The 56,267-nt window shown below is 71.5% G+C and carries 52 protein-coding genes and 2 pseudogenes (2 of these 54 cut by a window edge); 30 read left to right on the top strand and 24 right to left on the bottom strand.

Translation table 11 applies throughout. From position 1 onward, the window contains the following. Nucleotides 1-759 carry the 5' portion of an ABC transporter ATP-binding protein gene (locus tag AB0G28_RS16940; protein ID WP_361089175.1) on the bottom strand. 153 nt of this gene lie to the left of the window's left edge, so the window shows 759 of its 912 coding nt (coding positions 1-759); the start codon lies at nt 757-759; its stop codon lies off the left edge, out of view. Then, nucleotides 756-1,883 carry a hypothetical protein gene (locus AB0G28_RS16935; RefSeq protein ID WP_361089173.1) on the bottom strand — a complete coding sequence of 376 codons (1,128 nt, stop codon included), beginning with the start codon at nt 1,881-1,883 and terminating at the stop codon, nt 756-758. The genes AB0G28_RS16940 and AB0G28_RS16935 overlap by 4 nt, the downstream gene beginning before the upstream one ends. Nucleotides 1,884-2,062: 179 nt before the next feature. Here AB0G28_RS16935 and AB0G28_RS16930 point away from each other — a divergent pair, with 179 nt between their 5' ends. Next, the gene (locus tag AB0G28_RS16930) at nt 2,063-3,130 is read left to right on the top strand and encodes a class I SAM-dependent methyltransferase (RefSeq protein ID WP_361089171.1); all 1,068 of its coding nucleotides are present in this window, start codon (nt 2,063-2,065) and stop codon (nt 3,128-3,130) included. A 61-nt stretch (nt 3,131-3,191) separates the two neighbouring features. Here AB0G28_RS16930 and folP read toward each other — a convergent pair whose 3' ends face one another. Continuing rightward, on the bottom strand, nt 3,192-4,064 hold the full coding sequence (gene folP, locus AB0G28_RS16925; protein ID WP_361089169.1) for a dihydropteroate synthase: 873 nt from the start codon (nt 4,062-4,064) through the stop codon (nt 3,192-3,194). A gap of 95 nt (nt 4,065-4,159) precedes the next feature. Between folP and AB0G28_RS16920 the strand changes: the two genes are divergently transcribed. After that, the gene (locus tag AB0G28_RS16920) at nt 4,160-4,807 is read left to right on the top strand and encodes a rhomboid family intramembrane serine protease (protein WP_361089167.1); all 648 of its coding nucleotides are present in this window, start codon (nt 4,160-4,162) and stop codon (nt 4,805-4,807) included. Here AB0G28_RS16920 and AB0G28_RS16915 read toward each other — a convergent pair. Together AB0G28_RS16915 and AB0G28_RS16910 are read right to left on the bottom strand one after the other, a co-directional pair. Then, nucleotides 4,800-5,300, bottom strand: a complete 501-nt coding sequence (locus AB0G28_RS16915) for a YceI family protein (protein WP_361089165.1) — start codon at nt 5,298-5,300, stop codon at nt 4,800-4,802. The genes AB0G28_RS16920 and AB0G28_RS16915 overlap by 8 nt on opposite strands. Further along, on the bottom strand, nt 5,297-5,854 hold the full coding sequence (locus AB0G28_RS16910) for a hypothetical protein (RefSeq protein WP_361089164.1): 558 nt from the start codon (nt 5,852-5,854) through the stop codon (nt 5,297-5,299). Before AB0G28_RS16910 ends, AB0G28_RS16915 begins: the two co-directional genes overlap by 4 nt. A 120-nt stretch (nt 5,855-5,974) precedes the next feature. Between AB0G28_RS16910 and AB0G28_RS16905 the strand changes: the two genes are divergently transcribed. Next, the gene (locus AB0G28_RS16905) at nt 5,975-8,743 is read left to right on the top strand and encodes an AAA family ATPase (protein ID WP_361089162.1); all 2,769 of its coding nucleotides are present in this window, start codon (nt 5,975-5,977) and stop codon (nt 8,741-8,743) included. Here the strand turns inward: AB0G28_RS16905 and AB0G28_RS16900 are convergent. Next, on the bottom strand, nt 8,709-9,488 hold the full coding sequence (locus AB0G28_RS16900; protein WP_361089160.1) for an alpha/beta hydrolase: 780 nt from the start codon (nt 9,486-9,488) through the stop codon (nt 8,709-8,711). The two genes, AB0G28_RS16905 and AB0G28_RS16900, sit on opposite strands and share 35 nt — an antisense overlap. 155 nt (nt 9,489-9,643) lie before the next feature. On the opposite strand from AB0G28_RS16900, the gene AB0G28_RS16895 reads away from it, so the two are divergent. After that, the gene (locus tag AB0G28_RS16895) at nt 9,644-10,420 is read left to right on the top strand and encodes a serine protease (RefSeq protein WP_361089158.1); all 777 of its coding nucleotides are present in this window, start codon (nt 9,644-9,646) and stop codon (nt 10,418-10,420) included. Nucleotides 10,421-10,483: 63 nt separating this feature from the next. On the opposite strand, the gene AB0G28_RS16890 is transcribed toward AB0G28_RS16895, so the two are convergent. After that, complete coding sequence (locus AB0G28_RS16890) at nt 10,484-11,311, bottom strand: DUF11 domain-containing protein (RefSeq protein ID WP_361089156.1); 828 nt, start codon at nt 11,309-11,311, stop codon at nt 10,484-10,486. A 177-nt stretch (nt 11,312-11,488) separates the two neighbouring features. After that, nucleotides 11,489-12,115 carry a helix-turn-helix domain-containing protein gene (locus AB0G28_RS16885; protein ID WP_361089154.1) on the bottom strand — a complete coding sequence of 209 codons (627 nt, stop codon included), beginning with the start codon at nt 12,113-12,115 and terminating at the stop codon, nt 11,489-11,491. Between the two features lie 85 nt (nt 12,116-12,200). Here AB0G28_RS16885 and AB0G28_RS16880 point away from each other — a divergent pair, with 85 nt between their 5' ends. From AB0G28_RS16880 to AB0G28_RS16865, 4 genes are all read left to right on the top strand, one after another. Beyond that, complete coding sequence (locus AB0G28_RS16880; RefSeq protein ID WP_361089152.1) at nt 12,201-13,907, top strand: TIGR03086 family metal-binding protein; 1,707 nt, start codon at nt 12,201-12,203, stop codon at nt 13,905-13,907. A gap of 420 nt (nt 13,908-14,327) precedes the next feature. After that, nucleotides 14,328-14,912, top strand: coding sequence for a TetR family transcriptional regulator C-terminal domain-containing protein (locus AB0G28_RS16875; RefSeq protein ID WP_361089150.1), 585 nt, complete (start codon nt 14,328-14,330; stop codon nt 14,910-14,912). A gap of 20 nt (nt 14,913-14,932) precedes the next feature. After that, nucleotides 14,933-16,105, top strand: coding sequence for a Glu/Leu/Phe/Val dehydrogenase dimerization domain-containing protein (locus tag AB0G28_RS16870; RefSeq protein ID WP_361089148.1), 1,173 nt, complete (start codon nt 14,933-14,935; stop codon nt 16,103-16,105). 49 nt (nt 16,106-16,154) lie between these two features. Then, nucleotides 16,155-17,183 carry an LLM class flavin-dependent oxidoreductase gene (locus AB0G28_RS16865; RefSeq protein WP_361089146.1) on the top strand — a complete coding sequence of 343 codons (1,029 nt, stop codon included), beginning with the start codon at nt 16,155-16,157 and terminating at the stop codon, nt 17,181-17,183. Here the strand turns inward: AB0G28_RS16865 and kstD are convergent. After that, nucleotides 17,180-18,910, bottom strand: coding sequence for a 3-oxosteroid 1-dehydrogenase (gene kstD / locus AB0G28_RS16860; RefSeq protein ID WP_361089144.1), 1,731 nt, complete (start codon nt 18,908-18,910; stop codon nt 17,180-17,182). The two genes, AB0G28_RS16865 and kstD, sit on opposite strands and share 4 nt — an antisense overlap. A 238-nt stretch (nt 18,911-19,148) precedes the next feature. Between kstD and AB0G28_RS16855 the strand changes: the two genes are divergently transcribed. Beyond that, entirely contained in the window at nt 19,149-19,862 is a 714-nt protein-coding gene (locus AB0G28_RS16855; protein WP_361089142.1) for an SDR family NAD(P)-dependent oxidoreductase, read from the top strand. Here AB0G28_RS16855 and AB0G28_RS16850 read toward each other — a convergent pair. Then, the gene (locus AB0G28_RS16850) at nt 19,859-21,139 is read right to left on the bottom strand and encodes a 6-phospho-beta-glucosidase (protein WP_361089140.1); all 1,281 of its coding nucleotides are present in this window, start codon (nt 21,137-21,139) and stop codon (nt 19,859-19,861) included. The genes AB0G28_RS16855 and AB0G28_RS16850 overlap by 4 nt on opposite strands. Nucleotides 21,140-21,316: 177 nt before the next feature. On the opposite strand from AB0G28_RS16850, the gene AB0G28_RS16845 reads away from it, so the two are divergent. The 4 genes from AB0G28_RS16845 (at nt 21,317) to AB0G28_RS16830 (ending at nt 24,427) form a co-directional block, all read left to right on the top strand. Continuing rightward, complete coding sequence (locus AB0G28_RS16845) at nt 21,317-22,342, top strand: carbohydrate kinase family protein (protein WP_361089138.1); 1,026 nt, start codon at nt 21,317-21,319, stop codon at nt 22,340-22,342. 73 nt (nt 22,343-22,415) lie between these two features. Continuing rightward, nucleotides 22,416-23,213, top strand: coding sequence for a heavy metal-binding domain-containing protein (locus AB0G28_RS16840; protein WP_361089136.1), 798 nt, complete (start codon nt 22,416-22,418; stop codon nt 23,211-23,213). A 9-nt stretch (nt 23,214-23,222) separates the two neighbouring features. Further along, nucleotides 23,223-24,029, top strand: coding sequence for a heavy metal-binding domain-containing protein (locus AB0G28_RS16835; protein ID WP_361089134.1), 807 nt, complete (start codon nt 23,223-23,225; stop codon nt 24,027-24,029). Continuing rightward, nucleotides 24,029-24,427: a hypothetical protein gene (locus AB0G28_RS16830; RefSeq protein WP_361089132.1), complete on the top strand. Its 399-nt coding sequence runs from the start codon at nt 24,029-24,031 to the stop codon at nt 24,425-24,427. The genes AB0G28_RS16835 and AB0G28_RS16830 overlap by 1 nt, the downstream gene beginning before the upstream one ends. Nucleotides 24,428-24,523: 96 nt before the next feature. Here the strand turns inward: AB0G28_RS16830 and AB0G28_RS16825 are convergent, their stop codons facing one another. Then, nucleotides 24,524-26,599, bottom strand: coding sequence for a PQQ-dependent sugar dehydrogenase (locus tag AB0G28_RS16825; RefSeq protein WP_361089130.1), 2,076 nt, complete (start codon nt 26,597-26,599; stop codon nt 24,524-24,526). A gap of 315 nt (nt 26,600-26,914) precedes the next feature. Continuing rightward, nucleotides 26,915-27,769, bottom strand: a complete 855-nt coding sequence (locus AB0G28_RS16820; protein ID WP_361089128.1) for an alpha/beta hydrolase — start codon at nt 27,767-27,769, stop codon at nt 26,915-26,917. Between the two features lie 100 nt (nt 27,770-27,869). On the opposite strand from AB0G28_RS16820, the gene AB0G28_RS16815 reads away from it, so the two are divergent. After that, nucleotides 27,870-28,445: a CGNR zinc finger domain-containing protein gene (locus AB0G28_RS16815; RefSeq protein ID WP_361089126.1), complete on the top strand. Its 576-nt coding sequence runs from the start codon at nt 27,870-27,872 to the stop codon at nt 28,443-28,445. A 134-nt stretch (nt 28,446-28,579) separates the two neighbouring features. On the opposite strand, the gene AB0G28_RS16810 is transcribed toward AB0G28_RS16815, so the two are convergent. Then, nucleotides 28,580-29,416: an oxidoreductase gene (locus AB0G28_RS16810; RefSeq protein ID WP_361089124.1), complete on the bottom strand. Its 837-nt coding sequence runs from the start codon at nt 29,414-29,416 to the stop codon at nt 28,580-28,582. Between the two features lie 110 nt (nt 29,417-29,526). Between AB0G28_RS16810 and AB0G28_RS16805 the strand changes: the two genes are divergently transcribed. Together AB0G28_RS16805 and AB0G28_RS16800 are read left to right on the top strand one after the other, a co-directional pair. Beyond that, the gene (locus AB0G28_RS16805; protein ID WP_361089122.1) at nt 29,527-30,087 is read left to right on the top strand and encodes a TetR family transcriptional regulator; all 561 of its coding nucleotides are present in this window, start codon (nt 29,527-29,529) and stop codon (nt 30,085-30,087) included. A 71-nt stretch (nt 30,088-30,158) separates the two neighbouring features. Beyond that, the gene (locus tag AB0G28_RS16800) at nt 30,159-30,566 is read left to right on the top strand and encodes a VOC family protein (RefSeq protein WP_361089121.1); all 408 of its coding nucleotides are present in this window, start codon (nt 30,159-30,161) and stop codon (nt 30,564-30,566) included. 221 nt (nt 30,567-30,787) lie between these two features. On the opposite strand, the gene AB0G28_RS16795 is transcribed toward AB0G28_RS16800, so the two are convergent. From AB0G28_RS16795 to AB0G28_RS16785, 3 genes are all read right to left on the bottom strand, one after another. Continuing rightward, nucleotides 30,788-31,543, bottom strand: a complete 756-nt coding sequence (locus AB0G28_RS16795) for an SDR family oxidoreductase (protein ID WP_361089119.1) — start codon at nt 31,541-31,543, stop codon at nt 30,788-30,790. A gap of 86 nt (nt 31,544-31,629) precedes the next feature. Next, nucleotides 31,630-32,226 (bottom strand): GTP cyclohydrolase, encoded by a 597-nt coding sequence (locus AB0G28_RS16790; RefSeq protein WP_361089117.1) that lies wholly within the window; start codon nt 32,224-32,226, stop codon nt 31,630-31,632. Continuing rightward, nucleotides 32,223-33,692 carry a PfkB family carbohydrate kinase gene (locus AB0G28_RS16785; protein WP_361089115.1) on the bottom strand — a complete coding sequence of 490 codons (1,470 nt, stop codon included), beginning with the start codon at nt 33,690-33,692 and terminating at the stop codon, nt 32,223-32,225. Before AB0G28_RS16785 ends, AB0G28_RS16790 begins: the two co-directional genes overlap by 4 nt. A 470-nt stretch (nt 33,693-34,162) precedes the next feature. On the opposite strand from AB0G28_RS16785, the gene AB0G28_RS16780 reads away from it, so the two are divergent. Both AB0G28_RS16780 and AB0G28_RS16775 read left to right on the top strand, forming a co-directional pair. Continuing rightward, on the top strand, nt 34,163-35,272 hold the full coding sequence (locus AB0G28_RS16780; RefSeq protein WP_361089113.1) for an OmpA family protein: 1,110 nt from the start codon (nt 34,163-34,165) through the stop codon (nt 35,270-35,272). 20 nt (nt 35,273-35,292) lie between these two features. Then, nucleotides 35,293-36,132, top strand: coding sequence for a hypothetical protein (locus AB0G28_RS16775; RefSeq protein ID WP_361089111.1), 840 nt, complete (start codon nt 35,293-35,295; stop codon nt 36,130-36,132). A gap of 535 nt (nt 36,133-36,667) precedes the next feature. On the opposite strand, the gene AB0G28_RS16770 is transcribed toward AB0G28_RS16775, so the two are convergent. Then, complete coding sequence (locus AB0G28_RS16770; RefSeq protein ID WP_361089109.1) at nt 36,668-37,396, bottom strand: SDR family oxidoreductase; 729 nt, start codon at nt 37,394-37,396, stop codon at nt 36,668-36,670. Between the two features lie 169 nt (nt 37,397-37,565). On the opposite strand from AB0G28_RS16770, the gene AB0G28_RS16765 reads away from it, so the two are divergent. Together AB0G28_RS16765 and AB0G28_RS16760 are read left to right on the top strand one after the other, a co-directional pair. Next, a complete protein-coding gene (locus AB0G28_RS16765) occupies nt 37,566-39,125 on the top strand; it encodes a discoidin domain-containing protein (protein WP_361089107.1) in 1,560 nt (519 codons plus the stop codon). A 77-nt stretch (nt 39,126-39,202) separates the two neighbouring features. Beyond that, on the top strand, nt 39,203-39,826 hold the full coding sequence (locus AB0G28_RS16760) for a methyltransferase domain-containing protein (protein ID WP_361089105.1): 624 nt from the start codon (nt 39,203-39,205) through the stop codon (nt 39,824-39,826). Nucleotides 39,827-39,880: 54 nt separating this feature from the next. Here the strand turns inward: AB0G28_RS16760 and AB0G28_RS16755 are convergent, their stop codons facing one another. Together AB0G28_RS16755 and AB0G28_RS16750 are read right to left on the bottom strand one after the other, a co-directional pair. Next, nucleotides 39,881-40,897, bottom strand: coding sequence for a S1 family peptidase (locus AB0G28_RS16755; protein WP_361089103.1), 1,017 nt, complete (start codon nt 40,895-40,897; stop codon nt 39,881-39,883). 151 nt (nt 40,898-41,048) lie between these two features. Beyond that, a complete protein-coding gene (locus tag AB0G28_RS16750; protein ID WP_361089101.1) occupies nt 41,049-41,345 on the bottom strand; it encodes a GNAT family N-acetyltransferase in 297 nt (98 codons plus the stop codon). 202 nt (nt 41,346-41,547) lie between these two features. On the opposite strand from AB0G28_RS16750, the gene AB0G28_RS16745 reads away from it, so the two are divergent. From AB0G28_RS16745 to AB0G28_RS16715, 7 genes are all read left to right on the top strand, one after another. Then, nucleotides 41,548-43,713, top strand: a complete 2,166-nt coding sequence (locus AB0G28_RS16745; RefSeq protein WP_361089205.1) for a germacradienol/geosmin synthase — start codon at nt 41,548-41,550, stop codon at nt 43,711-43,713. Nucleotides 43,714-43,917: 204 nt separating this feature from the next. Further along, complete coding sequence (locus AB0G28_RS16740; protein ID WP_361089099.1) at nt 43,918-44,709, top strand: MBL fold metallo-hydrolase; 792 nt, start codon at nt 43,918-43,920, stop codon at nt 44,707-44,709. Next, nucleotides 44,706-45,287 (top strand): VTT domain-containing protein, encoded by a 582-nt coding sequence (locus AB0G28_RS16735; RefSeq protein WP_361089097.1) that lies wholly within the window; start codon nt 44,706-44,708, stop codon nt 45,285-45,287. Before AB0G28_RS16740 ends, AB0G28_RS16735 begins: the two co-directional genes overlap by 4 nt. Further along, a complete protein-coding gene (locus AB0G28_RS16730; RefSeq protein WP_361089095.1) occupies nt 45,284-47,383 on the top strand; it encodes a phage holin family protein in 2,100 nt (699 codons plus the stop codon). Before AB0G28_RS16735 ends, AB0G28_RS16730 begins: the two co-directional genes overlap by 4 nt. Beyond that, the gene (locus tag AB0G28_RS16725; protein WP_361089093.1) at nt 47,380-47,610 is read left to right on the top strand and encodes a glutaredoxin domain-containing protein; all 231 of its coding nucleotides are present in this window, start codon (nt 47,380-47,382) and stop codon (nt 47,608-47,610) included. Before AB0G28_RS16730 ends, AB0G28_RS16725 begins: the two co-directional genes overlap by 4 nt. Next, entirely contained in the window at nt 47,607-47,837 is a 231-nt protein-coding gene (locus AB0G28_RS16720) for a ferrous iron transport protein A (RefSeq protein ID WP_361089091.1), read from the top strand. Before AB0G28_RS16725 ends, AB0G28_RS16720 begins: the two co-directional genes overlap by 4 nt. Nucleotides 47,838-47,848: 11 nt before the next feature. Next, entirely contained in the window at nt 47,849-48,589 is a 741-nt protein-coding gene (locus AB0G28_RS16715; RefSeq protein WP_361089089.1) for an SAM-dependent methyltransferase, read from the top strand. A gap of 4 nt (nt 48,590-48,593) precedes the next feature. On the opposite strand, the gene AB0G28_RS16710 is transcribed toward AB0G28_RS16715, so the two are convergent. Both AB0G28_RS16710 and AB0G28_RS16705 read right to left on the bottom strand, forming a co-directional pair. Then, a complete protein-coding gene (locus tag AB0G28_RS16710) occupies nt 48,594-49,988 on the bottom strand; it encodes a PIN-like domain-containing protein (RefSeq protein ID WP_361089087.1) in 1,395 nt (464 codons plus the stop codon). Between the two features lie 73 nt (nt 49,989-50,061). Beyond that, nucleotides 50,062-50,844 (bottom strand): TetR/AcrR family transcriptional regulator C-terminal domain-containing protein, encoded by a 783-nt coding sequence (locus tag AB0G28_RS16705; RefSeq protein ID WP_361089085.1) that lies wholly within the window; start codon nt 50,842-50,844, stop codon nt 50,062-50,064. 75 nt (nt 50,845-50,919) lie between these two features. Here AB0G28_RS16705 and AB0G28_RS16700 point away from each other — a divergent pair, with 75 nt between their 5' ends. From AB0G28_RS16700 to AB0G28_RS16690, 3 genes are read left to right on the top strand one after another with little or no spacing between them, the layout of a single operon-like run. After that, nucleotides 50,920-53,193 (top strand): excinuclease ABC subunit UvrA, encoded by a 2,274-nt coding sequence (locus AB0G28_RS16700; protein WP_361089083.1) that lies wholly within the window; start codon nt 50,920-50,922, stop codon nt 53,191-53,193. Continuing rightward, complete coding sequence (locus AB0G28_RS16695) at nt 53,190-54,005, top strand: siderophore-interacting protein (RefSeq protein WP_361089081.1); 816 nt, start codon at nt 53,190-53,192, stop codon at nt 54,003-54,005. Before AB0G28_RS16700 ends, AB0G28_RS16695 begins: the two co-directional genes overlap by 4 nt. Continuing rightward, nucleotides 53,990-54,874 carry an aminoglycoside phosphotransferase family protein gene (locus AB0G28_RS16690; protein ID WP_361089079.1) on the top strand — a complete coding sequence of 295 codons (885 nt, stop codon included), beginning with the start codon at nt 53,990-53,992 and terminating at the stop codon, nt 54,872-54,874. Before AB0G28_RS16695 ends, AB0G28_RS16690 begins: the two co-directional genes overlap by 16 nt. Before the next feature lie 3 nt (nt 54,875-54,877). Here the strand turns inward: AB0G28_RS16690 and AB0G28_RS16685 are convergent, their stop codons facing one another. The 3 genes and pseudogenes from AB0G28_RS16685 to AB0G28_RS16675 form a co-directional block, all read right to left on the bottom strand. Beyond that, nucleotides 54,878-55,441: a TetR/AcrR family transcriptional regulator gene (locus tag AB0G28_RS16685; protein WP_361089203.1), complete on the bottom strand. Its 564-nt coding sequence runs from the start codon at nt 55,439-55,441 to the stop codon at nt 54,878-54,880. A gap of 132 nt (nt 55,442-55,573) precedes the next feature. After that, a pseudogene (locus AB0G28_RS16680) lies at nt 55,574-56,155 on the bottom strand (glycoside hydrolase family 75 protein); the annotation flags it as partial. Between the two features lie 36 nt (nt 56,156-56,191). After that, nucleotides 56,192-56,267: pseudogene (locus tag AB0G28_RS16675) on the bottom strand (carbohydrate-binding protein) (its annotated part continues 341 nt past the right edge of the window); the annotation flags it as partial.

The following is a 56,267-nucleotide window of genomic DNA, read 5'->3' as shown; positions in this document are numbered from 1 at the left end:
CAGCCGGTCGCCGTCGCGGGCCTCGAGCTGCCCGTCGAGGACGGCGGCCGCGGCGGCCGCGTCCGGCGTGCCGACCAGGACCCGGCCGGTCGCCGCCCGCAGCGTGGCCAGGTTCTCCTGGAGCACCAGCCGTCCCCGGTCGACGACGCCGACGCGCGTGCACAGCTGCTCCACCTCGGCCAGCAGGTGACTGGACAGGAACACGGTGGTGCCGCCCGCGTTCAGCTCCACCAGCAGCTCCCGGATCTCCTTGATGCCCTGCGGGTCGAGGCCGTTGGTCGGCTCGTCGAGGATCAGCAGCCGCGGCCGCCGCAGCAGCGCGCCGGCGAGCCCGAGCCGTTGCCGCATGCCGAGCGAGTACGCCTTCACCGGCCGCTGGTCGACCCCGCCGAGCCCGACCTGCTCGAGGGCTTCGTCGACGCGACGCCGTCGCGTGCGCCGCCCGCCGCCGCGCCCGGCGGCGTCGAGCAGCGCCAGGTTCCGCCGTCCGGACAGGTGCGGGTACGCGGCCGGGCCCTCGACGAGGGCGCCGACTTCGGGCAGCACTTCGGCGACCCGTTTCGGCACCGGTTTCCCGAGCACCTCGATCTCGCCGGTGGTCGCGTAGACCAGGCCGAGCAGCATCCGGACCAGGGTGGTCTTGCCCGAGCCGTTCGGGCCGAGAAAGCCGTAGCGGTCGCCTTCGCGGACGTCGAGGTCGACCGCGTCGACGGCCACCGTGGTGCCGTACCGCTTGGTCAGCGCGCGCGTGACGATCATCGGCCGCTCCGGCGCAGCCGGGACAGCTCGTCGGCCACGGACTTCAGGACATTCGGGGTCACCGTCCCGGCCAGCAGGTACGAGCGGCGGGAGACGGCCGAGCGGACGATGCCCAGGGACAGCGGCGTGATCGACAGCTGCACGACGGTGCCGGCGGCCAGCTTGACCTGCACCCCGCCGGCCTTGCCCGCGGCGTCACCCGCCGCCGCGGCGACCGTCCGGGGCACGGCGATCACGGCGAACGACGCGAGCCCGGAGCCGTAGAGCGCGGCGCCCTCGATCCCGCCGAAGCTCGACGACGTCACCGGGCGGCCGGCGAGCCTGGCCGGCAACGGCACCTCGCCCACCGCGCCGAGCACATCGGTGACGTCCGGGGCGCTCGCCACGGTGAACCCGGACCCGAGTACGGGCCGCGGCGCCTCGACGACCGGCGTCGTCTGCGCCAGCTCCCGGAACTCGCTGACGAGGATCGGCGCCCGCTGCCCGCGCGCGGTCAGCTCGACCCGCACGGCCACGCCGGTCGCCGGGTCCGCCCAGACGTCGACCTGCCCGATCGTCGTGTCCGGGTCGGCGGGGACGAGCCGGAGCCCGGACGCGGCGACGCCGGCGACGTTCCGCCCGGGCAGCGCGCTCACCGGGTCGTTCCCGGCGGCCCGGAGGAGGCGCCGGGCGAGCTCGGGCGGCAGCAGGTCCCCGGCGCGCGGAAGCCGCACGGCCGGTTCGCCGATCAGCTCGGTCAGCGTGTTGTCGCCGTAGTCCCACGTGTATTCGCCGTCGGGCAGCCGGTAGACGTCGTGCTCGCCGGCGGTGCCGAGGATGTCGACGCGGTAGCGGTCGGGCCCGGCGTACCACGCGCGCATCGGCGTCTTCATGGAGAAGAGCGCGGTGACGGCGGCGAGGTTCGGCAGCTCCGGCAGGGCCAGGGAACCGGTGCTTTCGGCGTAACCCTGGTACGGCCGCGCGGTGGAATCCAGGACGAGGGCGCGCAACCGGGCCGGGTCGACGGTCTCCCCGGCCGGGGCCAGCGCGGCGACGACCGAAGGCGCGGACACGAGCACCGCGGCCACGGCGGCGGCGACCGCCCACCGGCGCCGCTTCTCGTGCCGTACCACCGAGGGCGTCATCCGGCATCACCTCATCGTCCTTTGTACGCCATGGAACCCACGCCCGGGCTATGGTCGAAGGGTGACGACGCCCGTTCATGCCGCTGTCCTGAGCTAGTTCCCGCTCCGGTCCTTCGCACACCCCGCACCTCTCGCGGGTTCTTCGTCGTGCCCGCAGCAAGAACGGAAACCCTTCACCCGTGGCTTTTCTCGTCCTGCCCGGCGAACCCGATCGCCGGCTGTTCACCCCGCCGCCGCGCCACGCCGTCGTCGCCGACGACCGGCTTTCGGCCGACGCGGCTTTCCGCACGATGTCGTCGGGGACCGCCCTCCTGTGGCGCGGCGGCTACCCGGCCGCGCGGCACCTGCTCGACGCCGTGAACCGGCGGATCCCGCCGCCCCCGCCGGACGACTACTCCCGCTACCGCGCCGACCGGGCCCGCCGGGCGCGACTGCTCTCCCTGCTGTACGTGCCGCTGGACCCGGGACACGTCGTCCCGCTGCGCCGGGCCCCGGACGTCCGCGAGGCGTGCGCCGCGGTCTACGGCCCCCTGGACGTCCCGGCGGCGGTGCCGCTGCGGGAACTGCTCGGCGTGCTCGGTGCCGCCGAATGGCGGCGCCGGGGCATCGCCGTCCCGGCCCTCGGCGCGCGGATCCACCCGCACTACGGCGTGTTCGCGCCGCTGCGGCAGGAGTACGTCGACCTCGTCGCGGAAACGCCGTTGCCCGGCACGGACCTGGCGTTCGACATCGGCACCGGCACCGGTGTGCTCGCCGCCGTGCTCGCCCGCCGCGGGGTCGCGCGGGTGGTGGCGACGGACTCCGACCCCCGCGCGGTGGCCTGCGCGACCGAGAACCTGACCCGGCTGGGCTTCGGCGCGCGCACCGAAGTCGTCCGCACGGACCTGTTCCCGCCCGGCCGGGCGCCGCTGGTGGTCGCGAACCCGCCGTGGCTGCCGGGCAAGCCGCGCACGCTGCTCGACCACGCGGTGTACGACCCGGGCAGCCGGATGCTGCGTGGGTTCCTGGACCGGGCGCGCAGGCACCTGACCCCGGACGGCGAGGCGTGGCTGGTGCTGTCGGACCTCGCCGAGCACCTCGGCCTGCGCACGCGCGCGGAGTTGCTGGGCTGGATCGCGACGGCGGGCCTGCGCGTCGCCGACCGGACCGAAGCGCAGCCACGCCATCCGCGCGCGCTCGACCCGGCCGATCCGCTGCACCGAGCCCGGTCCGCCGAGGTGACTTCCCTCTGGCGGCTCAGTCCATAGTGGACGCTTTCCGGTGTCCTGAACGACTCGTTCCTGTCGCCGGATGTCCTGAACGAGTCGTTCAGGACATCCCGAGACCCGCGACGGCCTCGACGGCTTCCCGGGTCTCCCGGACGTTGTGGGCGCGGAAGACCGCGGCGCCGGCGTGCGCCGCGATCGCCGTCGCCGCGAGGGTGCCCGCCAGGCGGTCCTGGGCCTCGACGTCCAGGGTCTCGCCGATGAGATCCTTGTTCGACAGCGCGACCAGCACCGGCCAGCCGGTCGCCACCAGCCGGTCGAAGTGCCGGAGCAGCTCGAGGCCGTGCCGGGTGCTCTTGCCGAAGTCGAAGGTCGGGTCGACGAGCACGCCGCCGCGCGGGACCCCGGCCGCGACCGTCCGCGAAGCCGCGGCGGTCAGCTCGGCGACGACGTCCGCGACGACGTCGTCGTAGCGGGGCCAGAAGGGCCGGTCCGGGGTCGGCGCGGGGTACGGGTCGGTCCGGACCGGCATGCCCCCGACGTGGGAGCAGACGTAGCCCGCGCCGAACTCGGCGGCGACCTCGACGAGCTTCGGGTCGGCGCCCGCCCACGTGTCGTTCAGCAGGTCGGCGCCCGCTTCGCAGACCTGCCGCCCGACCTCGTGGCGCCAGGTGTCGACGCTGATGACCAGCCCGGGGTGGCGGTCGCGCACCTCGGCGACGAACGGCACCACCCGGCGGATCTCCTCCTCGACGTCGACCTCGGGCCCCTCGCCCGCCTTGACCCCGCCGATGTCGACGATGTCGGCGCCCGCCTCCACCGCGCTGTCGACGGCGTCGTGCGCCGCCTGCCGGGCGAACGTCGCGCCCTTGTCGTAGAACGAGTCCGGCGTGCGGTTGACGATGGCCATGACCAGGGCGCGGTCGCCGGGCATGCGGCGGCCCCGGAAGACCACCTCCGGCCGGTGTGACGTCATGTCCCCACCCTGCCAGGTCACAGCTGGTGCCGAAACGCCGCGTCCGGGCCCTCCGGCGGCTATCCTCGGGCGCGCGAACCGAGCAGGGGGAAGAGATGAGCGAGGAACCGGCCAGAAGCGAAGCCGAGCTGATGATCGCCGAGGCCAAGAAGGCCCTGTGGGTGATGGTCGGCCTGCTGGCCGTGATGTGGCTCGTGCAGGTCGTCAACGCCGTCGGCGGGTACGACCTGAACCCGGAGTTCGGCATCCAGCCGCGCGACCCCACGTCGCTGCCGGAGATCTTCAGCGCGCCGTTCGTGCACGGCAACTGGATGCACATCGAGGCCAACTCGGGGCCGTTGTTCGTCTTCGGGTTCCTCGCCGCCTACCGCGGGGTGAAGAAGTGGCTCGGCGTGAGCGTGCTGATCATCGTCGCGAGCGGCCTCGGCGTCTGGTTCACCTCGCCGTCGGACTCGGTCACCGTCGGCGCCAGCGGCCTGGTCTTCGGCTACTTCGGCTACATCATCGTGCGCGGGCTGTTCGACCGGCACCCGATCGACATCGTGATCGGGCTCGTGATGGCGTTGTGCTTCGCCTACACGTTCGCCTCCCTGCTGCCGACCGACGAGCGGGTCAGCTGGCAGGGCCACCTGTTCGGGTTCGCCGGCGGCATCATCGGCGGCTGGATCTTCCGCGACCGGCGGCCCAAGGCGGTCGCCGCCCCCGACGCGGCGACCACCCTGCTCCCCAAGGACCTCAGCTAGGCGGCTCGAGCTCCGCCTCGACGTCGATCCGGACGTACCGGCCGATCACCGCGCGCGGCACCCGCATGCCGAGCGGCGCGCGGTCCAGCGTCCCGGTGGCGCGGACGCGGGTGCCGTCCGGGACGACGGTCAGGGTCAGCGGGCACGCCGTCCCGCGCAGCCGCAGCTCGCCGGTGACTTCCCAGCCGCCGTCGCGCCGCTTGACGCCGTCGGCCACGAACGTCATCTCCGGACGGGCGCCGCTGTCCAGCAGAGTGGGCTTGCGCAGGTCGGCGTCGCGGCGCTCGTTCCGCGTGTCGAGCGCGCCGAGGTCCAATTCCCCGTGGACGGCCGTCACCTCGCCGTCGCGCACCTCGACAGCGCCCGTACGAACGGGAATCGTGCCGCGCACCCGGTTGAAGCCGAAGTTGCGAACCTCGAAGGCCGCCGTCGTCCGTCCACTGAGGACGGTCCAGGTCCCGGTGCGGAGCGTGGCCGCGGTGTGCGGGCTCATCGCGCGTCCGCCGTCGCCGGCAGGGCCGCGTGCAGCACGCGGTGCAGGTCGACCCGGTCCGGGCCGGGCAGCAGCGCCGGGTCCTCGCCGGGCAGCAGCTCGGTGGCCATGATCGCCTCCTGGACGGCTTCGATGGTCGCCAGCGACGCGGTGAACCCGACGACGACCAGCGACCGGTCGTCGGCGAGGAGGGCGTAGGTCGTGCCGATGCCCTCGATGTCCCGGACGGCGGGCCAGATGCGCTCGCGTCCCGCGCGCTGCTCGGCGGCCGACTGGTCGGCGCCGCGCGGGCCGTCGAACCAGGTGACCTGGGCGTAGGCGGCCGCGTCCGACGCCGAGTGCACGTCGGCGACCCGGTAGACGCCGGTGTCGAGCCAGGTGGTCCCGGCGGGCCGCCGGGCCGCGGCCTCTTCCGCCGCCGCGGCGTCGGGCCAGAAGGTGACGACGGCACCGGCCTGGCCGCCGAGCTGGGTCAGCGTGGCGGCGCCGAGGGCGCCTTCGCCGAGGTCGTGGGTCCCGAGCGGACTCCGGAACTGGTGGATCGTGGCGTGCATCGGGGTGCTCCTTTCGCTGGTCAACGCGTTGGAGTCACCTTCGCCGCGGACGGCGTCGCGGACATCAGTGCCAGTACGGAGGACGGCACGGAAACCGGACGCGGAGGGGATACTGCTCGGGTGACGCGCAGCGAGCCGTTCGTCGGGCGGGCCGGTGCCGCGGCCGACCTGCGCGCGTGGCTCGCGGCGGCGGCCGGGGGCACCGGCGCGCTGGTGCTCGTCGGCGGCCCGGCGGGGATCGGCAAGACCCGCCTGGTCGAGACCGTCACCAGCCCGGCCGCGGTCTGGGGCCGGTGCGTCGACGACCCGGGCGCCCCGCCGCTGTGGCCGTGGCGGCGGGTGCTGCGGGCCCTGCCCGAGGCGGGCGCGGAGGTTTCCCGGGCGCTGGCCGACCTCGACGGCCGCGACGGCGCCGACCTGGTCGCGGCCCGGTTCCGGTTCGTCGCCGTGGCGGCCGACGCGCTGGTCGACGCGGCCGGCCCGGACGGCCTCGTCGTGGTCCTCGAAGACGTCCACTGGGCCGACGAGGCGTCGCTGCGGCTGCTGCGGCACCTGGCCGGGGAGATCCGCCGCTCCCGGCTGGCCGTGGTCGCGACCTACCGCGACACCGGCCCGTCCGGCCCGCTCTTCGAGGCGCTGCCGGACCTGCTCGGCCGGCCGGGCACGGAAAGCCTCCGCCTGGACCCGCTGACCGAGCCCGACGTCCGTGCCTACCTCGCCGAGGTCGGCCGGGCGGGCGTCGACGCCGCGGACGCGCTGCGGCGCTCGGGCGGGAACCCGCTCTACCTCAAGGCGGTGGCCCGGTCCTCGGCGACCGGCGGCGGCGAGGCCGAGCTGCGGCACCTCGTCCGCACCACGGTCGCCGGGCTGGACCCGGGGACGCGGGAGCTGCTGGCGATCGCCTCGGTCCTCGGCGAGGAAGTCGACGCGCACGTCGTCGCCGAAGTGGCCGGGCAGCCGGCAGACGACGTCGTCGCGGCGCTCGACCGCGCGGTGCGTGCCGGGGTCCTGCGGCCCGCCGTCGCCGGTTCCCGGCGGTTCGCCCACGCCGTCGTGCGCGACGGGATCTACGCCGACCTCGACCAGGGCGTCCGCGAGGAGCTGCACGCCCGGACAGCGGCCGCGTTGGAACACCGGGCCGAGCCGGGGGTGGTGGCCGGGCACTGGCTCCGGGCCGCGGCGACGCCGGACGCCCTCGCCCAGGCGGCGGACTGGGCCGAAGCCGCGGCACGGGACGCCACCCGCTCGCTCGCGTTCACCGAAGCCGCGCGTTTCCTGGCCCTGGCGCTCGGCTGCCGCCGCCGCGCGGGCACCCGCGACGGGCTCGCGCCCCTGCTCGTCGACCTGGCGACGGCGGAATACCGGGCGGGCCGGTTCGCCCGCGGCCTGGAGCACGCGCGCGAGGCCGCGAAGCTGACATCCGATCCGGCGCTCATCGCCGCCGCGGCGCTCGTCGTCCGGGACACCTCGGCGCCCGACCTGCTGCCCGAGATGGCCGAACTCACCGCGACAGCGCTGGCGGCGGCCGGACCCGGCGCGGACTCGGCCGTGCGCGCGAAGCTCCTGGCCCAGTCGGCGGCCGTGACCGCCGACTACGGACGAGCCACCGAAGCCGCCGGAACCGCGGGCGAAGCACTGGCCCTGGCCGAGCTCTCCGGCGACCAGGAGGCCCTGCTCGACGCCGTCCGCGCCCGCATGAAGATCCGCCCGTTCGAGCTGCCCCTGGCCGAGCGGCTGCGGCTCGGCGCGCTCGCCGTGGAACTGGGCGGCACGGGACGGCCGCTCGTGGCGCTGTGGGGGCACAAGTGGCGGGTGGACGCGGCGTTCGAAGTCGGCACGGTGCCCGTCGTCGACGCCGAGCTGGCCGCGATCTCGGCGCTGGCCGCGACGACCCGGCTGCCGCTCGTCCGCTGGCACGAGCTGCGGCTGCGGGCGTCGGTCGCGGCCTACCGCGGGGCGTTCGCCGAGGCCCGCGAACAGAACCGGCTCGCGCGGGAGCTCGCCGAGGCGGAACTGGCCGAAGACCGGTCCACGGCCGGGATGTCCTTCGCCTTCGCCCAGCAGCTGGCGGACGTGGTCGGCGATCCGGCCGAGCTGCCCGCCGGCTACGACGAGCTGCTGGCGATCGCGCCGCCGTTGCCGATCACGGTCATCTCCCGGCCGTTGTGCGCCCTGGTCACCGGCCGCCGCGAGGAGGCGCGGGCGGAGTACGACGCTCTGCGTCCCCGGCTGCGCGACCCCGACTTCATCGGGCAGGCGCCGGGCATCGGGCCGAACCTCCTGCCGCTGCTGGAGGCGTTCGAGGACCGGGAGACGGCGGAGTGGCTCGCCGGGCAGCTGGCCGGCGCGTCACCGGTCGGCTCCGGCGGGGCGGGCACCTTCTGCAGCGACTGTTCCAGCAGCTGGGCGGGCCGCCTCGCCGCCCTCCTCGGGCGGCACGCCGAGGCCGTGCCGCTCTTCGAGGAGGCGATCGCGTGGGACACGCGGCTCGGCGCCCGGCCGTACGTCGTGCACAACCGCTTCCGGCTGGCGACCGAGCTGGCCGCGCTGGGCGAGCTGCCGCGGGCGGAGACCCTCGCCCGGCAGGCCGCCGACGAAGCCCGGCGGCTCGGCATGCCCGGCTGGGTGCGCGACGCCACCGCGCTGCTCGACCGGGTGCGCACCGAAGCCGACCCGTTGACCGGCCGCGAACGGGAGATCGTGACGCTGGTGGCCGGCGCGCTGAGCAACCGCCAGATCGCCCACCGGCTGGTGCTGTCCGAACGCACGGTGGAAAGCCACGTCCGCAGCGTGCTGGCCAAGCTGGGACTGGCGAACCGGACCGAGGTGGCGGCGTGGGCGCACCGCCGTGGTCTTACGCAGGATCGAACGCGAACACCGCTTCGGTGAACTGATCCGGGTCGAAGTCCATCGCCTGGTGCGCCTGCCCGCGCATCGGCACGACGTCGGCGCCCGGGATCAGCTCCGCGACCGCCTGGGCCGCCAGCCGGAGGTAGCCCGGGCTCTCCGTGCCCGCGAACAACCGGACCGGAACGGCGATCCCGCCCAGCCGCTCGTCGAACACCGTGCCCTCGACGACGTCCAGCTCGCGCGGGATCGTGGGCGCGGCGGCCACCCGCGCGGGCCAGACCGGCGTCGAACGCATCGCCTCGACGGCCGCCGGGGCGAGCCGGAGCGCCTCACCGAGGAAGATCTCCAGGATCCTTTCCGGGTCCTCGGCCGCCTTCATGCGGGCCCGCGCCTCCGGCCCGACGACGAACCCGCCCGGCTCCGGCCGCGGCGGTTCGTAGGCCACCAGCCGGCGGACCGCCTTGGTGAGCCGGACCGCTTCCAGCGCGCACAAGGCGCCGTAGGAATGCGCGACGAGGTAGACGTCTCCCCCGGCGGCTTCGGCGACCGCGGCGATGTCCTCGCCCTCGCGCCGGATGTCGTAGCCGGGCGCCTCGGCACGGCTGAGGCCGCGGCCGCGGCGGTCGACGAGGTACAGGCGGTAGCGCCGGGCGAGCCGGTCGCGGACCGCCGTCCAGCGCGTGTGGTCCGCGCCGGTGCCGTGGACGAGGACCATCGGCGGCCCGTCGCCGAGGGTCTCGAAGCCGATGACCGTCCCGTCGGGCGAGGTGACCGATGCCGTCATGGCCCCGAGGCTAACGACGAACTGCCGCACCGGCCCCGGCTCGCGCCGAAGACCGCGTGGGGGCAGCCTGTGCGGTGCTGTGAGGTCACTATGAGGTCGCTGTGCATCGGGCCGCGCACGCTGCGGATCCGGCGCCGCTGTGGTGATCTGGACCGGTGGCGATCAAGTTTCCCCGCACCGCGCTGACGGCCGCGGCGGCGTTGCTGGTCATGGGGACCGGGCTGGTCCTCGGCACCGGCACGACCGCCGACGACGCCTACGCCGCGGGCGCGCCGGCCCCGGTCACCACCCCGGCTCCGGCTCCGGCTCCGGTCACCACCGCCCCCGCCGCTCCGCCCGCCCCGAAGGCCGCTTCCCCGGTCGGCGCGCTGTTCGCGAACGGCAGCCACTACTGCACGGCGAGCGTCGTCCACTCCGGCGCCGGCGATCTCGTCCTGACCGCCGCGCACTGCGTGAAGGACGGCATGTCGTTCGCCCCGGGATACCACGACGGCGTGGCCCCTCTGGGAATGTGGACGGTGACCGGGGTGGCCGTCGCCGGGGGCTGGACGTCGTCGGCCGACCCGGATCTGGATTTCGCGTTCCTGACCGTCCGGCAGGCCGGAAACGCGAACTCCCTGGAAAGCCTCACGGGCGCGAACGTGCTCGGAACCGACCGCGGATTCGACCACCGGATCACCCTCACGGGCTACCCCGACACGAGCGATTCCCCGGTGGTCTGCGAAGGAACCACCACCCGTTCGGACACCTACCAAATGCGCGTGGCGTGCCCCGGTTTCCCCGACGGAACCAGCGGCGGGCCGTGGGTGACCGGCGGCGAGGTCATCGGCGTCATCGGCGGTTACCAGCTCGGCGGCGACACCCCGGACGTTTCCTACAGCGCGTATTTCGACGACGACATCGCGAAGCTGTACGCGTCGGTCACCGGCTGAAAACGCGAACCGGGCCCGTGTCTCTGGCGGAAGACACGAGCCCGGTTCACCTCTCGCGAACCCTCAGCAGGTCACGATGAGCCCGGTGAGCGCCGAGCACGTCTTCGACGCGCTGTCGTTGGCACTGTTGGGATCCGCCGGCGAGCTCGCCGTCCGCACCGCCGTCGTGGTGTACGAACCGAGCGCGAGCAGGCCGCCGTTCACGGAGAACTTCGGCGTCGCGGACGCGCCACTGGCCAGCGAAGCGACGTCACAGTTCACGGTCCGGGTGCCGCCGACGTGGACGCACCCGGCGCCACTGGCGAAGGACAGACCCGCGGGATACGTTGCCACGACCCGGATTCCGGTCGCCGCGGCCGGGCCGGTGTTCGTCACGGTCACCGTGTAGTCGATGCGCGCGTTCAGCCCGCCGTGGCCGGTGGCGCCCAGCGCGACCTTGACGTCGGCCTGCGTGGCCGGTTCGGCGATGGTGATCGTCGGCCCGTCGAGGATGTCGAAGGCGTAGTTGTCGCCGACGAACTGGTGCTGCAGCATGAAGGACCCGGGTGCCGCGGTGTCCTTGACGCGCAGGGTCCACACCGTGGTCTTCGTGCCGCCGGCCTCGAGATCGCCGAACGCGGCGCGGTAACTGCTGCCGGCCTGGAAGCAGCCGACCGCCGTCGTGTTGGTGCAGGACACGATGTCGACGACGTCGGTGATCGCGGTCGGGTTGCCGTAAATGGCACCCTTCGCGAAAGTCACCGTGAAATCGGTGGGGTTGTGAATGGTTTGCGTGACGGTGAATGTCTGCCCCGGGAGCACGGTGGTGGGACTGACTTCGACGGAACTGGTGGGCGTGTCCGCCTGCGCGGCGGGCGCGATCGCGATGAACGCCGTGGCCAGTGCGGCCACCGAGGACAGAATCGTGGTCCGTCGCCAGCTTCTTTGCATAGTCGTCATCTCGCTGTTCCGGTCCGGGGAATACCGCTCTGACAGATGTTGCGTGGTCTTTGTTGGACAGCCGACGCTGATCAGTCGTCTCGCTTCTGGAATTCGTTACCGCCATCCGGACGCGTCGCGGCACCACCGTCAGGAGGGACGCCAGCGGCCGTTCATCTCACCCGGGCGCGGCGGCGGGCCCGGCAGGTCGGGTCCCCCCGCCGCCAATCCCTCGATGAGCAGGGCGAGGTACCGGCGCCTCAGCTGCGCGGTGCGCTCCGGGTCGTCGACGCGGATCGCCGCGCAGCACTCGAGGATCATGCCGATGTCCTCGGCGACGGCGTCCGGGCGCAGGCGCCCGCTCTCGTGGGCCCGGGCGACCAGGCCCGCCGCCAGCTCGTTGGCCCGGCGGGCGTCGTCGCCCATCTCGGGCGTCGGCGTGAACGTGCCCGCGAGGTGGACGGTCAGCGAGTGCACGTCGGCGTCCACCACCCGGGTGAGGAACCCGGTCAGCGCCGTCCAGCCGTCGGGCTCCCCGGCCGCGGCTTCGGCTTCGTCGATGAACCGGCGGAGGCCGTCGTGGCAGAGCCGGCACAGCAGCACCTCCTTGCTGGGGTAACGCCGGTAGAGCGCGCTGATCCCGACCCCCGCACGCTCGGCGACGTGCGAGATCGGCGCCTTCGGGTCCACGAGGAAGACCTGGCGGGCGGCATCGAGGATGACGACGTCGTTGCGGGCGGCCTGGCCGCGGCGGCCGGGCAGGGCTGTCTCACTCATGGCCCGAGATTAACACTGGAACGGATCATTCCGCTCTGGTAGAGTTCGGAACGAAGCATTCCGTTCCAGCTTGAAGGAGTCAGCCATGACGGTCCCCGCCCTCCGCCCGTTCCGCGCCGAGATCCCCCAGTCCGCCCTGGACGACCTGCAGAACCGCCTGCGCGGCGCGCTGTGGCCGGACGACCTGCCCGCCGAGTACGGCGTCACGAACGAGCGGGTCCGTGAGCTGGCCGAGTACTGGCTGGAGAAGTTCGACTGGCGGGCGTTCGAGGCGCGGCTCAACGCGTACCCGCAGTTCGTGACGGAGATCGACGGCGAGACGATCCACTTCCTGCACGTCCGCTCGTCGCGGGAGGACGCGACGCCGCTGGTGCTGACGCACGGTTGGCCGGGTTCGATCGTGGAGTACCTCGACGTGATCGGCCCGCTGACCGAGCCGGCGTCGGCGGACGAGCCGGCGTTCCACCTGGTCATCCCGTCGCTGCCGGGCTTCGGCTTCCCGGGCCCGGCCCGGTCGGCGGGCTGGGGCACGCACCGCACGGCGGCGGCGTGGACCGAGCTGATGAGCCGCCTGGGTTACGAGAAGTACGGCGCGGTGGGCAACGACGCGGGGTCGATGGTCTCGCCGGAGATCGGCAGGCTCGCGCCGGAGAAGGTCGTCGGCGTGCACGTCACGCAGCTGTTCGCGTTCCCGTCCGGCGACCCGGCCGAGATGGCGGACCTGAGCGAAGCGGACCAGGCCGCGCTGGCGCACCTGCAGTGGTTCTACGAGAACATGTTCTCCTTCAACACGTTGCACAGCCAGCAGCCGCACACGCTGGCGTTCGCGTTGGCGGACTCCCCGCTGGGCCTGCTGGCGTGGAACGCCCAGCTGTTCGGCGAGCACCTCGACCCGGAGTTCGTGCTGGCGAACGTGGCGCTGTACTGGCTGACCCGCACCGGCGGTTCGTCGATCCGCTTCTACTACGAGGACGCGCACACGACGGCGCACCCCGAGGGCCCGACGACGGTCCCGACGGGCCTGGCGATGTTCGCGGGCGACTTCCAGTCGATCCGCCGGTTCGCCGAGCGTGACCACGCGAACATCGTCAGCTGGAACAGCTACGACGTCTCGGCGAGCTCCGGCGGTCCTCGCGACGCGGCGGGCCACTACGCGGCGCACGAGGCCACGGAGGTCCTGGTGGGCGACATCCGCCGGTTCTTCGCGAGCCTGAACCGCGGCTCGGCGTGGCCGGTCCTGGCTGCGGCCCACAAGGCCCTGCGGTCGGCGGTCGCCGGTGTCACGGACTTCTCAGCCCCGACGCCGTGCTCGGAGTGGAACGTGGCGCAGGTCCTCCAGCACGCGGCGGGCGACCAGCTGGGCTACGCGGCGGCCATCACGGGCACGGGCGGCCCGGACTTCAACCCGTTCGCCCCGTCGGGCGAGCTCACGGGCGAGGCGGCGGACTTCCTGGAGCCCACGCTGCAGGCCGCGGCGGCGGCCTTCGCCACGGTGAAGCCGGACGCGGCGGAGGTCCCGACCCCGTTGCCGCAGGGCGCCCTCCCGGCAGCGGTGGCGGCAGGCGCGGCGGCCCTGGACGCGGCGGTCCACGCCTGGGACATCGCGGTGGCAACCAGCCAGGCATCCCCGCTGACGCCGGAGCTGGCCGAGGCCCTGCTGCCGGTGGCGAAGCAGCTGGCGGAACCGCTGCGCGGATTCGCCTACGCCCCGGCCCTGGAGGGCCCGGCCGACGATGGCCCGGTGCCGTCACTGCTGCGCTACCTGGGCCGCGACCCCGAGTGGACCGCCTGAGACCCCTGAGGCCGAGCTTGCCGGGGAACCCCACGGTTCCCCGGCAACGGGCACGTCACGCCCCGCAGCCGCGGCAGCCCTCCCCACGGTGGTCGAGTCCCGGGGGCCCAGCGCCCCCTTTGAATCCCGCACTGGCGTGAACCGCACGCTGAGGGATGACCTGCCCCAAGATCGCCCAGACCTCCCCGCAACCCCGATACGAAGCCGCAACACGGACGGCAGTGCCGGGTCAAGGCACGCTTTCCCGCCTTGACGCGGTACTGCCGTCCGTAGTCACAATCGGGCTTCGGGGTGGTGGGCCACCGAGCTTCGGGCGGTGGGCCACCGAAGTGCCGAAACCCCGATCCTGACTGTCCGCACAGGCCGAGAACCCACATTCGGCGCATCCCGCGGCCCCCCACCCCTGGGTACGGTGACCGCATGACGCGCAAGGCGGTCGCAGTCCGGCGGGAGGAGATAGTGCTCGCCGCGCTCGAGCAGATCCAGGCCCGGGGCATCGCCGGGGTCCGGGCCGCCGACGTCGCCAAGGCTCTCGACGTCAGCACCGCGCTGATCTTCTACCACTTCGGCACCCTCGAAACGCTCGTCATCGAGGCGTTCCGGCAAGCCGCCGAAAAAGACCTCGCGAACCTGAGCGCCGAACTCGCGCGCGGCGGCCCGGCCGACAGTCGCCTGCGTTCGGTTCTCAACCTCTACGGGCCGGCCCAGCCCGCCAACGGCTGGAAACTCTGGATCGAAGCGGGCGCGGCGGCGATGCGCGACTCCCAGCTGCGCGCCGTGCTGCAGCGGCTGGACCTGCGGTGGCGGGACGCCGTCGTCGCGTTGATCGCCGAGGGGGTCGGCGCCGGGGTGTTCCGCTGCCCGGATCCGCACGGCGCCGCGTGGCGGTTGACCGCTCTGCTCGACGGGCTCGCGGTGCAGGTCGTCGCGCGCGAGGGCACGGTCACCACCGGCGACTGCGCCCGGTGGGTCGAGCAGGCGATGGCGTACGAGCTCGGGTATTGACCGGGCGATCAGGAGGGGCGATGACGGAACAGGCCTTGCTCGAAGTGGCGTGGACCGATCCGGTCACCGGGTGCCGCGGCTACCTGGTGATCGACCGGCTGGTCCGCGGCGTGGCCAGCGGGGGCCTGCGGATGCGCCGCGGCTGCACGCTCTTCGAGGTCCGCGGCCTGGCCAGGGGCATGACGCTCAAGGAGGGGCTCAACTACGACCCCGACGGCCGGTACGTCCCCCTGGGCGGAGCGAAGGGCGGCATCGACTTCGACCCGTACGACGAGCGCGCCCGTGACGTCGTCGCCCGCTACCTGCACGCCATGCGCCCGCTGATCGAGCAGTACTGGACCATGGGCGAGGACCTGGGCCTGCGCCAGGACGTCATCGACGGCGTGATCGCCGAGATCGGCCTGCTCAGCCCGGTGCAGGCGGTGTACCCGCTGCTCGAAGACCGGGAAGCGGCGACAGCCCGGCTGGCGGAGGCGTTCCGGATCGAGGTCGGCGGCCTGGGGCTCGACGAGCTGGTCGGCGGGCTCGGCGTCGCGCAGGCCACGCTGACCGGGCTCGAAATGCTGGGCCTCGACAAGAACGAGAACCGGGCCGTGGTGCAGGGCTTCGGGGCGATGGGCGGCGCGACCGCGCGGTTCCTCGCCGACGCCGGGCTGCGGGTGGTCGGGGTCTCGGACGTGCGCGGGGTCGTCGTCAATCCCGCCGGGCTCGACATCGAAAACCTGCTGCGGCACCGCGACCGCTTCGGCGGGATCGACCGCGACAACCTGAAGCCCGGCGACGAGCTCCTCCCGCCGGAAGCGTGGCTGGACGTGCCGGCCGAGGTCCTCGTCCCGGCGGCCATCTCCTACTGCGTCGACAGCGACAACCAGGCCAAGATCGACGCGAAGCTCATCGTCGAGGCCGCCAACCTGCCGGTCACCCCGGACGCCGAAGAGCTGCTGGACGCCCGCGGCATCCGGGTGGTGCCGGACTTCGTGGCCAACTCGGCGACCAACTCGTGGTGGTGGTGGACCTTGTTCGGCGACGTCGGCGCGGACGCCGGCGAAGCGTTCGACAAGGTCCGGGCCCGCATGAGCGGGCTGGTGACCCGGATCTTCGAGGTCGCGACGCTGGACGGCCTGAGCCTGCGCGACGCGGCCCTGCGGCTTTCGGAGCGGAACCTGGAGGCCATCCAGGCCCGGTTCGGCTGAGGGAACGAGCTGAGGGAACGATTCGTCCCGTTCGGTAGTTGAACGCTCTATGAAACTCGGCATCTACAGCTTCGGTGACCGTGCGCCGGACCCGCGCACCGGTGAGCAGCTGACCGTCGCGCGGACGCTGGCCAACACGCTCGAGCGGATCAAGCTCGCCGACGAGCTGGGCCTCGCCTTCTACGGCCTCGGCGAACACCACCTCGACCAGTACGCCATCTCCAGCCCGGGCACGGTGCTGGCCGCCGCGGCGAGCGTCACGAACCAGATCACCCTCAGCTCCGCCGTCACCGTGCTGAGCACCGAGGACCCGGTCCGCGTCTACCAGCAGTTCACGACGCTCGACCAGCTCAGCCACGGCCGCGCCGAACTGCTCGCCGGGCGCGGGTCGTTCACCGAGTCGTTCCCGCTGTTCGGCAACGACCTCGGCGACTACGACGAGCTCTTCGAGGAGAAGCTCGCGCTGCTGCTGCGCATCGACCGCGAAGACCCGCTGACCTGGTCCGGCAAGTTCCGGCCGCCGCTGGAGAACGCGCGGATCCTGCCCCGGCCGTACGGCCGGCGCCTGCGCATCTCGGTCGGCACCGGCGGCAACCCCGAGTCGTCGATCCGCGCCGGGCTGCTCGGCCTGCCGGTGGTGTACGCGGTGATCGGCGGACAGCCCGAACGCTTCGCCCCGCTGGTCGACCTTTACCGCCACGCCGGCGAGGCGGGCGAACAGGACCCCGCGGACCTGCACGTCACCATGGGCGCGATCGGCTTCATCGCCGAGAAGTCGCAGGACGCCAAGGAGACGTTCTACCCGTACTGGCTCGAGACGATGAAGTACGGTGCCCGCGCCCGCGGCTGGGCGGTCCCGACCCGCGCCGAGTACGACGCCTATACCGACGGCGCCCAGGCGTTGTTCGTCGGCAGCCCGCAGGAGATCGCCGAGCGGCTGATCGAGGTCGGCAAGCTCACCGGCGCGGACCGCTACGCGATGCAGATGGACTGGTCCGGCGTGCCGCACGCCGACGTCATGCGGGCCATCGAACTCCTCGGTACGGAGGTGCTTCCGTTGGTGGAGAAGGAGTTCTAGACGTCGTTCGCGGCGATGTAGCCGAACGTCATCGCCGGGCCGATCGTCGACCCCGCGCCGGCGTAGCTGTGGCCCATCACCGCCGCGCTCGCGTTGCCGGCCGCGTACAGGCCGCGGATCACCGTGCCGTCCGGGCGGAGCACGCGCGCCCGGGCGTCCGTGCGCATGCCGCCCTTGGTGCCGAGGTCGCCGGGGACGAGCCGCAGTGCGTAGTACGGCGCCGCCCGCAGCTGCGCCAGGCACGAGTTCGGCGACACCGACGGGTCCGTGTAGTAGTGGTCGTACGCGCTCGCGCCGCGCCGGAAGTCACTGTCCACACCGGACCGCGCGAAGCCGTTGAACCGGTCCACAGTGGACTTCAGTGCGGCCGGGGGCACGCCGATCTGCGTGCCGAGGTCCTGGATCGTCGAAGCCTTGAAGACCGCGCCGGCGGAGTACCAGGCGTCCGGGAACGGCAGCAGCGGCGCGATGTCGCGGAACAGGTACCGGTTGCGGTAGTTCTGGTCGACGATCAGCCACGCCGGGATGTCCGGCGCCGTCGGGTTCTTGTCGTACATCGTGTGCACGACGTCGCTGTAGGGCGCGGCTTCGTTGACGAACCGCTGCCCGGCCTGGTTCACGATGAGCCCGCCGGGCAGGGTGCGTTCGGCCAGGCAGAAGTACGGGTCGCCGGGGGTCGGGATGGCCGGGCCCCACCACGCGTCGTCCATCAGGTCGAGGGCGGCGCCGGCGCGCTGCCCGGCGCGGTGGCCGTCGCCGGTGTTCTCCTTCGCGCCGACCGTCCAATCGGTACCGATCGGCTGCCGCTGGTACTGCGCGCGCATCGCCGCGTTGTGCTCGAACCCGCCGGAGCCGACGATCACGCCGCGACGCGCCCGCACCAGCCCCTGCGGCGTCAAAACCCCGGTCACCGCCCCGTTTTCGACGTTCAGGTCGACGAGCGGGGTGTTCAGCAGCACCGGGACACCGGCCCGCTGCAGACCCACGCGCAGTCCGGCGGCCAGGGACTGCCCCATGGTGAGCGGCTTCTGCCCGGCCAGCGCGGCGGCCGTGCCGCGGGCGAGGCACTCGGCGGCGACCGCGGCACCCTTGGCGTTCACCAGGGCCAGGTTCAGCCACTTGTAGTCGGCGCTGAAGACGACCAGCCCGGGCGGCGTCGCGAGGTAGGGCGGGTTCAGGTTCGCCAGCTCGGCGCCGAGCAGCTTGCCGTCGAACTGGTCCGGCTCGATCGACCGGCCGTTCGGCAGGCCGCCCGGGAGCTCCGGGTAGTAGTCGCTGTAGCCCTCCATGAACCGGAACCGCAGCGGGCTGTTGGCCATGACGAACGAAATCATCTCGGGCCCGTTGCGCAGGAACGCCTCCTGACGCGCGGCCGGCACGTCCGGGCCGACGACGGCGGCGAGGTACTGCGCGGCCTTCGCGGGCGTGTCGGGCACACCCGCGGCGAGCAGGACGGGGTTGTTCGGGATCCAGATCCCGGCGCCGGAGCGGGCCGCCGAGCCGCCGAACGTCGGAGCCTTCTCGAGCACGACGACGCTCAGCCCGCGCTTGGCCGCCGTCAGCGCCGCGGTCATGCCCGCCGCGCCCGAGCCGACCACGACGACGTCGTACTCCGCCGGCGCCGGGGCGGCGTTCGCCGACGGGGCCGCGAGCCCGGCCGTCACGGCGAGGGCTGCGCCCGCGGCGCTGCCGCGGAGGAGCTGGCGGCGGGTCAGGTCGGCATCCATGGCGCACTCCTCGCTCGCGGAACGGCGAGGCCATGATTGTCCGCGGCGCCCAGAAACTGAAACAGGTTCTACCCGCTTGGAGCAGCCGGGACCCCTGCCGTTGCGCCGGTGGCGCCAACCGGTGACGACGTTCGGCGCAAGGCGCTCCGCCCTTTGTGGACGATCACGCGAAAGTTGACGAGGCCCTCACCTTCTGGATAACTTGAGGACAGTCTCAACTTTCTCCGAGGAGGTTCTCTTGCCCGAAGTGATCGCTGTCCTGGGTGCCGGCCCCGGGCTCGGCTTGTCGATCGCCCACCGCTTCGGCCGCGAAGGCTTCACGACGGCGCTGGTCTCGCGCACCGACACGCGGCACGCGGCCTACCGCGAGTCCCTGTCCGGGATCACGGCGCACACGTACACCGCCGACGTGACCGACGAAGGGCAGCTCAAGGCCGTCCTCGACCGCATCACGGCGGAAGCCGGCGAGATCGGCACGGTGTACTTCGGGCCCGCCGACGCCACGGCCGGCCCGGGCATCACCCCGCTGACCGAAGCGGGCGCCGACGCCCTGCGCACGCCGTTCGAATCGCTGGTGCTCCCGGCGGCGAGACTCGTCGAAGCCGTGCTGCCGCGCATGCTGGCGCGCGGCTCGGGTTCGCTGCTGTTCGCGGGCGGCCTGAGCGGCAAGTACCCGATGCCGATGCTCGGCAGCCTCGCCCCCGCGTCGGCGGCGCTGCGGATGTATGTCCTGACCTTGCACGCGGCCCTGCGCGAAACCGGCGTCTACGCCGGGACGCTGACCATCGGCGGCCTCATCGAACGCGGTGACATCCACCGCGTGTTCACCGAGCAGGACCACGGTTTCGCGGTGGGCACGCTGAATCCCGACGACCTCGCCGAGAAGGCGTGGTCCCTCTACGTCGCGAGGGATGAAGCCGAAGCCGAGTTCAACGCCATGGCGGCGGTCTAGGCGAGGTAGGCGAGTTCCGGGTGCGCGGCGAGGTAGCGCTCGAGCAGCCGCCGCGCCACCGAAACCGAGTCGACCAGCGGGTGCAGCGCGAACGCCCGCAGCGCCGCCGCCCGCGAACCCGTCGTCGCCGCTTCGATCGTCTCCCGCTCGACGGCCTTGACCGCCGTCACCAGGCCCAGCGCGTGGTCCGGCAGCGGCGCGGCGGCGACCGGGCGGGCGCCGTTCGCGTCGACGACACACGGCACCTCGACGACGGCGTCCGCAGGCAAGCCCGCAAGTGCGGAACCGTTGCGGACGTTGAGGATCAGCGTCGTGCGTTCACCACCGGCCAGGGCACGCATCAACGCCAAGGCGACCTTCTCGTAGCCACCTCCTTCGAGATCGTCACGCTCCCCTTCGCGCGTCTCGGCCATGTACGTCGCTTCGCGCTCCAGGCGCGTACGTTCCCACGAAGCCAGCGAAGGCTCTTCGTAGAAGCCGCGTTGCTGCTCCACCAGGAACGCGCCGCGCGATTCCGAACCGGCGGCCTCTCGCGCGAAGTAGTAATAGTGCAGGTACTCGTTCGGCAGGGAACCGAGGGCGCGCAGCCAGTCCGCACCGAAGAGCTTGCCCTCTTCGAACGACTCGAGCGCGGCCGTGTCGGCGAGCAGCCGCGGCAGGACGTCCTCGCCGCCGACGCGGACCGCGCGCAGCCAGCCCAGGTGGTTGAGCCCCGCGTAGTCGAACCACGCCGTCGCCGGGTCGATCCCGAGGGCCCGCGCGGCGCGGCGGCACAGCCCGACCGGCGAGTCGCAGATGCCGATCACGCGGCCGCCGAGGTGCGCGGCCATCGCCTCGGTGACCATCCCGGCGGGGTTGGTGAAGTTGATGACCCACGCGCGCGGCGCCAGCTCCCCGATCGTCCGCGCGAGGCGGACGGCGACCGGGACGGTCCGGAGCCCGTAGGCGATCCCGCCCGCCCCGACCGTTTCCTGGCCCAGCACCCCTTCGGCGGCCGCGATCCGCTCGTCGAGCTGCCGGCCGCGCAGGCCCCCGACGCGGATGGCGGAGAACACGAAGTCCACATCGGACAACGCGGTGGCGAGGTCGGTGGTGGTCCGCACGCGCGGCGCGCCGTCCACTCCGGCGGCCTGCTCGGCGAGGACGCGTTCGACCGCGGCGAGACGTCCGGCGTCGACGTCGTGCAGGACCAGCTCGGTGACGTGCCGGCCGGTCAGCAGTGCCCCGTGCACGAGCGGCACGCGGAACCCGCCGCCGCCGAGGATCGCGAGCTTCACCGCGGCGATCCCCCCATCGAGTGAGGGCCTGCCGCGCGGAGGATCAGCTCGTGCCGCATCCGGCGACCCTAGCAGCCGGATTCACGCAATCCGTGGTCGAAGGACCACAGCTCTTGCGAATCCGGCGCGGCTGACGCACGCTCGGGCGCACGCCAGCTTGATCCCCAGGAGGCGCCCGTGCCGGCCGAGCCCGCCCCCGAAGTCGATGTCTTCCTGTCCGGCCTGCTGTTCTTCGACCTGGTCTTCACCGGGCTCGAACAACCGCCGTCGCCGGGCACGGAGGTGTGGACGGGCGGCATGGGCTCGGGGCCGGGCGGGATCGCGAACTTCGCGGTCGCGCTGAGCCGCCTCGGCCTGCGGACGTCGCTGGCGGCCGCGTTCGGCACGGACGTCTACGGGCGGTACTGCTGGGACGTGCTGGCCCGGCAGGAGCACATCGACCTGTCGCGTTCGCGGCGGTTCCCGGAGTGGCACTCGCCCGTCACGGTCTCGCTGGCCTACGCGGGCGACCGCGCGATGATCACCCACGGCCACCCGCCGCCCGTCCCGGTCGCAGAGCTGGCCGGCTCGCCGCCGCTGAGCCGCGCGACCGTCGCGCACATCGGCCTCGACACCGCCGAGTGGGTCCACACCGCGCACCAGGCGGGCAGCCTGGTGTTCGCCGACGTCGGCTGGGACCCGTCGGAGGCCTGGTCGGCCGCGCTGCTCGAACAGCTGGCGTGCTGCCACGCGTTCCTGCCGAACGAGGTCGAGGCCATGCGCTACACCCGCACGGACACCGCGGAGGCGGCGCTGTCCCGGCTCGCCGAGCTGGTGCCGATCGCGGTGATCACCCGCGGCGGCGCGGGCGTCGTCGCGGTCGACGGCACGACCGGCGAGACGGCGGCGGTCCCGGCCCTCCCGGTCGACGTGCTGGACGCGACGGGCGCGGGCGACGTCTTCGGCGCCGGTTTCGTCGCGGCGACGCTGACGGGCTGGCCGCTGGCGGAACGCCTCCGGTTCGCCTGCCTCACCGCGAGCCTGTCGGTCCAGCACTTCGGCGGCGCGCTGGCCGCGCCGGGCTGGCACGAGATAGCCGAGTGGCACGCCCGCACCCGGCGTCCGGACTACGCGTTCCTGGACGAGGTCCTCCCGGCGGAAACGGTGGCGGGCATCCGCCGCGGACCGGTGACCCTCGGCTTCGGCGACGACAGCTGGCGCTGATCTTCGGACACAGCACCCCCCGGCGGGAATCCGTGTCACGATGGGAGCGGCAGTGCCGGAGGGGAGGTCGCCTGTGCCCAGGTGGGAAGAGCACGCCCTGCCGCCCGCGGCGGAGGCCCGCTTCGACCGCTTCTCACCATCCGGCCCGAAGACGTCGCTGCTCAGCGTGCCGGGCGCGGTCGGCGCCGCGGTGGCCGGCTTCACCCCGGTCGGCGACGTCATGGGCTGCGTCGTCCACCAGGTCGGCTTCACCGAAGCGAGTACCTGGGCCGCCGACCGGATCACCCAGCTGGCGCTGGTCCTGCGGCAGGGCTACGAGACCGCGCTCGACCGGCTCACACAGGAGGCGGCGGCGCTCGGCGCCCACGGCGTGCTCGGGATCGACTTCACGATCACTTCGAGCGACGAGATGACGCAGGAGTTCGTCGCCCTCGGCACCGCCGTCCGCGCCGAGACGAAGCACCGGCCACGCCGGCCGTTCACCACCGAGCTGCCCGGCGAGGACGTCGGCAAGCTGATGCGGGCGGGCTGGGTCCCGGCGCGGGTCGCGGTCGGCGTGGCCGGCCGGGCGTTCACCGACGCCTGGGGACGGCCCATGGTCAGCGCGTGGACGTGGAACACCGAGGTCACCATGGCCACGGAACTCGCCACCGCCGTGCGCGCCGCGGCCCGGGCGGAGTTCGCCGAAGAGATCCGGGACAGCGGCGCCGACGGCGGCATCGTCTCGGACCTGCGCTTCGAGGTCTGGCCGGTGCACGACGTCGCGGTGGCCGCCATCGCCACCGTGACCGGCACCGCGATCGCCCGCTTCCGCGAAGGCCCGGCCACCCCGGCGGGCGTGCTGCGGATGCTGCCGTTGAACCGTTCCTGAGGAGGCTTCGTGACGACCGCGGATCACATCCCCGAGGACGCGATGCGCCGGCTCGCCGAAATGCGACCCGGCCAGAAGACCAGCCTGTTCACCTCGGACCTGACGGTCAACGAGTTCCTCCTGGTCCGCGAGGCGGGGTTCCGGCCGCTCGGACTGGTGCTGGGCTCGAGCATCTACCACGTCGGGTTCCAGCGGGGCCAGTGGAGCAAGAACCAGGAGCTGGACCGGCTTTCCCAGGCGATGTACCACGCACGCGAACTGGCGATGTCCCGGATGGAGACGGAGGCGGACGTCCTCGGCGCGGACGGCATCGTCGCGGTCCGCCTGGAGATCGAGTTCAAGGAGTTCGGCACCGACCTGGCGGAGTTCGTCGCCGTCGGCACGGCGGTGAAGGCCGAGGAACCCGGCGAGTGGCGCAACAACACCGGGAAGCCGTTCACCTCGGACCTGTCCGGACAGGACTTCTGGACGCTCGTGCAAGCCGGCTACGCCCCGCTGGGGATGGTGATGGGCACCTGCGTCTACCACATCGCGCACCAGCGGTTCCGGCAGATGGTGGGCAATCTTGGCCAGAACGTCGAGATCCCGCAGTACACGGAGGCGTTGTACGACGCCCGCGAGTTGGCGATGTCGAGGATGCAGGCGGAGGCCGAGCAGCTGGCGGCGGAGGGCATCGTCGGGGTGCAGCTGCTTTCGCTGCCGCACCACTGGGGCGGGCACACGACGGAGTTCTTCGCGATCGGCACCGCCGTGAAGCCGTTGCGCGCCGATCACCGCATCGCCAAACCGCAGCTCGTGCTGCCGCTGACCGACTGATGGACGGGCTGGACTTCCACCTGCTGGTGGCGGCGTTGCGCACGGACCGCGCGGACGTCGAGTCCTACCACCGGGTCCTGTCGGAGACGCTGGCCGGCGCACTGCCCCCGGACATGGTCGAGGTCACGCACCGCCGGACGTTCGCCGACCGCGTCGCGGGCCGGGGCGGAAAAGCCGTGTCGGTGCGGGTGAACACCCCGGACCGGGTGCTGGTGCTGCGCACGTCCGAGCACGGCGGAGTGGCGGCGGAGATCCACCACGTGGTCCGGGGCGTGGTGATCAGCCGGAAGCAGGCCGCCGTCGACGACTGGCTCGAGGCGCTGGCCCGGGAGTTGGCAGCGCTGGCGGAGAAGGACGCGAAAGCACGAAGGGCGCTCTCGCGGCTGCTCGGCGGCTGAGAAGTCGTTGCTGCACAAGGGCTGTGCATCGGGGGCCGGAACGAGCGCCCCCGATGCACAGCCTAGCGGGTGGGTACGACGAAACCGCGAGCCGCGCTATGCCACCGTCACCAGCAGGATCTTGTTGTGGCTGTTGTGCGGCGTGCTGTCCTTGTCACCGTCCACACTGGTGGCCAGCCACATCCGGCCGTCCGGGGCGGGCTCGACCGTGCGGAGCCTGCCGTACGTGCCGTTGAAGAACGTCTGGAAGTTCGTCAGCGAGCTGCCGCTGATCACCGCGCGGTAGAGCCGCGTGCCGCGTTGGCAGGCGACGTACAGCGCGTCGTGGATGATCGTGATGCCACTGCACGAGCCCTGCGCCACCGGATAGGTCTTCTTCGGCGCGATGAACCCGGCGGTCCCGCACGAACCCGACGTCCCTTCGCACGACGGCCAGCCGTAGTTGCCACCCTTCACGATCAGGTTCGTCTCGTCCATGATGCTGTTGCCGAACTCCTGCTCCCACAGCCTGCCCTGCGAGTCGAACGCCAGCCCCTGGACGTTGCGGTGCCCGTAGCTCCACACCGCGTTGTGGAACGGGTTGTCCGCCGGGATCGAGCCGTCCGGGCTGATCCGCAGCACCTTTCCGTTGAGGCTGCTGGTGTTCGACGCGTTGTCGCCGTTCTGCGCGTCACCCGTGCCGGCGAACAGGTACCGGCCGTCCGGGCTGAACCGCAGCCGCCCGCCGTTGTGGAACTTGTTGCGCGCGATGCCCGTCAGCAGGATCTGCTCGGTGCTCGTGGTGAGCGAGTCGGCGGCCGGGTCGTACTTGATCCGCACGATCCGGTTGTCGTTCGGCGACGTGTGCATGATGTAGAGCCAGTGATCGGAGGCGAACGTCACCGGGTTGATCTCCAGCCCGGTCAGGCCGCCTTCGCCGTCGGTGCTCTGCACGTTCGGCACGACGCCGATCGTCTTCTTCGCGCCGGTCTTCGGGTTCAGGTGGACGATGTCGTGCGCGTCGCGCTGGTTGTAGAGGATCGTGCCGTCCGGCAGGGTCACCAGGCCCCACACGACGTCGTCGTCGGTCCCGACCTGCGTGGCGCCGCAGACTCCCTGCGATGGCGAGCAGGTCGAGCCGCCGGTCGTCGTGACGTCCAGGACCGGTGTGCTCGGCTCGCTGAGGTTGCCGTTCCCGTCGACGGCCCGCACCTGCAGGTGGTAGGCGGTGTTGGGGGTCAGCCCGCCGAGCGTGGTGCTCGCCGTGTCGGAGGTCCCGATCTGCGTGCCGGAGTCGTAGATCCGGTAGCCGGTGACCGCGACATCGTCGGTCGACGCGGTCCACGCGAGACCGATCGAGGTGCTGTTGACGGCGGTGGTGTGCACGTTCTCCGGCACGGACGGCGGCGTGTGGTCGTCCGACGGCGGCGTCTTCACCACGAGGGTGCCGCTGGCCTGCGAAACGTTGCCGGCCGCGTCACGCGCGTTGACGTAGAAGCCGTAGCTGCCGTTGGGACTGAGGTTCGAGCAGGTCGCGGTCAACGCGCCGGTCGTGCTGGCGCAGAGCTGACCGTCCCGGTAGACGTCGTAACCCACGACGCCGACCTCGTCGGTGGCCGCCGTCCACGAGATGGTCGCACTGGTCGGTGTCACGCCGACGAGGGTCGGCGTGCCGGGCGGCGACGGCGGGACGACGTCGCCGCCCGAGCCGTAGACGCCGAACTCCTGCAGCGAATAGCCCTTCGACGCGTCGGTGCGGCACCGTTTGGTGCCGTACATCCGCACGTAGCGGCCGGTGCCGTCGAGGGAGGTCAGGTCCTCGACACCGCCCTTTCCCGCGGTGGTCGCGTAGATCCGCGTCCACGTGGCGTGGTCGGCGGAGGTGTCGATCTCGTAGGCCGTGGCGCACGAAGCGTCCCACTGCAGCCGGACCCGGCTGACGTGCACCGCCGCACCGAGGTCGACGTAGATCCATTGCGGATCGACGCCGGCCGCGCTGGCCCAGCGGGTCGCCGAGTCCCCGTCGACCGCGTTCGCCGCCGGACAGCACCCGCCGGACGAGGATGCTGTCACCGGCTTCCCCTGCGACAGCAGCGGATCCGCGGCTTGTGCCGTCCCCGCCGCGGTGATCGTCCCGATGACGAGCGCGGCCACCGCGGCCACGATCGTCCCCACCCGAATCCGTCTGGTCATCCCGTCCTCCACACAGCCGGTGCGGAGGATGGATCGACGACGCGAGACAACACGCCGCGACTCGCCTCCGCGGAACACTGCCGCCGCGGCTCCCGTCTGCTGCGCGCACGCCCGGGCCCGTCGGTGAACGACCCGTCGGCACAGGCAGAGGCGGATGCCTGACGACGACGGCGGGGTTCTCCGGGACCGGGACCGACCTGGAGCCAGGGCGATCTCGGGAAAACCCTACGAGCGGAACGTCCGGCCGGTCAACCGGCACCGGCGCGGCTTCCCGCTCACCGGGCAGAGGCGCGAACCCGTTGAGGGAGAAGAAGTTCAGTCCGGCATCACCCGCCCGAGGAAACCCCGGATGTACCCGGCGATGGCGTCCAGGTGCGACTCCAGCGCGAAGTGCCCCGAGTCGAGCAGGTGGATTTCAGCGTCGGGCAGGTCACGGCCGTAGGCACGGGCACCGTCGGCGACGAAGATTTCGTCGTTGCCGCCCCAGACGGCCAGCAGTGGAACCTGGCTGGTCCGGAAGTACTCGTGGAACTTCGGGTACAGCGCGATGTTGTGGTGGTAGTCGGCGAGCAGGGCCATCTGGATCTCCGCGCCGCCGGGCCGGTCCAGCACGGCCTGGTCGTGGATCCAGACGTCCGGGCTGACCAGCGACGGGTCGGGCACGCCGTCGAGGTACTGCGCCTTGGTGGCTTCGATGGTGACCATGCTCCGCAGGTCGTCCTCGGTCAGCGTGCCGGCGGCCAGCTTCTGCGTCAGCCCGGCGCCCAGGCCGTCGACGTAGGCGTTGCCGTTCTGCGTCACGATCGCGGTCACCCGCTCCGGGTTCGCGGCCGCGATCCGCAGGCCCACCGGCGCACCGAAGTCCTGGATGTAGAGCGCGAAGCGGCCTAGGCCGATCTGGTCGAGCAGGCCGAGGGTGAGTTCGGCGAGCGCGTCGAAGGTGTAGGTGAACTCCTCCACCGAAGGCGCGTCGGACGCGCCCGCGCCCAGGTAGTCCGGCGCGACGACGTGGTACCGGTCGGCCAGCGCCGGGATGAGGTGCCGGTACATGTGCGAACTCGTCGGAAACCCGTGGAGCAGGACGATCGTGGGCGCCCCGGCGGGTCCGGCCTCCCGGTAGAACAGCCGGTGCCCGCCGACGGTGGCATAGCGGTGATGCACGGTGACCATGACTTCTCCTCACGTCTCATGGATACTCGTTTATTTATCCATGAGATCAGGTAGGCTGTCAACGGATTGGGCAAACTGGCAACGGACTCGGGAGGCGAACGTGGTCACTGCGGCACCCGGCGAGGACAGCTCGCCCGCGCTGGCATTGGTCAACACCTGGCGGCTGAGCACCACCGGCGAGGTCGACGAACTCGCCGAGCCCGGCGAGGCCACCGAGTGGCTGCGCCGGCACGACCTCCCGGCAGTCACCCTCGACCCGGACGACCTGAGCCGCTTGACCACGCTTCGCACCGCGGTCCGCGAGCTCCTGGCCGCACTGGCAGACGACCGCTCACCGGACACGGCCGCAGTGGCGACGGTGAACGCGGCCGCCCGCGCCGACGCCGCCGCACCCCAGCTCGGCTGGCAAGCCGGACCGCTGCGCGAGTGGCACAGCACCCGGCCGGGCAGCCTCGACGAAGCCGTGGCATCCCTGGCTCGCGACGCGATCGACGTCGTCAGCGGCGACCTGGGCCGCCTGGTGCGCCCCTGCGAGGCCCACGGCTGCGTCCGGTTCTTCTTCCGCGAGCACGCACGACGCCGCTGGTGTTCCACCACCTGCGGCGACCGGGTCCGCGCGGCCCGGCACCAGCGTTTGGTGGTCGAACAGCGCGAAGCGTCCCAGCAACGCTCCTGAGCGGGCCCGGCCTCGCCCTCAGCGCCGATCGACCGGTCGGATTCCGGCCCGAACTCACGTCAGCCACGCATCGCCTCCCTCAGGCAGGCCTCGAATTCGATCGGCCACCCCCTTACCTGCGTTCCCGATCGCGCTCACTCCGCCGCGAACGCCGCCGAGCGGCTCACCTCGGCCCATTCGGCCACCTCCTCGCCGCGAGCGCGTTCCGACCGTTGCACTGCTTCGACCGCGTCCGCGCCGAGGAGCAGCCGTAGGGGTGGCCTGTCGAGCCGGACCAGATCGGCGAGGATGCGAGCCGCCCGCGCCGGGTCGCCCTGCTGCTTGCCGTCGCTCGCGTCGCGCAGCCGGTGCATCTCACCCACCGACGCCTCGTACTCCGGCCGGACCGGGGCACGTTCCATCGATGCGCCTTGCCAATCCGTGCGGAACGCGCCCGGCTCGACGATCGTGACCTTGACGCCGAACGGCTTCGCCTCCGCGTTGAGCACCTCCGAGAACCCCTCCACGGCGAACTTCGCCGCCTGGTAGGCGCCGAGGCCCGGCGATCCGCCGACCCGGCCGCCGACCGACGAGAACTGCAGGAAGTGACCCGAGCCCTGCTCGCGGAACACCGGCAGCGCCGCTCGCGTGATGTTGACGACCCCGAAGAAGTTGGCCTCGACCTGCGCCCGGAAGTCTTCCTCGGCCATGTCCTCGATGGGTGCGCTGTTCGCATAGCCGGCGTTGTTGACCACGACGTCGAGACCGCCGAACTCGCGCAGCGCGAACGCGACCGCCTCACGCGCGGCCTCGGCATCGGTGACATCCAGCGCGAACGCGCGGACCGCGCCGCCGAACTCGGCCACCAGGTCTTTCAGCTGCTCCGGCCGGCGCGCGGTGGCGACCACCCGGTCGCCGTCCTCGAGTGCCGCCCGCGCCAGCTCCCGCCCGAACCCGCGGGAACTGCCGGTGATCAGCCAAGTCTTGCTCATGATGCCCTCTCCTAACTGTTCCGGTGGCGGTAACCAACCGGTTGGTTATCTCAGGAAACACCTCAGACCCGGGTTTGTCAACCAACCAGTTAGTTGCTAATGTGGTCGGCATGAGAGACGCGGCGGAGACGAAGCGGCGACTGCTGACCGCCGCCACGGAGGAGTTCGCGGAACGGGGCATCGCAGGCGCCCGCGTTGACCGGATCGCGGCCGCCGCCGGGTGCAACAAGGCGATGATCTACTCGTACTTCGGCAGCAAGGACAACCTGTTCGACGCGGTGTTCGGCGAATCGGTCGCCCGGTTCGTCCTCGACGTCCCACTGGACACCAGCGACCTGCCCGGCTACGCCGGAAAGCTCTTCGACCGGTACGAAGAGCGACCGGACGCGCTGCGGCTGGCGATCTGGCACCGGCTGGAACGCCCCGAAGGCAAGTGGGTCACCGAGATCGTCCTGGCCAACGAAATCCGGCTGCTCGACCTGGAGCGTGCCCAGAAGGAAGGGAGACTGTCCGACCACTACACACCGATGGAACTGCTGGTGCTGATCCAGTCGGTCTCGACGGCGTGGACGACGACCAACTCGGAACTCGGCGTGCGCACCAACATCCCCCGCGAGGAGCGGCGGGCGCTGGTGGTGGACGCGGTCCGGCGGCTGATCGCGGAGCACTGACGAAGCGGTACGGAACACCTCGGGCACGAGTAGCGTGTGGTCCGCCGAGCCGGTCGACGGAAGGACACACGATGGAGTGGACGCTCGAAGTGGTCGTGGTACCGGTGTCCGATGTGGACCGCGCCAAGGCGTTCTACGCCGACCAGCTCGGGTTCACCGTCGACCACGACATGAAGATCGACGAGAACACGCGGCTGGTCCAGCTGACCCCGCCGGGTTCGGGCTGCTCGGTCGTGATCGGCAAGGGCACCGTGCCGGACATGCCACCGGGTTCGCTCAAGGGACTGCAGCTGGTCGTCAAGGACCTGCCGAAGGCCCACGCGATGCTCCTCGAGCGCGGCGTCGAAGCCGGCGACATCCAGGTCTTCGGCATGGGCACCTGGGACGGAAAGGCCGACCTGGACAACGTCGGATTCGTGCACTTCACCGACCCGGACGGCAACGCATGGGCGGTGCAGCAGATCTCATCGCGCCACTGACCGGCGGCGAACCGCTGAGCAGCGCGCCGATCACCGGCCGACCGGCAGCGGTGCGAGCTGGTCACCGTGGGCGAACCGAGGCCGGAGTTCCCGGCACCGGCGGCGAACCGGCACATCGGCGACCAGCGCGGGCAGCGCACTCGTCACCCGCGGCGAAGCGGCCGGCGCGTGGGGCCCGCGCGGCACCGGCTCGCCACCGCACCGGCTCGCCACCGCTGTGGCTAGTCGACGAGGGCGCCGCAGCTGACGTTGACCGTGGCTGCCGTCATCGTGCGGGCTCGGTCGGACGCGACGAATGCCGCGACCGCGCCGACGTCGGCCAAGGTGGCCGTGCGGCCGAGCATCGTCTTGCCCGCGATGCTGCTCTCGATGGCTTCCCGGCCCGGGAAGCCGGCCGGGAGCGTCTCGGGGATGCCGCCCGTCCGGAGCGTCACCGTCCGGATCCCGTGCGGGCCCAGCTCGGCGGCGAGCTGGCGGCGCATCGCTTCGAGCGCGTGGAACGCCACCTGCAGCCCGCCGACGGCGAACTCGCGTACGGGCTCGGCCGCGCCACCGAACAGGAGGATCACACCGGACCGTTTTCCGATCATGTGCCGGGCCGCCGCGCGGGCGGTCAGGAACTGGGTGCGCACCGCAGTCACGACCGGCCGTTCGTAGTCCGCGAGCGACATGTCGACCAGCGGCGTGCCCTGGACGTCGCCGTGGGCGATGAGGTTGAACGAGATGTCGATGCCCCCCTGGGCGGCGACCGCGTCCGCGTGCTCGTCGACCGCGTGCTCGTCGAGGGCGTCGACCTGCGCCGTCTCGGCCGAGCCACCGGCCGCTCGGATGCGGTCGGCGAGCTCGTCCAGCCGGGCGCGCGTGCGGCCGGCGAGGAAGACCCTCGCCCCCTCCTCCGCGAAGGTGGTGGCGACGGCCGCGCCGATCCGGCCGGCCGCGCCGTAGATGACCGCGTTCTTGCCTTCGAGCAACGTCATGAGTCCTCCGATGTCCGGGTCCGTTCATCGGAGCGTCGAACGGGCGCGCCCGAAATCGACACGAGGCACTCAGGCCGGCTCACCGATCAGGCAGGCAGCTTGTTCGGCAGGATCGCGTGTCCGTGGATTTCCTTCGCGACCAGGTACTTCAACGCCGTGTCGCTGAGCTCCGGCGGGACCAGCTGCTGCATCTCGACCTCGATGCCGCCCACTTCGAGCGCGTATACTTTGGCCGGGTTGTTGGTCAGCAGGGTGACTTTGGCGAGACCGAGCTGCTTCAGCAAGGCGGCAGCGTCCTCATAGGAGCGAGTGTCGGCCTTGTAGCCCAGAGCCGCGTAGCTGGCGAACGTGTCGAGGTCTTCCTTCTGCGACAGCTGGAGCCCCTTGGCCTTGGCCACCAGGCCGGCCCCGCGGCCCTCCTGGTCCAGGTAGACCAGCACGCCGGAGCCGTGCTCGCGGATGATGCGCCGGGACTCGCGCAGCTGCCACAGGCAGTCGCAATCGGTCGACTCGAAGACTTCGCCGTAGAGGCAACGGGAATGGACCCGGACCGGACAGCCGTCGGACGGCTCGCCGTACACCGCCGCGCACGGTGGGTTCGCCCGGTCCGCTTCGGCTTCCAGGACGACTGCGCGGAACGCCCCGTCGGCGCCCTCCAGCTGGTGCATCACTGCTCCGGTCACGGATTCTCCAGGATTCGGTCGGTCTCGAGGGTGCGCTCGACCTCGTCGCGGCCCGGCATGGACTCGGCGATCTCGTCGAGCGAAGGATTGGTCGCCATCGCCGCGATCGCCCATCGCAGGGCTTCTTCGCGGCTGCGGCCGGCACCCTCTTGAATGAGTTTTTGGATGAGCGCCGCCGAAAAAGCTTCACGAACGCCCGGTGCGTCGTCGAGCGGAACCGGCGGACCCTCGATGTCTTGGGAAATCACGCTCGATCGGATCTTACAACCGAAGCTCTCGATGACGCACACGGCGCCTACCCCCAGGGACAACAGGGATCGGGCCAGGTCGTCAACGGTACGCGGACCGTCCGGATCGGACAACAGCCTGCGCAGCTCGCCTTCCCGGCCGACGAGGTAGTCCACCCCGCGAAGGAGCCGGTAGAGCTGCTGCGGGGTTTCTCGCGGTGGCGAAGCCTGCAGCAGCACCAAGGGCTTTTCCCGGCGCGTGGTGGCGACCGAAAGTGCCCACTTGATCGTTTCCATCGGCGGTTCCAGCGTGACCAGCACGGCGTCCGCCGCGGCCATCGCCTCCCGCACGCGTGGCGCGCGGAGGTCCTCTCTGGACAGCGAGACCTCGGTTTCGTTCGTCCAGCCGAGGTACCGGGTTTCCCCGGTCTGACCGACGAGCACCAGTGCACGCGGGTTGGCGACCCCCGGGGTCTCTTTGACGAGCTCGGTCGCCAGCCCTTCCTTGCGCATGAACTGCAGCAGGTCCTTGGCCTGGGAGTCACCGCCGATCGCGGTGACGAGCCGCGCGTCGAGACCCAGGCGGCGCCCGGCCACCGCGAGGTTGAGGCCCTTGCCGCCCGGATGCACGTCGAACGACTCCGCCTGGACGGCCTCGCCGACGCCGGGCCACTGCTCGGAGACGACGACGTGGTCGGTCACGGCGCTGCCCACCACCACGACGAAACCCACGGTTTGCCCGAGGGGTTCGACGTCGGCGGGCTCGGCGTCGTCGACACAGCGCTCGGCGAGCACGCCCAGCGTCCGGGCCTCGATCGTGCCGCGCAGGCTCCGGACCGTCGGTGACGGGTGCCCGGGCGTGACGCCGAGCAGCTCGTGCAAGGCCCCCCAGCCCTCCGCGAGCGCGCGGCGCCGCTCCCCCAGGTCGTCCGCGTACAGCCGCTCCACCTCGGGGCGGTCGCCCACGCGAGCCCGAAGGACGCCGAGGGCCAGCGCGGCGTCGGCGATCAGCAGGTCGGCGGGTTCGAGCGCCGCGACGACCGACGTCACGACGTGGACGATCGCCTCGCCCTCGGACACCCCGGTCTCGCGGATGTGACGGCGGACGGCGGGAAGTTCGGCGAGCAGGCGGACGTCGACCTCGGTGGCGTCGAGGCGCTCGACAGTGAGCCCGCTGCGTGTCCTCAGCTTGAGGAAGACGCTTCGGACGCCTTCGACGTTGGCGTCGTACCTCGCCATCGCCCCAGCCTACCCTTCACTCGGCACTTGCCTTCTCCCGGTCGGCACTTGCTCGAAAGATCCGGCACCGCCTCGGCGGACCCTGGCAGCCGACCTTCCATTGTTGCTCCTTAGCACTTGAGCCTCGCGCGAAGTTACGCCGTTCGGCGCGTTTGACTGCGGCATCCGGATCTCGGATGTCGGTGGAACGGGCGCTTCCCGGCGTCGAGCAGGGAAACCCCTGCTGACGACATCGTTTTGTCAATTGACATTGTTACGAGGCAAATGACAACCTGAAGGTGCTCATGGACCCTCGGGAGGTCGTCATGCAGCCGCGAAACCCCCGGCCGGCGCGAGCAGCTCGGCCCTCGAACACCCTGCTGGGCCTGCGTGGCGCGGCGTCTCCACGTGTCAGCGTCAGGCGCGCGGCATTTGCCGGAGCGATTGCCGTCGGCCTCGGGCTGGGCGGCTGCGCACTGCCGACGCGCGCCGTGGTCCCGACCGGGGGCGACCGGGTGGTGGTCGTCGTCAGCGGGACGGCCAACGAGCCGCGGCCCGCCGTCACCGACGCTGTCCGCTCGGTGCTGCGCGACGTCGCGAACAGCGGAAACGTCTCCCAGCAGGGTTCGGGCAAGAGCAGCGTCGTGCTGGTGTCGGCCGCGGACGGCGGCGATCAGCGCTCGATCGTGCTCACCCCGCGGCGGGCCGACGGGTCGCTGGAGCACGGCCTTTCCCGGCCGTCGCTGATCGACCGGAACGTCACGAGCGCGATCGACGCGATCGGCGCCACCGCGGCGCACAAGAGCGGGCTCGACCTGCTCTCCGGGATCACCGACGCCGTCCGCGGCCTCCCGGCCGGGACGCTCGTGGTCGAGAGCAGCGGCCTGAGCACCAGTGGTGCTTTCGACCTGCGGCAGGTCGGGTGGGCGGCCGACCCCGCCGGCATCGCCGCGCGGCTGGCCGCCGCCGGGCAGGTGCCGCGGCTGGACGGCTGGCGCGTGCTCTTCGCCGGGCTCGGTTCGGTGGCCGGCGCCCAGCCGCCGCTGCCGTCGCCGGCCCGCGACCGGCTGGCCGCGTACTGGCAGGCGATCTGCCGGGCCGCCCACGCGGCGGCGTGCGACGTCGACCAGAGCCGGGTCCCGGCCGAGCCGTCACGGGCCACCGTGGCGACACCGGTCGTGCCGGTACCCGGGGTGACGTCGGTGACCGGCCCGCGCGGCGAGGTCACCACCACGGTTTCGGACACCGCGCTCGGCTTCGCCGGGGACTCCGCGGTGCTTTCCGAATCGGCCCGCGACCTGCTGAGGTCGCTCGCGGGCAGCATCACGGCCGGCGCGTCACGAGCGCCGGTCACCGTCCGCGGCTTCGCGGCCGACCCGCCGGGGTCGACCGACGCGGGGCGGCGGGAACTGGCGGAGCAGCGAGCGCGTGCCGTCGCCGGCGCGCTCACCGAGGCCGGGGTGACCCAGCGGGTCGACGCCTCCGGCACCGGCACCCAGCCCGGGGTCACCGCGATGACCGGCGGGCGGTTCGACGAAGCGGCGGCGACCCGGATGAGGCGGGTGGAGATCACGTACCAGGGCCCCGGCCCGAGCTCGTAGGAAGACCAGGAGGCACGGCCATGACCAGCACCGACCAAACGCGCAACCTCCCCCTGCCCCAGCCGCGGCCCCGCCGGGAAACCCCCGCCGGCGACCTGCTCCTGGCGCGGGTGCAGGAGCTGAACTACCGCTCCGCCCGGGCGATGGAGGGCCACGTGGTGGGCCCGCACGGCCAGAACCTGACCGTCGGCGAGGCCCAGGCCCGCGCCGAGCTGATCGACCGGCTGATCGAGCTGGAGCAGCTCCGCGGCAGCCAGCGCCACCGGCGCGTCGGCAAGCTGACCCGGCTGCTCACCCTGCTCACGGTCACCGTGGTCGACCTGCCGATCATGCTGTGGCTGGCGAGTTCGGTGTTCAACGTCGACTGGAGCGACCCGCTGGGGCTGCCGCTGGCGATCAGCGTGGTCATCTCGGTGCTGGCCACCGGCGGCGCGGCGACCGCGCTGCACCACCTGGGCCACAACCAGCGTCAGCACAAGAACGCCAAGCGCCAGCTGGACTGGGCGAAACTGTCGGCCGGCTCGAAGCTCAGCCTGGCCACGGTCGGGCTGCTCGTGGGGTTGATGGGAGTGGTGATGTTCCTCCGGGTGTACACCGAGGGCGTGCTGTCCGGGATGAACGACCTCGCGGTGCTGATGGCGGTGCTGGTCGCACTGGTGATGGTGATCTCGGCGACGCTGGTGTTCTGGACGGCCTTCCGCGACGGCTCGCTGGAGCAGGACGACCTGCGCCACTACAGCGAATGCGTGCGGCCGTTCCTCGCGGCGAAGAGAGCGTACGAGGACGAGGCCCACGAGCTGAGCTGCCAGTACGACTTGCTGCGGCGCCAGGCGGGACGCGGGGATTCCGGCGCCGAGTGACCCCGGGCCGAGCGAGTTGTCCACAGGGCTGTTCGCTTGTGGACAACTTCGCCCGGGGAGCGGCTTCCGGACGGTTTCATCGACGGGAACCGATAGACTGGACTGGGGACGCCCCCCGGAGAGGGTGGGGGCTGCGGCAAGGTCGCGCCCGGACTCCGGGCACGCAGGTCCGCCCGCCGCCCGAGTCCCCGGCCCGCCCTCCTTCACCGCTGCGACGCTGGTTGCCGAGGCCTGCCACGCTGCGGAAGGTCGCGAATGACTCATTGGAGACCTCGCACGTCCCGAATGAGTCATTCGCGACACCCGGCCGGCAGCTCACAGCGCCACTTCCGCCACGGAGCACCGCGGCAGCGATCGACTTTGCCGGAACCCCGCCGGAGAGGGCGGGGGTTCCAGCAAAGTCGCTTTCAGATGCGTTCCACTCAGACCTCCCCCACCGCCCCGATACGAAGCCAGAACACGGCCGGCACTGCCGTCCGTAGTCACAATCCGGCTTCGGGGTGGTGAGCCACTCGCGGCTGCCGTATGGGGACTACTAGCGTCCTCCGTACGCGCCGCCGTTCACGTGGACGACCTGGCCCGTGATGTGGCCCGCGCCCGGCGCGGCCAGGAACTCGACCGTCTCCGCCACCTCCTCCGGGCGGCCGGCGCGCTTGTTCAGCGCCACCGAGATCCGCGAGCTCAGCCACTCTTCCGTCAGCGTGCCGTGGAAGAACTCCGTTTCGAGGATGACGCCCGGCGCCACTACGTTCGCCGAACCGGACGCGCCGAGCTGGCGGGCCAGGTCCGTGTTCCACGCCTCGATCGCCGCCTTCGCCGCGCCGTACGAGCCTGAGCCCTGTTTCGCCGCGACAGAGCCGAGAGTCACCACCCGCACGTTGTCCGCGAAGCGCGGCTTCAACGCGGTCGTCACCAAGACGGCCGAAAGCACGTTCGCGTCGAAGTTCGCGTGCCATGCGTCGGCGAGGCCCTGCAGGTCGCCCGGTGCCGGGGCTTCGCGGACCCGGTCGGTGTTGCCGCCCGCGTTGTTGACCAGGACGTCCACCCGCGACGGCAGCTCCGCCAGCGCCGCCTGCACCGCCGCCGGGTCGCTCGCGTCGAAAGCCACCGCCCGCGCGCCGATCTTCTCCGCCGCCGCTTCGAGCACGTCCTTGCGGCGGCCCGTGACGGTGACCCGCTCGCCCGCCGCCGCGAACCGGGCGGCGATCGCCAGCCCGATGCCCGTGCCGCCTCCGGTGACCACGATTTCCCGCTGTTCGCTCATGCCGCCATCTTCGCGGAGGAAAGCGTTTACTCGCGCGGTTTTCCCGGCGAGCGGGACACGAAATCCCGGTTTGTTAGGAAAGTTTACAAATAGGGGTTGACGGCGAGACCCCGCCCGGCGAACCTGGACGGACGCCGCAGTCATCGTCCCCCTTCCCCACGGAGGCAGCATGACCCGGCGCGCACTCGTGCTCGTGGTGACCCTGTTCCTGGCGCTCGCCGGCGGGCCGGCGGCGAGCGCGGCCACCACGCAGCCCACCTTCCTCACCTTCTACGGCTGGTGGGACAACACCCCGCCCGGCGGCGACATCTCCTACCCGCAGATCCACGGCACGGCGGGCGGCAAGGGCACCTACGCCGACCCGATCACCTTCGCCACCAGCCGCGACGAACTCAAGCCCGGCACCAAGGTCTGGGTGCCACGGGTGAAGAAGTACTTCATCATGGAGGACGGCTGCGACGAGTGTTCCGACGACTGGAACGGCCACGGCCCGAACGGCGGTCCCGGCCTGCGGCACATCGACCTCTGGCTCGGCGGCAAGGGCGGCAGCGCCTTCGACGCCATCGACTGCGAAGACGCGCTCACCCACTACAACCCCGACAACACGCCGGTCATGGAACCGGTCGTCGTCGACCCGCCGTCGAACGAGCCGTACGACGCGACGCCGATCTTCGACGCCAGTACCGGTGCGTGCTACGGCGGCGCGAAGCCGAACACCACGGTCGGCCAGTACCGCAACAACTCCACCGGCACCTGCCTCGAAGCCCCGAGCAGCGGCACCACGCTGAAAGTGGCCGCCTGCTCCGGAAGTGACGCGCAGCAGTTCACCTTCCACGGCGCTTTCCTCGTCATCAACGACAAGTGCGCGGGCATCTCCGGCAGCTCGATCGTGCTCCAGACCTGCACCGGCGGCCCGGCCCAGCAGTGGTCGATCAACCCCGACGGCACCATCTCCGACATCCAGACCAGCAGCAAGTGCTTCCGCGCCTCGGGCACCACGCTCACCGCGGGCAGCTGCTCCGGCACCGCCGCCCGCTGGACGTTCACCGCGGCCGGCACGCCGGGCCTCAGCGTGACGCCTTCGTCGGTGTCGGTCGCGCCGGGTGCCTCGGCGACGGCCACCGTGACCTCTGCCGAGTCCGTGACGCTCTCCGCGAGCGGTGCGCCCGCGGGCGTGACCGTGTCCTTCTCCCCCGCGTCCGTGCCCGCCGGCGGTACCTCGACCGTCACGGTCGCGGCCGCCACGACGGCGTCTCCCGGCTCCGCGACGATCACCCTCACCGGCGGCACGAAGACGGCGTCGCTGGCCGTCACGGTGACCGGCGGTCCGGAAACCCTGCTGTCGCAGGGCAAGGCCGCGACGGCGTCGTCCACCGAGTCGTCGTCCTACCCGGCGAGCGCGGCCGTGGACGGGAACCTGACGAGCACACGGTGGGCGTCCAAAGAGGGCGCCGACCCGCAGTGGCTGCGCGTCGACCTCGGCGCGACCGCTTCGATCTCGCACGTCAAGCTGACCTGGGAAGCCGCGTACGGCAAGGGGTACAGCATCCAGACCTCCGCCGACGGCACGAACTGGACGACCATCTACACCACCACGACCGGCAACGGCGGCACCGACGACCTCACCGGCCTGGCGGGCACCGGCCGGTACGTCCGGATGAACGGCGCCACCCGTGGCACGTCGTACGGCTACTCGCTGTACGAGCTGCAGGTGTTCGGCACGGCCTGAGTTGCCGGACCGGCAACGAAGTTTGCCCTCTCGGGGACGTCGTCCGCATGCTCGGAGGACGTCCCCGAGGAGGAACCATGCCCCACGACCACCCGATGACCGTCGACGCCATGCTCAAGCAGGACTTCTGGGAAGCGCTGTACCAGCGCGACGAGCACCGGATCTGGAGCGGGAACGTCAACGTCAACCTGCGCACCGAGGTCGAAGGCATGAAGCCCGGGCACGCGCTCGACCTCGGCTGCGGCGAGGGCGGCGACGCGATCTGGCTCGCGAAGCACGGCTGGACGGTCGACGGCGTCGACATCTCGACCACCGCGCTCGCCCGCGCGGAAGAAGCCGGTGCCGAGGCGGGCGTGACGGTGAACTGGCTGCACCGCGACATCCTCGAGTGGCGGCCGGAAGCGCAGTACGACCTGGTCTCGGCGCAGTACGTGCACCTGCCGCCGAACCTGCGCCGCGACGTCTTCACGGCGGCCGCGGCGGCGATCCGGCCCGGCGGCTCGCTCCTGGTCGTCGGGCACTCGCCGAAGGCGATGCGGGAGTTCGACGGCCAGAAGCCGCCGGAGGAGCTGTACTTCGAGCCCGAGGAGATCACCACCTACCTCGGTGACGCCTGGCAGTGGGTGGTCGAGACGTGCGAGACGCGCGGCGAAGGCCACCACACCGACGCCGTCTACCGCGCGAAGCGGCTGGAGGCCTAGAAGAAGCGAAGGCCGCTCACCTCCCCCGACGGAGGTGAGCGGCCTTCGCGGATTTCAGGCGAGCTCGAGGCCGTAAGCCTGAAGTTCGAGGGTCAGCGGGTAGAAGTAGCTGGTCACGGTGTCGCCGCCGGACAGCGTGCCCAGGCCCTTCGAGCCGTCGTACGCCGGGCCGCCGGAGTCGCCGTGGTCCGTGTGCGCGGTGGTGCCGAACTCGTGGTTGAGCACGCCGACGTCGAAGTTGACCGACTCGTCGACCGACGTCACTTCACCGCTGCCGCCGCCGGTGGTCGAGCCCTGCTTCTGCATCTGCTCGCCGACGGTCGGCGTCGCCGCACTGGTGATCGGCTGACCGGTGTTGATCTCGCCAGGGCCGGTGCCGTTCGGGCGGGTCAGCAGGCCGGAGTCGGCGCCGGGGCAGTCGCTTTCGACGACCTGCGCGCCGGAGACGTCACCGCCGGACCAGGTGCCGCCGAGGTTGGTGCAGTGGCCCGCGGTGAGCAGGAACGGCGAGCCGCCGCGCGTCACGTTGAAGCCCAGCGAGCAGCGGCCCTGGCTGTTCTGGATCGCGTCGCCGTCGGCGATGTACAGCGAAAGCTTGCCGGTGCGGTGTTCGACGCGGACGCTGTCGCCGTACTTCGCGGCGGCCGCGGAGACCTTGTCGGCGGTCTCCTTGCTCGCCGCGTCGTAGACCTTCACGACGACCTGGTTGGTCTTCGTGTCGATGCCCCACGCGGTCTGCGGCACGTTCTTCACCGTGTCCAGCTGGTTCTTGACGCCGGTGAGCGCGGCGAAGGTGTGCTTGACCTTCTTCGCGGTGAAGCCGGCCGCCTCGACCTGCCGCATCGCGGCGTCGTCGACGACGTTCACGACGGCCTTGCCGTTCTCGAGGTAGATGCCGCCGGAAGCGGCGCCGAGCGCGTTCGCCACCTGGGTGGCGCCGGTGATCGCGCGGGCCTGCAGCTCCGCGAAGGCCAAGGGGGACGCGGTGGCGGCCGAAACGCCAACACCGCTGGTCAGCGCCACTGCCGACAAGACGGCGAAGGTCTTGAGAGCGGTCTTCCGGGGAGTCATCAACTTCCTCCAGGGTTGCCGTTGAAGTCTGTGCCGACACTTTCGTTGCCGGGCAACCAACGCACCACCGACGAAGGTTGGTTAATAACCAATAGAACCGGACATACCTCTCAGAACACCCCGAACGGCGTAGCGCGTCTCCCCTTTCGGCCTACTCACGCGGCCAGCGGACGTGCTCCTCGTACCCCGGGTTCTTCCGCAGGTACCCGGCGATGAACGGGCAGACCGGCACGATGGTCCCGCCCTGAGTGACGACGTCGTCGAGCGCGCCCGCCGCCAGGACCTTGCCCAGCCCCTGGCCGGAGAAGGCGTCGTCGATCTCGGTGTGGGTGAACACCGTGAGATCGCCGCGCCGGTCGTACTGCGCGATCCCGGCCAGCTTCTCCCCCGCCCACAGCTCGTAGCGGTCCTCGTCCGGGTTGTCGACCACCCGGGTCTCGTCGGTCATCGGCTCTCCTTCGTCTGGTACGTCCACCATCGTGCGACGCCGGGCCGCCGCGTGCTGACCGGGCCGTGAACCACGCTGGGCCGGGCGGGCGATGCACCCGGCCCGTTCGTGTGCATCCGGCCTGCTTCCCTTGGCGGGCGCCGGCTTCCTTTGGTTGCCTCACGGGGTGCCTCAGCAACCGTTCGTCCTCCCCGAGTTCTACATGCCCTACCCGGCGCGCCTGAACCCGCACCTGGAGGGCGCGCGCGAGCACAGCAAGGCGTGGGCGCGCGGGATGGAGATGATCGACGTGCCGCAGCACGGCACGGTGATCTGGACCGAGCACGACCTCGACTCCCACGACTACGCGCTGCTCTGCGCCTACACCCACCCCGACGCCGGCGCCGAAGAGCTCGACCTGATCACCGACTGGTACGTCTGGGTGTTCTACTTCGACGACCACTTCCTCGAGCTGTACAAGCGCACCGGCGACATCGACAGCGCGCGGACCTACCTCGACCGGCTCGCCCTGTTCATGCCCGCCGAGGGCGAAATCACGGCGACGCCGGAAAACCCGGTCGAGCGCGGCCTCACCGACCTGTGGAACCGGACGGTCCCGCACCGCTCGGCGGGGTGGCGGCGCCGGTTCGTCGAGAGCACGAAGGCGCTGCTGGACGAGTCGCTGTGGGAGCTGGCGAACATCAACGAAGGCCGGCTCGCGAACCCCATCGAGTACGTCGAGATGCGGCGGAAGGTCGGTGGCGCGCCGTGGTCGGCGAACCTCGTCGAGCACTCGGTGCACGCCGAGGTGCCCGACGAGATCGCCGCGTCGCGCCCGATGGAGGTCCTGCGCGACTGCTTCGCCGACAGCGTCCACCTGCGCAACGACCTGTTCTCCTACCAGCGCGAGGTCCAGGACGAGGGCGAGCTGTCCAACGGCGTGCTCGTGTTCGAGGAGTTCCTCGGGCTCACCACCCAGCAGGCGGCCGACGCGGTCAACGACCTGATCACCTCGCGGCTGCACCAGTTCGAGCACACCGCCCTCACCGAAGTGCCCGCGCTGTTCGACGAGCACGGCGTCGACCCGGCCGCGCGCGCGGCGACGTTCGCCTACGTCAAGGGCCTGCAGGACTGGCAGTCCGGCGGGCACGAATGGCACCTGCGGTCCAGCCGGTACATGAACGAGGGCGCCCTGGCCGGCCGCGGCGACACCTCGGACCTCGGGATGTCCGCGGCCCGGATCTTCTCCTCGGTGCTCGCCACGGCGCCGCAACGGCTGCGTGCCTACAGCTCGACGCCGTTCCGCGCGGTCGACGTCCCACGGCCGTCCGTCGACGTGCCCTTCCCGCTGCGGCTCAGCCCGCACCTGGGCACGTGCCGGGCGCGCAACGTCGACTGGGCGCGGCGCGTGGGCTTCCTCGACGGCGTGGTCTGGGACGAGCGGAAGCTGCGCGCCGCCGACCTGGCGCTGTGCGCGGCGGGCATCCACCCGGACGCGACGGCCGACGGCCTCGACGTCACCTGCGACTGGCTGACCTGGGGCACCTACGCCGACGACTACTACCCGCTGGTGTTCGGCGCGACCCGCGACCTGGCCGCGGCGAAGGCGTGCAACGCGCGCCTGTCGGCGTTCATGCCGGTGGACGACTCGCCGATGCCCGCACCCACGACCGCGCTGGAGGCCGGGCTGGCCGACCTGTGGCCACGGACGACGGCACACATGACGCCCGAGAACCGGCGCGCAGTGCGCCGCGCGGTCGACTCGATGACGTCGAGCTGGCTCTGGGAAATGGCGAACCAAGCGCAGAACCGGATCCCGGACCCGATCGACTACGTCGAGATGCGGCGCCGGACGTTCGGCTCGGACCTCACGATGAGCCTGTCCCGGTTCTCGCACGGCCGCTCGGTGCCGCCCGAGCTGTACCGCACCCGGCCGGTGCAGGCGATCGAACACTCGGCCACGGACATCGCTTGCCTGATCAACGACCTGTACTCCTACCGCAAGGAGATCCAGTACGAAGGCGAGCTCCACAACGCCGTGCTGGTGGTGCGGAACTTCCTCGACTGCCCGGAGGAACGCGCGTTCGCGGTGGTCACCGACCTGGTGCACGCCCGGCTGGCGGAGTTCGAGCACGCGGCGGCGATCGAGCTGCCCGCGCTGTTCCGCGACTACGACGTCGCCTCGGACGTGCAGGAGATGCTGCTCGGGTACGTCGGCGAGTTCCGCGACTGGATGGCCGGGATCCTGAACTGGCACGAGAACGTGGGCCGCTACACGGAGACGGAGCTGCGGTACCACCCGGTGGCCGGGGCCGTGTTCGGCGGGCCGACCGGGATCGGGACGTCCTCGCTGCGGATCTCGTCCCTGCTGCCCGCCGCACGGGCGTGATCAGAGCGCCGACACGCGTGATTGAGCGGTCGACACGCGTGATTGAAGGGTCGACACGGCGAGGACGTCGGCCGTGCGGCGTGTCGACCTTGGAATCACGTGTGTCGACCCTGGGATCACGTGTGTCGGCTCTCTGAGCACGTTCGGCGTTGCCCCGGCCACTCCGCCGGGCGTCCGGGTCCGGCGGAGGCGATACTCGACGGTGTGAGCGGCTTCAACCTGCGTTTCCTCGGCCATTCGACCGTCCGGCTCGAACTCGGCGGCCGGGTCGTGCTCACCGATCCCGTGCTCACCGCGCGGGTCGGCGGGCTGGTCCGCGTCGTTCCCCCGCCACCGCCGGAAAGCTACGCCGACGTCGATCTCGTGCTGCTCTCGCACCTGCACGGGGACCACCTGCACCTGCCGTCGCTGCGGCTGCTCGGCGCCCGCACCCGGATCGTCGTCCCGCGCGGGGCGGGGAGCTGGCTCGCCGGGAAGGGCTTCGAGCGCGTCGAAGAGATCGCGCCCGGCGAGACGCTCACCGATGGCGAACTGACCGTCACGGCCACCGAAGCCGTCCACTCCGGGCACCGGTGGGGGCCGCGGCTCACCCACGGCCCGCAGAGTCCCGCGATCGGGCACCTGATCCGGAGCGCGGACACGAGCGTCTACAACGCCGGCGACACCGACCTCTTCGACGGCATGGGCGAGCTCGGCCCGGTCGACGTCGCCCTCCTGCCCGTCTGGGGCTGGGGACCGAACCTCGGCCCCGGGCACCTCGATCCGGCGCGGGCCGCGCGGGCCGCCGGGCTGACCGGAGCACGCGCCGCCGTGCCCGTGCACTGGGGCACGCTCGCCGTCCCCGGCCTGCGGCGCACCGCGCGGATGCGCAGGCTGCTCGCCGACCCGCCGCGGGTCTTCGCGGCCGAAGTCCGTGCTCGAAAAATCGCCACCGACGTGCTGTTCACCGAGCCCGGCGCCGACGTCGTGCTCCCCACGCCGACGGACCGCGCGTGAACTGGACGGACCCGGCCGCCCTCGGCTATCCGGCGGTGTTCGGCGGCGTGCTGCTCGGCTCGATCGTCCCGATCGTGCCCACCGGCGCGGTGGTCGGCGCCGCGGCCGCCGTCGCGACCAGCAGCGGTCAGCTGTCGCTGCCGCTGGTGATCGTCCTTTCCGTCCTCGGGGCCTACCTCGGCGACGTCGTCACGTTCGGGATCCCGCGGCTGGGCAGCGAAGCCGCGTTCCGCTGGATCAGCAGGCGCCAGCCCGCCGAACGGCTCGAGAAGGCCCGCGAGCAGTTCGCGCGCCGCGGCTGGCAGCTCGTCGTGGTCGGCAGGCTCGTCCCGGCCGGCCGGATCCCGGTGCTGCTCGCGGCGGCCGCGCTGAGCTACCCGTGGCGGCGCCTGCTGCCCGCCGCGCTCGTCGCCTGCGTCCTGTGGGCGACCGCGTACAGCCTGCTCGGCATCGTCAGCGGCGGCGTCTTCGATTCGCCGCTGATCGCGACGCTGCTGGCGACGGTCCTGGTCCTGCTGGTCACCGTGCTGACCAACCTGATCGCCCGGTGGCGCCGCAAGACCAAGGAGCGAGTGTGACGACGACCGCCCCGAAGGGGCGTCTGCTGCGCGGCGGCCGGGCCCTCGCCCGCATCCTGCTGGTGTGGGTGGCCGTGACCGGTGCGCTGCGCCTGCTCGACGTCCTCCTCCCCGGCTTCAGGATGACGCACTGGTGGCAACCGACGGTCTGTGCGCTGCTGCTCGGCCTGCTGGCCGGCGTCGGCTGGCCGCTGGTCATGCGGATCGCCTATCCGCTGGCGTTCTTCACGTTCGGCGGCTTCGGGTTCCTGCTGCTCGGCGCCGGGACGCTGGCCGTGTTCCGCACGGTGCCCGGGGTCGAGGTCGCGGGGTTCCGGACCGCGGTGATCGTCACGCTCGGCATGGCGGCCGTCGGGGCGCTCATCTCCAGCCTGCTCGCCATCGACGAAGACGAGATCTTCTTCCGCCGCGCCGCCCGGCGGAGGCGTCACCACGCTCCGGCGTCCGGCGACCTGCCTCCGGGCGTGCTGTTCCTGCAGATCGACGGCCTGGGCTTCGACACCGTCCGCCGCGCGGTCCGCGACGGCGACATGCCGACGTTCGCCGCCTGGCTCGCCGAGGGCAGCCACGCGCTGACGCCGTGGCACACCGACTGGAGCTCGCAGACCGGGGCGAGCGTCTGCGGCATCCTGCACGGCTCCAACCACGACATCCTCGGGTTCCGCTGGTACGAAAAGGACCGCGACCACGTGATGGCGTGCGCGCACCCGGCCGACGCGGCCGAGATCGAGCGGCGGCATTCGGACGGCCGCGGGTTGCTCGCGGGCGACGGCGCGAGCCGCGGCAACCTCTTCTCCGGCGACGCCGCCCACGTCAGCCTCACGATGAGCTCGATCCCGGTGCTGGTGCCGAAGAAACTGCTGCGCCGCCGCCGTGACCGCCTCGGCGCGGGCTACTACGCCTACTTCGCGAACCCGGTCAACGCGCTGCGCACGTTCGCCGTCGCCCTGGCCGACGTCTTCCGCGAGATCACCGCGTCGGTGCGCCAGCGCCGCGCCGGCGTCGTGCCCCGCGTCCCGCGCGGCGGCTGGTATCCCTTGGCGCGGCCGGGCACGACGGTGATCGCCCGCGACGTCGTCGTGTCCGCGATCCTCGGCGACATGCTGGCCGGGCGGCCGGTGGTGTACGCGGACTTCCTCGGCTACGACGAGGTCGCGCACCACTCCGGCATCGAGCGGTTCGACACGCTGTCGGTGCTGCGCTCGATCGACCAGCAGATCGCGCGGCTGCACCGGGCTTCGCGGCTCGCCCCGCGCCGCTACCACGTCGTCGCGCTGTCGGACCACGGCCAGACGCAGGGCCAGGCGTTTTCGCAGCGGTTCGGCGAGACGATCGAGGCGTACGTGGGCCGGCTGTGCGGCGGTTCTCCGTCTGCATTTGCCGGCAAGCGGCGGCAGGCCGAAAGCTGGCAGATCAACGCGGCCCTGGCCGAGGCGACGAAAGGCGGCGGCCTGATCGCGCGCCGGCTTCGCGCCCGGGTGGAGGACGCGGAGTGCGCCGAAGACCGCCCGCGCACGACGTCCGGCTCGCCGGGCGCGGTCACCCGCGTGGCGCCGGGCGTGGTCGTGGTCGTGTCGGGCCACATCGCGATGGTGTCGTTCACCGAGCACGGCGGCCGTGTCGAGCTGGAAACGATCGAGCGCGAGTTCCCGGACCTGCTGCCGTCCCTGGTGGACCACCCCGGCGTCGGGTTCCTGCTGGTCCGCAGCCGCGAGTTCGGCCCGGTGGTGCTGGGCCGCGACGGCCTCCACCGGCTGGCGACAGGCGTGGTGATCGGTGCGGACCCCCTGGAGCCGTACGGCCCGCACGCGGCGGACCTGATCCGGCGGGTGGACACGTTCCCGCACTGCGCGGATGTCATGATCAACAGCCGGTACGACCCGGGCTCGGACCAGGCGTCGCCGTTCGAGACGCACGTGGGCTCGCACGGCGGGCTGGGCGGGCCGCAGCAGCGCGGGTTCGTCGTGCACCCGCGTGAGCTGGCCTTCCCCGGCGAGGTCGTCGGGGCGGAGGCACTGCACCGGGTGTTCCGCGGCTGGCTGACGGAGCTGGGCCATCCCTCGAGGGAAACCCCTGTTACGGAGGTTGTTTCGTGAAGTTGACGGTGTACGGCGCGGACTGGTGCCCGGACGTGAAGCGCAGCCGCGCGCTGCTCGACCGCGAAGGCGTCGAATACTCCTATGTGGACGTCGAGGCGGACGCCGAAGCCGAGCGCCGGGTCCGCGAACTGCAGGACGGCGCGCGCCGCATCCCGACCATCGTGTGGGAGGACGGCACGTTCCTGGTCGAGCCGTCCGACGCCGAGCTGAGTTCGCGGCTGTGAAACTGCTGCGGGAGCTGCCGCTCGGGACGCGGGTCGTCGTCCGTTACCGAATCGAGGGCGGGTTCACCGACGCGCTCGGTGACCTGGTGGCGCGCGACGACGTCTCGTGCACGGTGGAGACCCGGCGCGGTCCGGTCGTCGTCGAGTTCTCCTCGGTCGCCCTCGCCAAGCCGGTGCCTCCGCCGCCGGTCCGGAAATCCGCTGGCGGTCCGCCGGCTGCTTTGTGACCATCGGGGTCATGTTCGAGGACCTGGTAGCCGAAGCGTCGGCGGTGTCCGTCGACGGCTGGGACTTCTCGTGGCTGGACGGCCGCGCCACCGAAGCCCGCCCCTCCTGGGGCTATCAACGGCTGCTGGGCTCACGCCTCGGTGGCGTGTCGGCCGCCCTGGACCTGGAAACCGGCGGTGGCGAGGTGCTCGACGGGTGCCCGGTGTTCCCGCCGTTGATGGTGGCCACCGAGTCGTGGCCGCCGAACGTCGCACGCGCGTCGGCTCGCCTGCGGCCGCGCGGGGTCGCCATCGTGGCCACTTCGGGCCTCCCGTTTGGCAATGCGGTGTTCGACCTGGTCTCCAGCCGCCACCCCGTGACGACGGACTGGACCGGGATCGCCCGCGTCCTGAGGTCCGGCGGAACGTACTTCTCCCAGCAGGTCGGGCCGGCGAGCGTGTTCGAGCTGGTCGAGTTCTTCCTGGGGCCGCTACCCGAGGAGGCACGCGACAGCCGTCACCCGGACCGGGCCGTCGCGGCGGCGTCGGAGGCGGGCCTGGAGGTCGTCGACCTGCGGTCGGAGTCGCTGCGCACGGAGTTCTTCGACATCGGCGCGGTGGTGTACTTCCTGCGCAAGGTGATCTGGATGGTTCCGGGGTTCACGGTCGAGCGGTACCGGGGCAAGCTGCTTGAGCTGCACGAGCTGATCGAGCGGGACGGCCCGTTCGTCGCCCACACGACCCGGTTCCTCATCGAGGCCCGGAAGCCTTGACACCTCAGGTCGCGAGGCCCCACTCGACCGCCCGGCTGTTCCCTCTCCATTCGCCGTCCATTTCGGGCCATACCAGCGAAAACCCATATCGGTCCGCGAGATCCTCAACGGCGTCCGAAGGGGCGGACGACAACAAGAACACCACATCACCGAATTCTTTTCTTCCCTCTTCCGGACCATTTCCGAGCAGGCGACCCAGAGGAACCGAAAAGGAGCTGACCGAATTAGGCGAGACCGACAGTCCTAAATAGAAATAGAACCGCTGTTCACCTCGAATCAACACGTAGTCGTGGGGGTTCGGCAAATAAGACCTCTCGACCGTGAACCCCAGAGATTTCAAGAAATTAAAATAGTGATTTCCGAGACGGCGAACCGCCGCGAACTCACTTTCCATACGTCGGAGACGTTCATCGGAACGCTTGGCCGCCTCGATCAGGCTTTGATGTTCGTCCACGAGTGGCTCATCAGCCGGCGACTCGTCCAGGGACACCGGCCGTTCTTCGACGCGCACGACATCCTCGACCGAGGACTCGCGGACGGTGACATCGAGCACGCGGCCGGCATGAAACAGCAGCGACTCCGTCCGCATCATGAACAGCCGGACGCCGCAAAACGCGCGCATCTCGTCGATAAGCTCCAGGCGCGGGCCTCGAGTCTGCCCACCAGGGCGGCGATACCAGTCGTCACGCCTCGAGTCGTCGGTCACGAACAGGACATCAACCTTGCGCCGCTTCGCCTCCTCCAGCGTTTGGCGCCAGACGAAGTAATCCCCGCACGGATCCGGCTTGTCCTTGTCCTTGAATCCCGGAGGCTCCCTGTTCTCGATGCGCCTCATCGCTTCCCGGCGCGCGGCATCGACTTCGTCGGGGGCGAACTTCCGGCCGACCTTGCCCGCCAGCAGGGGGCGCAGCTTGGCGAGGACCTGATCTTCGTTGGTGTCCCAGTGGCCGTTCTCCCCGGCTATCCGGCCGTACTCCTCGATCGACTCCACCGCCGACCGGAACCCGTCGGCGATCGAGTCGGTGATCAGCTTCTCCTTGTCGTCCGGCAGGGAGATGCGCGAGGCCCACGCCTGCACCAGTTTCGGAGCCTGCCGGCCGAGCTCACCCAGGGCTTCCACGGTCTCGCCCGTGACCTTCTTGAGGTCACCGAGCGCGGCTTCGCGGTTGTTCCAGAACTCGAGCGCGACCTGGTGCGGAACCCAGAGCCGCTCGCCGAACTTCTCGAGCACCCCGAACAGGTCTTCTCGAGTGCCACTCTCGTACCGGTAAAGGTTGAGGATGACGTTGGCGTCGACGACCACCAGACCGTTCCGCAGCACTTCCCGGTAGTCGTCGTCAGCGGGCGTGAGATAGCCTTCGAAACCGTCGGTGAGACCGCCGACATCGCCTTGAGCCATTACCCCACCTCGCCGCCGGAGCATCCGTCGTTTTCCGATCGCAGGCGAGCGAGGCTTTGTTACAGCGACACAGTCAGCCTTGGCGGACGATCGCCGCTTCGACGCCGTCCAGCAGGAGCTCCAGTCCCGCCTCGAACGACAGCCTCGCCTCGCGCTCCAAGTAAGGCTCGTCGCTCGCCGCGTCGACCGCCGGGCCCAGCTGGGCCACCGTCGGGAACCGGGCCGGCAGGTCCGGGGCCAGCTCGCCCAGCAGGGCCGACCGCGCGTACCACCAGTCCTCTTCGGACTGTCCCGTCTCCTGGGCGGCCTGGCGAGACTCCGCCGCCGCCTGCACGGATCCGCGGACGATGTTGAACAGCGCCGCCACGACCCAGCGGACCCGGGACAGCGGCAACCCCGTCTCAGCCAACACGCGAAGCAGCGTCTCCTGGACGTGGAACTCCCCCGGTCCGAGCACCGGGCGGGCCGGCGAGACCTGCAGCAGCCACGGGTGCCTCAGGTGCAAGTCCCACAACGCGTCCGCCAGGGCCCGAGCGGAAGTGCGCCAGCCGTCGGCACCTGAAAAAACCGAAGGCAGCTCCCCCAGCGTCCGGTCGTACATGAGGTCGACCAGCTCGGTCTTGCCCGGCACGTACGTGTAGAGCGCCATCGCCGTGCGGCCGAGGCGCTCGCCGACCGCGCGCATCGACAGCGCGCCCATGCCTTCGCCGTCCGCTATCTCGATCGCCGCCGCCACGATCGCCTCGACCGACAGGCCCGGTTTGGGGCCCGGGCCGGTGCGTGGCGCCACCACGCGTGGCGCCCACAGCAGTTCCATGGACCGCCGGGCGTCGCCCTGACCCGCGAAGACGACCACCTTGCCGACTCCTTACACCCTAAAGTAATGTACCCTTGAAGACACTTTACAGCCTAAAGTATCAAGAAGGACGGTATGACCTCACCCAGGCGGGCCGCCGACACCCACGACGTGATCGAGGTCCGGGGCGCCCGGGAGAACAACCTCACCGGCATCGACCTCGACATCCCGAAGCGACGGCTCACGGTCTTCACCGGCGTCTCCGGCTCCGGCAAGTCGTCCCTGGTCTTCGGCACCATCGCGGCCGAGTCGCAGCGGCTGATCAACGAGACCTACAGCGCCTTCCTCCAGTCGTTCATGCCGAGCCTGTCGCGCCCGGACGTCGACCTGCTGGAGAACCTCAGCGCCGCCATCGTCGTCGACCAGGAGCGGATGGGCGCCAACTCGCGCTCCACGGTCGGCACCGCGACCGACGCCTACGCCATGCTGCGGATCGCCTTCTCGCGGCTCGGCGAACCGTACGTCGGCACGTCCGGCGCGTTCAGCTTCAACCTGCCCGAGGGCATGTGCCCGGCCTGCGAGGGCCTCGGCCGGATCTCCGACCTCGACGTCGACGCCCTGCTCGACTTCGACCGCTCGCTGCACGACGGCGCGATCCTGGTGCCCGGGTTCACGCCGGACAACTGGTACGTGCAGACCTACCTCTCGTGCGGTTTCTTCGACCCGGACACGAAGATCCGCGACTTCACCCCCGAGCAGCTCGACGACCTGCTCCACAAGGGTCCGTGCAAGGTGAAGGTCGGCAAGACGAACATCACCTACGAAGGCCTCGCGGTGAAGGTCCGGCGGCTGTACCTGCAGAAGGACACGGAGTCGCTGCAGCCGCGCCTGCGCGCGTTCATCGAGAAGGCCGCCACCTTCAAGACCTGCGGCGAGTGCGGTGGCGCCCGGCTGAACCAGGCCGCGCTGTCGGCGAAGATCGACGGGAAGAACATCGCCGACTGCGCCGCCCTGCAGATCAGCGACCTCGCCGAGTTCGTGCGGAACCTCGACGCGCCGTCGATCCGGCCGTTGCTGGGCAACCTGCGCGACACCCTCGACTCGCTGGTCGAGATCGGCCTCGGCTACCTGTCACTCGACCGCGAGTCTGCGACGCTGTCCGGCGGCGAGGCGCAGCGCGTCAAGATGGTGCGGCACCTGGGTTCCAGCCTCACCGACGTCACCTACGTCTTCGACGAGCCGACCGTCGGGCTGCACCCGCACGACATCGAGCGGATGAACAACCTCTTGTTGTGCCTGCGGGACAAGGGGAACACGATCCTCGTCGTCGAGCACAAGCCGGAGACGATCCGGATCGCCGACCACGTCGTCGACCTCGGTCCCGGCGCGGGCGCCGACGGCGGGCGGCTCTGCTACACCGGGAGCGTCGACGGCCTGCGCGCCTCCGGCACGCTCACCGGCCGCCACCTCGACCACCGCGTCACGCTGCGCGAGAAGGTGCGCAAGCCGTCCGGGCACGTGAAGATCACCGGCGCGAACCTGCACAACCTGCGTGACGTCAGCGTGGACATCCCACTCGGCGTGCTGACCGTCGTCACCGGGGTCGCCGGTTCCGGGAAGTCGTCGCTGATCCACGGCTCGCTGGCCCACCGGGACGACGTCGTCGTGGTCGACCAGTCGGCGATCCGCGGGTCCCGGCGGTCCAACCCGGCGACCTACACCGGCCTGCTCGACCCGATCCGCGCGGCCTTCGCCAAGGCCAACGGCGTCAAGGCGAGCCTGTTCAGCGCCAACTCCGAAGGCGCCTGCCCGAAGTGCAAGGGACTCGGCGTGATCTACACCGACCTGGCCATGATGGCCGGGGTCGCGTCCGTCTGCGAGGAGTGCGAAGGCAGGCGGTTCACGCCGAAGGTGCTGACGTACGAGCTGCGCGGCAAGAACATCAGCGAGGTCCTGGCGATGTCCGTCGCCGAGGCGCGCGAATTCTTCCCGGCGGGCAACGCGCGGACCGTGCTCGACCGCCTCGCCGACGTCGGCCTCGGCTACCTGACGCTCGGGCAGCCGCTGACGACGCTTTCGGGCGGTGAGCGGCAGCGGCTCAAGCTGGCGATCCGGATGGCCGAGCACGGCTCGACGTACATCCTCGACGAGCCGACGACCGGCCTGCACCTCGCCGACGTCGACCAGCTGCTGGCGCTGCTGGACCGGATCGTCGACGCGGGCAACACCGTGATCGTCATCGAACACCACCAGGCCGTGATGGCCCACGCCGACTGGCTCATCGACCTCGGCCCCGGCGCCGGCCACGACGGTGGCCGGGTCGTCTTCGAAGGCACGCCGGCCGCACTGGTGGCCGACGCCTCCACGCTCACCGCCCGTCACCTGCGCGAATACCTGGGGAAGCCGTGAACCCGACCGGTCTGCTCGAAGTGACGGCGGTGCGGCGCGTGACGCCGCGCACCGCGCGCGTCACCTTCACCGGCGACGGCCTCGGCGAGCTGGAGGCGTGGCCGGACCAGCAGCTCAAGCTGCTGTTCCCGCCGCCGGGCCGCCCGGTGCGCCTGCCGGAACCCGACGGCGACGTCATGCGCTGGTACCAGGCGTACCTCGAGATCCCGGCCGACGAACGGCCGGTGATGCGCAGCTACACCGTGCGCTCGCGGGATCGCGGCACGATCGACGTGGACTTCGTGCTGCACCCCGGTCCGGCAGGCCCGGCCACGGCCTGGGCGTTCCAGGCGGCGCCGGGCGACATCCTCGGCCGCTACGGCCCGGACCCGGCCTACCGCCGCCCACTGTCCACAGCGGACACCTTGCTCCTCGCCGGCGACGAAACGACGATCCCCGCCGTCGCCTCGATCATGTCTGAAGTGGACAATACGGTGGCGTTCCTCGAGGTCGAAGACGTGGCGGAGGAGCAGCCGCTGCCCGGCGAGGTGCACTGGCTGCACCGGAACGGCGCCGAGCACGGCAGCCGTCTCCTGGAGGCGGTGCGTGGGGCGGCGCTGCCGGAGGGGTCGGCGGCGTGGCTGGCCGGTGAGGCGTCGACGGTCCGCGCGTTGCGCCGTCACCTCGTCGGCGAGCGCGGCTTGCCCAAGGGCGACGTCGAGTTCACCGGCTACTGGCGGCGAAAGCTGACCCAGGACGACGCCCCGACGCCGGAGGATCTGGCCGACGCGGCGGAAAAGCTGGCAGACTCGGCCGGGTGGACGGGGAACTGATCGCATCGGGCATCGACCCGGCTTCGGTGGTGTCGGCCGAGGAAATCGGCGGGGGAACGTACAACACGGCGATCCGGCTGAGACTGGCGGACGGACGGCGGCTGGTGCTCAAGATCGCGCCGTCCGCGCCCGGGCTGGCCCACGAACACGACCTCCTGGCCACGGAAGCGGAGTACTACCGCCGGGTCTCGGGCCCGCTGCCGTCGGTGGTGGGGTCCGGGCCCGGCTTCCTGCTGATGACGGAGCTGCCGGGAGTGCCGTGGTCGCAGGTGCCCGACGCCGGCCCTCGGCAGCGGGCCGAACTGGGCGGGATCGTGGCGGGCCTGCACAAGGTGACCGGCGAGAGGTTCGGCTACCCCCAGGACTCCCTGCACCCGACGTGGCCGGCGGCGTTCACGGCCATGGTGGACGCCGTGCTCGCGGACGCCGTCCGCTACGGGGTGCGCCTCCCCCGGCCGGCCGCGGAGATCACGCACCTGGTGCACCGCCACGAGCCGCTGCTGGACCTGGTCACCACCCCGGTACTGGTCCACTTCGACCTGTGGGACGGCAACATCCTCCTCGACGACGGCCGCGTGTCGGGCATCATCGACGCCGAGCGCGCGTTCTGGGGCGACCCGATGGCGGAGTTCGTCTCCCTGAGCCTGTTCCGCGCCCCGGACCGCGAGTTGCTGGACGGCTACCGCGCGGCGAGTGGCCCGGCGGAGTGGGGCATGCCGGCCTGGGCCCGGCTGGGTCTCTACCGCGTGTACCTGGACCTGATCATGCTGGTGGAGATGACGCCGCGGAAGATCGACGACGCGGACCGCGCCCGGTTCATCACCGAACACCTCGCGAAGGACGTCGACGCCCTGAAGCGGGCGGTCTGAGGCTCACTCGAAGACCAGCGAGATCAGCTCGTCGACGAACGGCTCCACCAGCTCGGCCCCGGTCCGGTTGAGCACGCTGTGGAACAGCGCCACCCGCCCGTGCGCGCCGACGAACACCACGGCCGCCGCGCGGCCCGGGGTCACCCTCAGCGGGTGGCCCGCTTCGACGCAGCGCTCGAAGCCCGCCGCCAGGCGGTCGATCACGTCCAGCAGCGGGCCCTCCGCGCGGGCGTCCGGGTCCGGGCGGGACGCGCCGTTCGCCAGCATCAGCCGGTAATGCCCCGGATTCTCCATGGCGAACGTGCAGTACGCGTGAATCTGCGCCCGTACCCGGCCGACGACGTCGGTTTCGCCGAGTGTCTCCTCCGCCGCGCGCATCGAATCCCGCAGCCGCGTGTATTCGTGGTCGAGCAAGCCGCGCACCAATTCCGCGCGATCGGAAAAATGCTGGTAGATGCTCGCCGGGGCGATGCCGACCGCGCGCGCCACCCCGCGGATCGTCAGCCCGTCCTCGCCGCCGAGCTCGGCGAGCAGCCGGCCGGCCGCGGCCAGGATCTCCCCGCGCAGCCGTTCTCCTTCGCCCCAGCGGTTCCTCGTTCGGCCGTTTCCGGTTTCGACGTTTTCGGGCACCCACCCATTCATACGCCCGCGCCCGCCGGGCCGGTGTTCCGGGGTCCCCGACCGGGGACCCCGGAAGCATCAGTGGTTGTTCACGAACTGCCGGGCGAGTGCTTCGCCGGTGCTCACGGCGTTGGCGTGGCTCTCGATCGGCGTCACCTTCGAATTCTTGAAGAACAGATAGGTCACGCCCGAGTCCGTGCCGCCGTTCGACGGGTCCGGGTCGATCCCGAGCGAACTCGCCGTCGCGTAGGACGCCTCGCCGATGATGTCGGTCGGCCCGGTGTCGCCGACCACGGCGTAGGTCACCTGGTTGTTGTAGATCACCGCCACCACGCCCGCGCCCGCGATGCCGAACTTCCGGTAGTCCCAGGTGCTGCTCGGGCTCGGCACCACGACGTACGGCAGTGTGGCGGCGTTCAACGGCTTCCCGTCGGACTGGTGGAACGCGGTGTCGGCCTGGAAGCAGCAGTCGGTGTTCTCGTTGCACTGCGAGGTCCGCTGGCCGTCGCAGTCGATGTCCATGTCGGCCTTCCAGAAGACCGCGTCCGAGAGCCCGCACACCGGGATCGTGCGGCTCGTCTCGGAGTCGGTCTTGTACTTGCCGCTGGAGATCTGGCTGCACGACGTCAGTTTCGACAGCAGTTCGGACGCGCTCGGCGCTCCACCACCGCCGCCGGAGTCGCCGACGGTCAGCGAGTCGACGTTCGGGCCGCCGTTCGCGGTCGTCGCCGTGGCCCGGACGGTGTGCGTGCCCGCGGTCAGCGTGACGTTC

The sequence above is a fragment of the Amycolatopsis sp. NPDC021455 genome (genome assembly GCF_040640995.1).
In the GTDB taxonomy this organism is placed as follows: domain Bacteria; phylum Actinomycetota; class Actinomycetes; order Mycobacteriales; family Pseudonocardiaceae; genus Amycolatopsis.
Note: the sequence above shows the minus strand (reverse complement) of the source record. Positions and strands in the feature narration are given on the sequence as shown.

Coding starts and splice junctions, on each gene's coding strand:
- AB0G28_RS16935 (WP_361089173.1), bottom strand. CDS start 1,883: ATGACGCCCTCGGTGGTACGGCACGAGAAGCGGCGCCGGTGGGCGGTC.
- folP (WP_361089169.1), bottom strand. CDS start 4,064: ATGACGTCACACCGGCCGGAGGTGGTCTTCCGGGGCCGCCGCATGCCC.
- AB0G28_RS16920 (WP_361089167.1), top strand. CDS start 4,160: ATGAGCGAGGAACCGGCCAGAAGCGAAGCCGAGCTGATGATCGCCGAG.
- AB0G28_RS16915 (WP_361089165.1), bottom strand. CDS start 5,300: ATGAGCCCGCACACCGCGGCCACGCTCCGCACCGGGACCTGGACCGTC.
- AB0G28_RS16910 (WP_361089164.1), bottom strand. CDS start 5,854: ATGCACGCCACGATCCACCAGTTCCGGAGTCCGCTCGGGACCCACGAC.
- AB0G28_RS16900 (WP_361089160.1), bottom strand. CDS start 9,488: ATGACGGCATCGGTCACCTCGCCCGACGGGACGGTCATCGGCTTCGAG.
- AB0G28_RS16885 (WP_361089154.1), bottom strand. CDS start 12,115: ATGAGTGAGACAGCCCTGCCCGGCCGCCGCGGCCAGGCCGCCCGCAAC.
- AB0G28_RS16880 (WP_361089152.1), top strand. CDS start 12,201: ATGACGGTCCCCGCCCTCCGCCCGTTCCGCGCCGAGATCCCCCAGTCC.
- AB0G28_RS16875 (WP_361089150.1), top strand. CDS start 14,328: ATGACGCGCAAGGCGGTCGCAGTCCGGCGGGAGGAGATAGTGCTCGCC.
- AB0G28_RS16870 (WP_361089148.1), top strand. CDS start 14,933: ATGACGGAACAGGCCTTGCTCGAAGTGGCGTGGACCGATCCGGTCACC.
- AB0G28_RS16865 (WP_361089146.1), top strand. CDS start 16,155: ATGAAACTCGGCATCTACAGCTTCGGTGACCGTGCGCCGGACCCGCGC.
- kstD (WP_361089144.1), bottom strand. CDS start 18,910: ATGGATGCCGACCTGACCCGCCGCCAGCTCCTCCGCGGCAGCGCCGCG.
- AB0G28_RS16830 (WP_361089132.1), top strand. CDS start 24,029: ATGGACGGGCTGGACTTCCACCTGCTGGTGGCGGCGTTGCGCACGGAC.
- AB0G28_RS16825 (WP_361089130.1), bottom strand. CDS start 26,599: ATGACCAGACGGATTCGGGTGGGGACGATCGTGGCCGCGGTGGCCGCG.
- AB0G28_RS16820 (WP_361089128.1), bottom strand. CDS start 27,769: ATGGTCACCGTGCATCACCGCTATGCCACCGTCGGCGGGCACCGGCTG.
- AB0G28_RS16810 (WP_361089124.1), bottom strand. CDS start 29,416: ATGAGCAAGACTTGGCTGATCACCGGCAGTTCCCGCGGGTTCGGGCGG.
- AB0G28_RS16805 (WP_361089122.1), top strand. CDS start 29,527: ATGAGAGACGCGGCGGAGACGAAGCGGCGACTGCTGACCGCCGCCACG.
- AB0G28_RS16800 (WP_361089121.1), top strand. CDS start 30,159: ATGGAGTGGACGCTCGAAGTGGTCGTGGTACCGGTGTCCGATGTGGAC.
- AB0G28_RS16795 (WP_361089119.1), bottom strand. CDS start 31,543: ATGACGTTGCTCGAAGGCAAGAACGCGGTCATCTACGGCGCGGCCGGC.
- AB0G28_RS16785 (WP_361089115.1), bottom strand. CDS start 33,692: ATGGCGAGGTACGACGCCAACGTCGAAGGCGTCCGAAGCGTCTTCCTC.
- AB0G28_RS16775 (WP_361089111.1), top strand. CDS start 35,293: ATGACCAGCACCGACCAAACGCGCAACCTCCCCCTGCCCCAGCCGCGG.
- AB0G28_RS16770 (WP_361089109.1), bottom strand. CDS start 37,396: ATGAGCGAACAGCGGGAAATCGTGGTCACCGGAGGCGGCACGGGCATC.
- AB0G28_RS16765 (WP_361089107.1), top strand. CDS start 37,566: ATGACCCGGCGCGCACTCGTGCTCGTGGTGACCCTGTTCCTGGCGCTC.
- AB0G28_RS16760 (WP_361089105.1), top strand. CDS start 39,203: ATGCCCCACGACCACCCGATGACCGTCGACGCCATGCTCAAGCAGGAC.
- AB0G28_RS16755 (WP_361089103.1), bottom strand. CDS start 40,897: ATGACTCCCCGGAAGACCGCTCTCAAGACCTTCGCCGTCTTGTCGGCA.
- AB0G28_RS16750 (WP_361089101.1), bottom strand. CDS start 41,345: ATGACCGACGAGACCCGGGTGGTCGACAACCCGGACGAGGACCGCTAC.
- AB0G28_RS16745 (WP_361089205.1), top strand. CDS start 41,548: ATGCCCTACCCGGCGCGCCTGAACCCGCACCTGGAGGGCGCGCGCGAG.
- AB0G28_RS16715 (WP_361089089.1), top strand. CDS start 47,849: ATGTTCGAGGACCTGGTAGCCGAAGCGTCGGCGGTGTCCGTCGACGGC.
- AB0G28_RS16710 (WP_361089087.1), bottom strand. CDS start 49,988: ATGGCTCAAGGCGATGTCGGCGGTCTCACCGACGGTTTCGAAGGCTAT.
- AB0G28_RS16700 (WP_361089083.1), top strand. CDS start 50,920: ATGACCTCACCCAGGCGGGCCGCCGACACCCACGACGTGATCGAGGTC.